Source organism: Acidovorax sp. GW101-11A03 (assembly GCF_059424825.1).
In genome coordinates, this window is sequence record NZ_JBWKZU010000043.1 from 1 (window position 1) to 46,761 (window position 46,761).

The 46,761-nt window shown below is 67.6% G+C and carries 44 protein-coding genes and 1 pseudogene; 25 read left to right on the forward strand and 20 right to left on the reverse strand.

Annotated elements, in window-relative coordinates:
* The 4 genes and pseudogenes from AC07Z7_RS17285 to AC07Z7_RS17300 form a co-directional block, all read right to left on the reverse strand.
* Positions 1–193 (reverse strand): annotated as a pseudogene (locus AC07Z7_RS17285) (uracil-DNA glycosylase family protein); the annotation flags it as partial.
* 58 nt (positions 194–251) lie between these two features.
* The gene (gene rimI / locus AC07Z7_RS17290) at positions 252–755 is read right to left on the reverse strand and encodes a ribosomal protein S18-alanine N-acetyltransferase (protein ID WP_252658150.1); all 504 of its coding nucleotides are present in this window, start codon (positions 753–755) and stop codon (positions 252–254) included.
* Entirely contained in the window at positions 752–1,489 is a 738-nt protein-coding gene (gene tsaB, locus AC07Z7_RS17295) for a tRNA (adenosine(37)-N6)-threonylcarbamoyltransferase complex dimerization subunit type 1 TsaB (RefSeq protein WP_494767035.1), read from the reverse strand. The genes rimI and tsaB overlap by 4 nt, the downstream gene beginning before the upstream one ends.
* Positions 1,490–1,529: 40 nt before the next feature.
* The gene (locus tag AC07Z7_RS17300; RefSeq protein ID WP_494767036.1) at positions 1,530–2,525 is read right to left on the reverse strand and encodes a DMT family transporter; all 996 of its coding nucleotides are present in this window, start codon (positions 2,523–2,525) and stop codon (positions 1,530–1,532) included.
* Between the two features lie 83 nt (positions 2,526–2,608).
* On the opposite strand from AC07Z7_RS17300, the gene dacB reads away from it, so the two are divergent.
* The 3 genes from dacB (at position 2,609) to AC07Z7_RS17315 (ending at position 5,820) form a co-directional block, all read left to right on the forward strand.
* Positions 2,609–4,075 (forward strand): D-alanyl-D-alanine carboxypeptidase/D-alanyl-D-alanine endopeptidase, encoded by a 1,467-nt coding sequence (dacB, locus tag AC07Z7_RS17305; protein ID WP_494767037.1) that lies wholly within the window; start codon positions 2,609–2,611, stop codon positions 4,073–4,075.
* Positions 4,076–4,119: 44 nt separating this feature from the next.
* Positions 4,120–4,389: a SemiSWEET transporter gene (locus tag AC07Z7_RS17310; RefSeq protein WP_252658154.1), complete on the forward strand. Its 270-nt coding sequence runs from the start codon at positions 4,120–4,122 to the stop codon at positions 4,387–4,389.
* A 132-nt stretch (positions 4,390–4,521) separates the two neighbouring features.
* Entirely contained in the window at positions 4,522–5,820 is a 1,299-nt protein-coding gene (locus tag AC07Z7_RS17315; protein ID WP_094291839.1) for a lipase family protein, read from the forward strand.
* Between the two features lie 125 nt (positions 5,821–5,945).
* Here the strand turns inward: AC07Z7_RS17315 and AC07Z7_RS17320 are convergent, their stop codons facing one another.
* The 4 genes from AC07Z7_RS17320 to purE all read right to left on the reverse strand — a co-directional run bounded on the left by AC07Z7_RS17320 (position 5,946) and on the right by purE (position 9,654).
* Positions 5,946–6,899, reverse strand: coding sequence for an SGNH/GDSL hydrolase family protein (locus AC07Z7_RS17320; protein ID WP_252658155.1), 954 nt, complete (start codon positions 6,897–6,899; stop codon positions 5,946–5,948).
* 75 nt (positions 6,900–6,974) lie between these two features.
* On the reverse strand, positions 6,975–7,991 hold the full coding sequence (locus AC07Z7_RS17325) for an L-threonylcarbamoyladenylate synthase (RefSeq protein ID WP_494767038.1): 1,017 nt from the start codon (positions 7,989–7,991) through the stop codon (positions 6,975–6,977).
* Between the two features lie 2 nt (positions 7,992–7,993).
* Complete coding sequence (locus AC07Z7_RS17330; RefSeq protein ID WP_494767039.1) at positions 7,994–9,163, reverse strand: 5-(carboxyamino)imidazole ribonucleotide synthase; 1,170 nt, start codon at positions 9,161–9,163, stop codon at positions 7,994–7,996.
* Complete coding sequence (gene purE / locus AC07Z7_RS17335; protein ID WP_015016135.1) at positions 9,160–9,654, reverse strand: 5-(carboxyamino)imidazole ribonucleotide mutase; 495 nt, start codon at positions 9,652–9,654, stop codon at positions 9,160–9,162. The genes AC07Z7_RS17330 and purE overlap by 4 nt, the downstream gene beginning before the upstream one ends.
* Before the next feature lie 164 nt (positions 9,655–9,818).
* On the opposite strand from purE, the gene trxA reads away from it, so the two are divergent.
* Both trxA and AC07Z7_RS17345 read left to right on the forward strand, forming a co-directional pair.
* Positions 9,819–10,727: a thioredoxin gene (gene trxA / locus AC07Z7_RS17340; protein WP_494767040.1), complete on the forward strand. Its 909-nt coding sequence runs from the start codon at positions 9,819–9,821 to the stop codon at positions 10,725–10,727.
* A 52-nt stretch (positions 10,728–10,779) separates the two neighbouring features.
* Positions 10,780–11,613 (forward strand): META domain-containing protein, encoded by an 834-nt coding sequence (locus AC07Z7_RS17345; protein WP_494767041.1) that lies wholly within the window; start codon positions 10,780–10,782, stop codon positions 11,611–11,613.
* A 46-nt stretch (positions 11,614–11,659) separates the two neighbouring features.
* Here AC07Z7_RS17345 and AC07Z7_RS17350 read toward each other — a convergent pair whose 3' ends face one another.
* Positions 11,660–12,583: a phosphoribosylaminoimidazolesuccinocarboxamide synthase gene (locus tag AC07Z7_RS17350; protein WP_252658160.1), complete on the reverse strand. Its 924-nt coding sequence runs from the start codon at positions 12,581–12,583 to the stop codon at positions 11,660–11,662.
* Positions 12,584–12,844: 261 nt separating this feature from the next.
* On the opposite strand from AC07Z7_RS17350, the gene AC07Z7_RS17355 reads away from it, so the two are divergent.
* The 4 genes from AC07Z7_RS17355 to hprK all read left to right on the forward strand — a co-directional run bounded on the left by AC07Z7_RS17355 (position 12,845) and on the right by hprK (position 16,244).
* Positions 12,845–14,077 (forward strand): MFS transporter, encoded by a 1,233-nt coding sequence (locus AC07Z7_RS17355; protein ID WP_494767042.1) that lies wholly within the window; start codon positions 12,845–12,847, stop codon positions 14,075–14,077.
* Positions 14,078–14,316: 239 nt separating this feature from the next.
* Entirely contained in the window at positions 14,317–14,652 is a 336-nt protein-coding gene (gene hpf / locus AC07Z7_RS17360; protein WP_063461723.1) for a ribosome hibernation-promoting factor, HPF/YfiA family, read from the forward strand.
* 111 nt (positions 14,653–14,763) lie between these two features.
* The gene (locus AC07Z7_RS17365) at positions 14,764–15,231 is read left to right on the forward strand and encodes a PTS sugar transporter subunit IIA (protein ID WP_063461724.1); all 468 of its coding nucleotides are present in this window, start codon (positions 14,764–14,766) and stop codon (positions 15,229–15,231) included.
* A gap of 56 nt (positions 15,232–15,287) precedes the next feature.
* A complete protein-coding gene (hprK, locus tag AC07Z7_RS17370) occupies positions 15,288–16,244 on the forward strand; it encodes an HPr(Ser) kinase/phosphatase (protein ID WP_063461725.1) in 957 nt (318 codons plus the stop codon).
* A 171-nt stretch (positions 16,245–16,415) separates the two neighbouring features.
* On the opposite strand, the gene fur is transcribed toward hprK, so the two are convergent.
* Positions 16,416–16,835 carry a ferric iron uptake transcriptional regulator gene (gene fur, locus AC07Z7_RS17375; protein WP_094291834.1) on the reverse strand — a complete coding sequence of 140 codons (420 nt, stop codon included), beginning with the start codon at positions 16,833–16,835 and terminating at the stop codon, positions 16,416–16,418.
* Between the two features lie 88 nt (positions 16,836–16,923).
* Here fur and AC07Z7_RS17380 point away from each other — a divergent pair, with 88 nt between their 5' ends.
* From AC07Z7_RS17380 to AC07Z7_RS17405, 6 genes are all read left to right on the forward strand, one after another.
* On the forward strand, positions 16,924–17,487 hold the full coding sequence (locus tag AC07Z7_RS17380; RefSeq protein ID WP_494767043.1) for an outer membrane protein assembly factor BamE: 564 nt from the start codon (positions 16,924–16,926) through the stop codon (positions 17,485–17,487).
* A gap of 65 nt (positions 17,488–17,552) precedes the next feature.
* Positions 17,553–18,389 (forward strand): 4-hydroxy-tetrahydrodipicolinate reductase, encoded by an 837-nt coding sequence (dapB, locus tag AC07Z7_RS17385; protein WP_094291832.1) that lies wholly within the window; start codon positions 17,553–17,555, stop codon positions 18,387–18,389.
* Positions 18,390–18,402: 13 nt separating this feature from the next.
* Complete coding sequence (locus tag AC07Z7_RS17390; protein WP_494767044.1) at positions 18,403–19,086, forward strand: MotA/TolQ/ExbB proton channel family protein; 684 nt, start codon at positions 18,403–18,405, stop codon at positions 19,084–19,086.
* A 22-nt stretch (positions 19,087–19,108) separates the two neighbouring features.
* Positions 19,109–19,561, forward strand: coding sequence for an ExbD/TolR family protein (locus AC07Z7_RS17395; protein ID WP_094291830.1), 453 nt, complete (start codon positions 19,109–19,111; stop codon positions 19,559–19,561).
* Positions 19,562–19,658: 97 nt separating this feature from the next.
* The gene (gene leuS, locus AC07Z7_RS17400; protein ID WP_494767045.1) at positions 19,659–22,352 is read left to right on the forward strand and encodes a leucine--tRNA ligase; all 2,694 of its coding nucleotides are present in this window, start codon (positions 19,659–19,661) and stop codon (positions 22,350–22,352) included.
* Between the two features lie 4 nt (positions 22,353–22,356).
* A complete protein-coding gene (locus AC07Z7_RS17405; protein ID WP_494767046.1) occupies positions 22,357–22,860 on the forward strand; it encodes an LPS-assembly lipoprotein LptE in 504 nt (167 codons plus the stop codon).
* A gap of 93 nt (positions 22,861–22,953) precedes the next feature.
* Here AC07Z7_RS17405 and AC07Z7_RS17410 read toward each other — a convergent pair whose 3' ends face one another.
* Genes AC07Z7_RS17410 through AC07Z7_RS17445 form a run of 8 tightly spaced genes read right to left on the reverse strand, consistent with a single transcriptional unit; the run spans position 22,954 to position 32,210 of the window.
* Positions 22,954–24,441 (reverse strand): N-acyl-D-amino-acid deacylase family protein, encoded by a 1,488-nt coding sequence (locus AC07Z7_RS17410; RefSeq protein ID WP_494767047.1) that lies wholly within the window; start codon positions 24,439–24,441, stop codon positions 22,954–22,956.
* A gap of 1 nt (position 24,442) precedes the next feature.
* The gene (locus AC07Z7_RS17415; RefSeq protein WP_094291826.1) at positions 24,443–25,405 is read right to left on the reverse strand and encodes a MurR/RpiR family transcriptional regulator; all 963 of its coding nucleotides are present in this window, start codon (positions 25,403–25,405) and stop codon (positions 24,443–24,445) included.
* Between the two features lie 2 nt (positions 25,406–25,407).
* On the reverse strand, positions 25,408–26,694 hold the full coding sequence (locus AC07Z7_RS17420) for an amino acid deaminase (protein ID WP_494767048.1): 1,287 nt from the start codon (positions 26,692–26,694) through the stop codon (positions 25,408–25,410).
* Positions 26,691–27,683, reverse strand: coding sequence for an ABC transporter ATP-binding protein (locus tag AC07Z7_RS17425; protein WP_494767049.1), 993 nt, complete (start codon positions 27,681–27,683; stop codon positions 26,691–26,693). Before AC07Z7_RS17425 ends, AC07Z7_RS17420 begins: the two co-directional genes overlap by 4 nt.
* Before the next feature lie 26 nt (positions 27,684–27,709).
* Positions 27,710–28,774, reverse strand: coding sequence for an ABC transporter ATP-binding protein (locus tag AC07Z7_RS17430; protein WP_494767050.1), 1,065 nt, complete (start codon positions 28,772–28,774; stop codon positions 27,710–27,712).
* On the reverse strand, positions 28,771–29,634 hold the full coding sequence (locus AC07Z7_RS17435; RefSeq protein WP_494767051.1) for an ABC transporter permease: 864 nt from the start codon (positions 29,632–29,634) through the stop codon (positions 28,771–28,773). Before AC07Z7_RS17435 ends, AC07Z7_RS17430 begins: the two co-directional genes overlap by 4 nt.
* Entirely contained in the window at positions 29,631–30,581 is a 951-nt protein-coding gene (locus AC07Z7_RS17440) for an ABC transporter permease (protein WP_252658173.1), read from the reverse strand. Before AC07Z7_RS17440 ends, AC07Z7_RS17435 begins: the two co-directional genes overlap by 4 nt.
* 18 nt (positions 30,582–30,599) lie before the next feature.
* Entirely contained in the window at positions 30,600–32,210 is a 1,611-nt protein-coding gene (locus AC07Z7_RS17445) for an ABC transporter substrate-binding protein (protein ID WP_494767052.1), read from the reverse strand.
* A 117-nt stretch (positions 32,211–32,327) separates the two neighbouring features.
* On the opposite strand from AC07Z7_RS17445, the gene AC07Z7_RS17450 reads away from it, so the two are divergent.
* Together AC07Z7_RS17450 and AC07Z7_RS17455 are read left to right on the forward strand one after the other, a co-directional pair.
* Entirely contained in the window at positions 32,328–32,717 is a 390-nt protein-coding gene (locus AC07Z7_RS17450) for a RidA family protein (RefSeq protein WP_192429645.1), read from the forward strand.
* Positions 32,718–32,720: 3 nt separating this feature from the next.
* Positions 32,721–33,668: a sugar kinase gene (locus AC07Z7_RS17455; RefSeq protein ID WP_494767053.1), complete on the forward strand. Its 948-nt coding sequence runs from the start codon at positions 32,721–32,723 to the stop codon at positions 33,666–33,668.
* Between the two features lie 159 nt (positions 33,669–33,827).
* Here the strand turns inward: AC07Z7_RS17455 and rocF are convergent, their stop codons facing one another.
* Positions 33,828–34,781 carry an arginase gene (rocF, locus tag AC07Z7_RS17460; protein WP_094291906.1) on the reverse strand — a complete coding sequence of 318 codons (954 nt, stop codon included), beginning with the start codon at positions 34,779–34,781 and terminating at the stop codon, positions 33,828–33,830.
* Between the two features lie 200 nt (positions 34,782–34,981).
* Between rocF and holA the strand changes: the two genes are divergently transcribed.
* On the forward strand, positions 34,982–36,037 hold the full coding sequence (gene holA, locus AC07Z7_RS17465) for a DNA polymerase III subunit delta (RefSeq protein WP_252658176.1): 1,056 nt from the start codon (positions 34,982–34,984) through the stop codon (positions 36,035–36,037).
* 72 nt (positions 36,038–36,109) lie between these two features.
* Here holA and AC07Z7_RS17470 read toward each other — a convergent pair whose 3' ends face one another.
* Positions 36,110–36,394, reverse strand: a complete 285-nt coding sequence (locus AC07Z7_RS17470; RefSeq protein WP_494767054.1) for a hypothetical protein — start codon at positions 36,392–36,394, stop codon at positions 36,110–36,112.
* 63 nt (positions 36,395–36,457) lie between these two features.
* Between AC07Z7_RS17470 and AC07Z7_RS17475 the strand changes: the two genes are divergently transcribed.
* From AC07Z7_RS17475 to gshB, 7 genes are all read left to right on the forward strand, one after another.
* The gene (locus tag AC07Z7_RS17475) at positions 36,458–37,738 is read left to right on the forward strand and encodes a glutamate-5-semialdehyde dehydrogenase (protein WP_494767055.1); all 1,281 of its coding nucleotides are present in this window, start codon (positions 36,458–36,460) and stop codon (positions 37,736–37,738) included.
* 61 nt (positions 37,739–37,799) lie between these two features.
* Complete coding sequence (trkA, locus tag AC07Z7_RS17480; protein WP_494767056.1) at positions 37,800–39,263, forward strand: Trk system potassium transporter TrkA; 1,464 nt, start codon at positions 37,800–37,802, stop codon at positions 39,261–39,263.
* 21 nt (positions 39,264–39,284) lie between these two features.
* Positions 39,285–40,751: a TrkH family potassium uptake protein gene (locus tag AC07Z7_RS17485; protein WP_494767057.1), complete on the forward strand. Its 1,467-nt coding sequence runs from the start codon at positions 39,285–39,287 to the stop codon at positions 40,749–40,751.
* A gap of 88 nt (positions 40,752–40,839) precedes the next feature.
* On the forward strand, positions 40,840–42,135 hold the full coding sequence (gene gshA, locus AC07Z7_RS17490; protein ID WP_094291813.1) for a glutamate--cysteine ligase: 1,296 nt from the start codon (positions 40,840–40,842) through the stop codon (positions 42,133–42,135).
* Between the two features lie 296 nt (positions 42,136–42,431).
* Positions 42,432–44,300 (forward strand): potassium transporter Kup, encoded by a 1,869-nt coding sequence (locus tag AC07Z7_RS17495; protein WP_094291812.1) that lies wholly within the window; start codon positions 42,432–42,434, stop codon positions 44,298–44,300.
* Positions 44,301–44,443: 143 nt separating this feature from the next.
* Complete coding sequence (locus AC07Z7_RS17500; protein ID WP_494767058.1) at positions 44,444–45,631, forward strand: benzoate/H(+) symporter BenE family transporter; 1,188 nt, start codon at positions 44,444–44,446, stop codon at positions 45,629–45,631.
* Between the two features lie 52 nt (positions 45,632–45,683).
* The gene (gene gshB / locus AC07Z7_RS17505) at positions 45,684–46,640 is read left to right on the forward strand and encodes a glutathione synthase (RefSeq protein ID WP_494767059.1); all 957 of its coding nucleotides are present in this window, start codon (positions 45,684–45,686) and stop codon (positions 46,638–46,640) included.
* Positions 46,641–46,761: the final 121 nt, after the last annotated feature.

Here is a 46,761-nt window from a genome sequence, read left to right on the forward strand (position 1 = left end):
GCGGCAGTGCGCTGCGGGGTGCCGCAACGACGGGGGGCGGGGCGGGCAGGGGGGCTGCCTGGGGGGCGGCCGGGAGGCGGGCCTCCACAGGGGCGGCAGCGGGGGGAGCCGGGGGGGCCGGTGGCGGGCCCCACACGGTGACCCCCATTTCTTGCAGCATGGCGCGCTGACGCGCATCGAGGTGGAGGCTCATACAGGCGGGCAATCGGTGGGTTCTTGGCGGGCAGGCGGGCGGGCGAGGGCCGGTGGGGTTATAGCCCCAGGCTCATGACCACGGCGTCCTCGCGCTGGCCATGGTCCGCCGGGTAGTAGCGTTTGCGGTCGCCCACGCGGCGGAAGCCGTGGGTCTGGTAGATGGCCTGGGCGCGCAGGTTGCTGGCACGCACCTCCAGCCACAGCCACTGCGCGCCGCGCCCGCGCGACCACAGGGCCAGCGCATCCAGCAGCACACGCGCCCAGCCCTGGCGCTGGAACTCGGGGGTGACGGTGATGTTGAGCAGGTGCACCTCATCCACCCCCATCATGGCCACGAAGTAGCCCAGCAGGTGGTCGCCTGCCATCAGTACCTGCGCCTGGTAGCCCGAGGCCAGGGCGTCGGTGAAGTTGCCCCGCGTCCAGGGGTGCGAGTAGGCGCGCTGCTCCACCGCCAGCACGGCGTCGAGCCGGTCCAGCGTGAGCGCTTCAAAACGCGCCTCGGGGCGGGCCGAGGCCGTGTCGGCTGCGGCCGTGGAAGAAGGGGTGGGCAAGGCGCTCATGCGGGGCTCGGGGGTGTGGCCACGGCCTGGGCGGCGCGCAGCGCGGCGCGTTCGGCGGTGGTTTGCGCCACTTTATCGCGGATGTAGCGCGGCAGCGCGTCGCTGGCGGGCACGGCCGCCCCGGCGGCGATCAGCGCGGGCGCCAGGCGCAGCAGTGCGGTGGCGGTGGGCAGGGCGGCGACATGGCGGGCGCCCGCCGCCAGCCGCTCGCCATAGGGTGCTTGGGCATTGCCGGCCACCGTCCAGCCTGCGGGCGCCTGCACGGATTCAGGCTTGCCCAGGCCAAAGTCGGCGTCTGCCACCCATTGGCCGCTGGCTGCCTGCAATCCCGGCACATATTGGCAACGCGCGTGGTAGACCTCGTCCATGCGTGCATCCAGCACGGCCACCACCTGGGTGCAGCCATGCTGTTGGCGGGCTTCCTCGGCCACGGCGAGCAGGGTGTCCACGGGCAGCACGGGCACGCCCCGGCCGCCGCGCGCCCCAAAGGCCAGCCCCTGGGCCACGGCGCAGGCGGTGCGCAGGCCGGTGAACGAGCCCGGGCCCCGCCCGAAGGCGATCACATCCAGCGTGTCGAACGACAGGCCCGCCTGCTCCATCAGAGCGCGCATGGCAGGAATCAGCGTGGCCGAGGCCTGTGCGCCGCCAGGCCCCTGGTGCTGCCAGACGCCGTCGCCGTGCTGTACGGCGATGGAGAGGGTGTCGGTGCTGGTGTCGAAGGCGAGCAGGTTCATGGGCCGGGGGGTGTCTGGTGCATGTGCGGGGGGCGTGGGGTCAGGGAACGGCGCGGCGCGGGGCCGTGTTGGCCGGGGTTGTCGGGGCCGGGCTGGCGCGCAGAACGCCCACAAGGATACCGGCGGTCACCAGCAGCAGCCCGGCGACAAGGCTCCAGTGCATGGGCTCGCCCAGGAACAGCACGGCGCCCATGGCCGACAGTCCGGGCACCAGCGCGGTGATCATGGTGGAGCGCACCGGCCCGAAGTGCTGGATCATGCGCGTGAACGCAATGCCCGAGACCACCACCGAGCCCCCGCCCTGGAATGCCATCTGGAAGGCGATCTCGGTCCACGGCGCCTGGGCCAGGTGGCTGGTGACCGCGCCCAGCGCAATCAGCAGGGCGTAGGCGGGCGCATACACCAGGCACGCAAACGCCGTGATGGCGATGGTGGCCTGCACCGCGTCCACCGCGTGGCGCCGCGCGAGCACGCTGTAGGTGGCCCAGCAGGCTGCGGCCAGCATGAACAGCAGGTCGCCCTTCCAGACATCACCGCCCGAGAAGGCCGCCAGCAGGCTGCGCCCCCCCACCAGCAGGTCGCCCGCCACGATCAGCGCCAGCCCGGCGGCGCGCAGGGGCGTGATGTGATCGCGCAGCAGCCAGGCGGCCAGCAGCGCCGTCCACAGCGGCAGGCTGCCAGGCATGAGCACCGAGGCATGGGTGGCCGGGGCATGGAAGAAGCCCGCATAGGCCAGCAGCGCGTAGAGCAGGCCGCCAAACAGCCCCAGCAGGGCCGTGGTGCGCAGCGGCAGGGGCGAGATGCCCGCCAGGCTGGAGGGCGGGGCGGATGCTCCCAAAGCCTGCACGCGCCGCCGCACCATCCACCAGCCCCAGGGCAGCAGCACCAGACTGGCGCCGGTGATGCGCAGCAGGGCAATGTCCAGCGGCGTGAGCGTGCGCTGGGCCGAGGCACGGGCGATGACGATGAAGCCCGTCCAGATGGTGACCGTCACAACGGCTGCCAGCAGGCCCACGGCGCGAGGAGAAAAACGCATGGGGGGATTATCGGTGGCCGCTGCAGACGGCGTTGGTGGTGGGGGCGCGTGGGCGGCCTGGTAGCGGGCGATAGACTCCCGCCATGCTGTCTGTTCCTGTTGTCTGGCGCTCTTGCGCGCCGCGTGGTGTGTTGCTGGGGGCCATGTTGTGGCTGGCGTTGGCAGGGGGCGCAGGCGCCCAGGCACCGGCGCCCTCGCCCAGCCCCTTGCCCGCCGAGGTGGAGGCCGCCCTGGCCCGGGCCCGGTTGCCCCGCGAGGCGTTGTCGGTGCTGGTGGTCGATGCGCAGGGCAGTGCGCGCACCGCCCCCCGCCTTGCGCACCGTGCCCAGGTGCCCGTCAACCCGGCATCGGTGATGAAGCTGGTGACCACTTACGCCGCGCTGGAGCAGCTGGGCCCGGCCTATGTGTGGAACACCCCGGTTTATCTGCAGGGCTCGGTGCAGGACGGCAGCCTGCGTGGCAATGTCTACATCCAGGGCCAGGGTGACCCCAAACTCGTCATGGAGCGCCTGTGGCTGCTGATGCGGCGCTTGCAGGGCCAGGGCATCCAGGTCATCGTGGGCGACATCGTGCTGGATCGGACGGCGTTCGACCTGCCCGAGCAGGATCCGGCGCGTTTCGATGGCGAGCCACTGCGCCCCTACAACGCCGCGCCCGATGCCTTGCTGCTCAACTTCAAGTCGTCGGTCATGACCTTTGTGCCCGACGTGGCCGCCGGGCTGGCGCGCATCCAGTACGACCCGCCGCTGGCGGGCGTGCAGCGCCAGGCCACGGTGGCGCTGGCGGCGCCGGGCACCGAATGTGGCGACTGGCGGGGCGCCCTGCGGGCCGAACTGTCCGACCCTGCCAAGGTGGGCTTTCAGGGCGTGTACCCGGCCGCCTGTGGCGAGCGCGTGTGGCCCGTGGCCGCGGCCGACCCCCGGGGTTTTGCGGCGCGGGCGGTGGAGGGCATGTGGCGCGAGTTGGGCGGCAAGCTCACCGGCACGGTGCGCGACGGCAAGGTGCCTGCGGGCCTCAAGCCCGCGTTTGTGGTCACCTCCCCCGCATTGGCCGAGGTGGTGCGCGATGTGAACAAGTACAGCAACAACGTGATGGCGCAGCAGGTGTTCCTGACCCTGGCGCTGCAGAAGAACGGCGTGGCGACCTACGACAGCGCGCGCGAGGCGCTGCGCCAGTGGTGGCAGGGCCGCCTGGGCGACGTGGAGTTGCCCCAGGTGGACAACGGCGCCGGCCTGAGCCGCGATGCCCGCCTGACGGCCCAGGCGCTGGCCCGCATGCTGCAGCTGGCCTGGGCATCCCCGTCGATGCCGGAATTGCTGGCCTCGCTGCCCATCTCGGGGGTGGATGGCACGCTGCGCCGCAGCCAGAGCCGCGCGGGCACCGCCCACCTCAAGACGGGCAGCCTGCGCGACGTGATGGCCATCGCGGGCTATGTCCACGCAGCCAGCGGGCGCCGCTATGTGCTGGTGGCGGTCGTCAACCATGCCAGCGCGGGCGCCGCGCGGCCCGTGCTCGACAGCCTCATCGACTGGACCGCGCGCGACCAGTGACCGGACAACCCAACCCCCGGCGCAGCCCGGCTGCCCCGCCCACCATGCAACTCCCTGAACTCATCGGCTATCTGGCCGCCACCCTCACCACCTGCAGCTTCGTGCCCCAGGCACTGCAGACCTTTCGCACACGGGACGTGAGCGGCATCTCCCTGGGCATGTACAGCGTGTTCACGGCCGGGGTGGCGCTGTGGCTGGTCTACGGGCTGGCCCTGGCCGCCTGGCCCATCGTGGTCGCCAACGCCATCACGCTGGCGCTGGCGGGCACCATCTTGGTCATGAAGGTCCGCTACGGTGTGCGTGGCCCGGGCTGATCCGGGTGGCCACCCGGCGGCGGCTGTCGCGCAGGTGTCATTGGGCCCGGTTTCACGCGTTATCCCCTATGGATGCTGCAGCGCAGGTGCGCGCACGATGCATCGTTTTTCACTGACCCGAGGGACCCATCCATGAACTACTTCCGTCTTACCTGTGTTGCCGCCGCTGCGCTTGTGCTGGTTGCCTGCGGGGGCTCCGACGACCCGGTGCGTGGTGCACTGATTGACCCGCCCGCCACGGTGACCACGCTGACCGCTGCGCAGATCGACGCCAGCACGTCCAGCGCGGGGCTGCAGGCCCTCACCGGCAAGGCCAAGTGCGATGTGAAGGTGGTGGCGCTGAACTACGCCACCGTGGGCGCCAAGAGCGGCGAAAACACCAATGCATCGGGCGTGATGCTGGTGCCCGGTGGCAGCTGCACCACGGCAGCGCCGCTGGTGGCCTATGCCAAAGGCACCGATGTGCAGAAGCCCCGCACGCTGGCCAATCCGCAGGACTCCGAAACCTTCCTGCTGGCCGCCATGTACGCCGCCCAGGGCTATGCCGTGGTGGCCACCGACTACCTGGGCTTTGCCAAGTCCACCTACAGCTACCACCCCTACCTGCATGCCGACTCCGAAGCCACGTCGGTGATCGACTCGGTGCGTGCGGCGCGCAACGCAGCAGGCACCGTGGGGGCCAACCTGTCGGGCAAGGTCATGTTCACGGGGTACTCGCAAGGCGGGCATTCGTCGATGGCGGCCCACCGTGCCGCCGAGCGCGACTACGGCTCGGAATTCAACGTGGTGGCGGGCGCCCACCTGGCGGGCCCCTACAACCTGTCGGGTTCGCTGCGCATCCCCGATGCGATTGCGGGCGTGCAGTTCTTCGTGCCCTACCTCGTGACCTCGTGGCAGAAGGTCTATGGCAATGTGTACACCGATGTAAAGCAGGTCTTCAAGGCGCCGTACTCGGGCTACATCGAGAACCTGCTGCCCAACCCCACGATGACCTACACCACACTGGTCACCTCGGGCACCCTGCCTGCGGGCACGCCCAACCAGGCACGTGATGCGCTGTTCCAGTCCGACTTCATCACGGGCTCGCAGACCAGCACCACCCACCCGCTGTACCTGGCGGCCAAGAAGAACGACCTGCTCGGCTGGAGCCCCAAGGCGCGCGTGCTGCTGTGCGGCGGTGCGGGCGACCCCACGGTACCCCCCGCAGTGCACCAGGCCGTCATGAAGGCCGACTTCGACAGCCGGGGCCTGACCAACGTGAGTTCGGTGGACGTGGACGCCGCCATCCAGGCTACTTTCGGCCCGGGCGGCAAGGCGCCGACCGACCCCACCTCGGCGGCCTTTGCCACCTACTACGGCGCCTACCACGGCACCTACGAGCCACCGTTCTGCCACGCACAGGCCCGTGCCGTGTTCGACACGGTCAAGTAAACCGCCTGGGGCCCCCTGGGCCCTGTACCCCCGTGGTGCAAAGCAAAAAGCCGACCCCCGGGTCGGCTTTTTTTGTGGCTGCAGCCCTGGCACATCCGCGCGCGGCGGCCAGGAATCCAGTCCTGTTACCAGCGTGCGCGCAGGCGGTCGTAGGCGTAGGTGCCAAACTGGCGCTGGGCCGACGGGGTCAGGTACACGGAGTCGGCAAACACATACGACGCTTGGTTGGCGCCCGACAGCAGCGTGGAGCTGTTGCACAGGGCGGAGTTGACCTTGCCTGCGCCGATGCCGATGCCGTTGTTCGCGTCCACCGAGGTGCACACGGCCGTGGTGGCGTTGTTGAAGCCGTAGTTGCCGGGCACGCTGGTGTACAGGTTCACGTAGTAGGCCGAGTCCACGTACAGCACGTTGGCGCCCAGGTCCACGATGCCCACCAGCAGGCCATCGTTGAAGCGGCTGCTGGCGTCGGTCAGCAGGGCTTCGCGGCCAATCGACTTGGCCCAGGGGCTCTTGCTCAGGTCGTAGGTGCCAGTCACCACCACATACTTGGCACCGGCCGCGACCAGGCGGCGCACCTGGGCGGCCAGGTCTTCGCCCGCCTTGCGCGCAGCGGCCACCATGGCGGCCTCGGTCTGTGTGCCTGCGGTCACGGCGGCCATGCCGGCGATCACGTCGCTGACACCGCCGCTCACGATCACCACGTCGGTGTTGGCAAAGCTGCCGCCAGCCAGGAAGGCGTCGATCTGCTCGGTGATGGTGCGGGTGCTGGCGTTGCCTGCGGCGTCGGGCTTGGCGCTGACGCGGGCGTTGCCCGTGGCATAGCTGGTGCCGCCTGCGGATGCAGGGGTGAGGGTCTTGCCGTAGTTGGCGACCACTTGCAGGGTCCAGTTGTTGACGCTGCCGTCGTTGACGGTGTAGCGCGAGCCGTTTTGTCCCACATCGCTCATGGCATCGCCAAACGCGATGAAGCGCTGGGGCGTGATGGCCGATTCAGTGGTGCTGGAACCGCAGGCCGCGAGCAACGCGGCCGATGCACATGCGGCGACCATGACGGTGCGGCGCATCCAATTTGCTGCCATGTATTTCTCCAGAAAAGTGGGGAGTAGTTTAACGACGCAAAGTCAACGCATGTAAAGCAGCGCCTGCGTGGCCGATCAGGCCGCCGCCGCTCGCTGCAGTCGGTCGCGAACCCCTTCCCAATCCGGGCTGGCAGGGGGGGTCTCGATCCAGATGAGCTTCACGCCCTCGTCGTCAAAGCCGCGCAGCACGGCAAACAGCTGCTGGGCGGTGGCGGTGGCATCGTCGGGCATGCGTCGCAGTACGAGTCGGGACGAGTGCGAGCGCAGCGCAGAGCGGGCATACACGGCGATATGGGCCGCGTCGGCGCCCAGCAGGTCCAGGCTGGTCTGCAAGGCCTTGGAGTCCATCAACCGCACCTTGGCGGCGGGGGCGTAGTGGGCCTCCAGCGTGCCCGATGCGCGGGGGGTGAGGGCGGGCAGGTCTTCCTTGGACAGCGGCGCAATGCCGCAGGCCGCAGCGATCTGCGCACGCGTGATGGCGCCGGGGCGCAGCAGCACGGGCACGCCACGGGTGCAGTCCACGATGGTGCTTTCAATGCCCACGCAGCAGGGGCCGCCGTCCAGCACCAGCAGGTCGGCGCCCAGCTCGTCCTGCACATGCTGGGCGGTGGTGGGGCTCACGCGGCCAAAGCGGTTGGCGCTGGGGGCGGCCACGCCCCACACGGGCGGCCCGCCCTGGTCAGTGCCGTCGATGGGTGCCGCGCAGGCCTCCAGCAGCGCGTGCGCCACCGGGTGCGCCGGACAGCGCAGGCCCACGCTGTCCTGCCCGCCGGTGGCGGCCGTGGCCACGCCGGGCAGGCGCGGCAGGATGAGCGTGAGCGGGCCGGGCCAGAAGGCATCGACCAGCTTCTGCGCAAAGCCGGGTACTTCGCTGGCAAAGTGCGCAATGCCCTGGGCATTGGCCACATGCACGATCAGCGGGTGGTCGCTGGGGCGCCCCTTGGCCGCAAAAATCTGCCCCACGGCCGCATCGCTGCTGGCGTCGGCGGCCAGGCCGTACACGGTTTCGGTGGGCAGGCCCAGCAAGGCGCCACTGCGCACCGCGCGCGCTGCGGCGGCGATGGCCGAAGGATCGTTGCCGTCAAGGATCATGGTCAGAACGCGTCAATGCCCAGCAGGGCGGCCGCCTTCAAGGCGGTGGCGCGCGCGGCTTCGGGTGTGGCGCCGGTCACGTTGAGGTGGCCCATCTTGCGGCCCCGCTTGGCATCGCGCTTGCCGTACAGGTGCAAATGGGTGCCGGGCAGGGCCAGCACCTGGTCCCACGGGGGCGTCTGTTCGGTGTCGCTTTGGGCAAACCACAGGTCGCCCAGCAGGTTGAGCATCACGGCGGCGCTGTGCTGGCGGGGTTGGGTCAGCGGCAGGCGGGCCATGGTGCGCACCTGCAGCTCGAACTGCGACACATCGCAGGCGTTCTGGCTGTAGTGGCCGCTGTTGTGCGGGCGCGGGGCGATCTCGTTGACCACCAGGCTGCCGTCCTGCAGCACGAAGAACTCCACGCAGAGCACGCCCACGTACTGCAGACCTTCTGCTACAGATTTCGCAGCTGCTACCGCTTGTGCAGCCAGCGCAGAAGGCAGATTTTCTTCGTAAACCTCGGTCACGGCCAGGATGCCATCGCGGTGCAGGTTGCGCTGGACGGGCAGGTGCACCATGGCGCCATCAGCACCGCGCGCCACGATCACCGAGCATTCCAGCGCCAGCGGCAGCATCTTCTCCAGCACGCATGGCACCTTGCCCACCGCATCCCAGGCGGCGGCCAGTTCGGCGGTGGTCTTCACACGCACCTGGCCCTTGCCGTCGTAGCCCATGCGGGCGGTTTTCAGAATGCCGGGAAGGAGGTCGGCGGACACGGCGGCCAACTGCTGGGCCGTCTCGATCACCGCATAAGGCGCGCAGGGCACGCCGCAGGCCACAAAATGGGCCTTCTCGCGCGCGCGGTCCTGTGCCACCGATACCGCGCTGGCGGCCGGCGACACCGGGCGCTGCGCAGCCAGCGTGGCCAGCGCGGCGGCAGGCACGTTCTCGAATTCGGTGGTCACCGCATCGGCCACGCGGGCCAGCGCGGCCAAGCCCTGCGGATCTTCGTAGTCGGTCTGGATATGGTGGTGGCTCACCAGCCCGGCAGGGCTGGTGGGGTCGGCGTCGAGCACGGCAGTGAAGTAGCCCATGGCCTGGGCCTGGTGCACGAACATGCGGCCCAGCTGGCCGCCACCGAGCACGCCCAGCGTGCTGCCGGGCAAGAGGGGCGTGGTGGAGGCGCTCATGCAGCAGGCGGCAGGGTCATGTTGCGGGCCACCTCGGTCTGCTCGGCGCGGAAGGCTTCCAGGCGCTGACGCAGTTCGGGGCTTTCGTTGGCCAGCAGGGCCACGGCAAACAGGGCCGCGTTGGCAGCGCCCGCCGTGCCGATGGCAAACGTGGCTACCGGGATGCCCTTGGGCATCTGCACGATGCTGTGCAGCGAATCCACCCCCTGCAGGTGGCGGCTGGCCACGGGCACGCCCAGCACGGGCACGGGGGTCTTGGCGGCGATCATGCCGGGCAGGTGGGCAGCGCCGCCCGCGCCCGCGATGATGGCCTTCAGGCCCCGGCTGGCTGCGGCCTCGGCATAGGCGAACATGTCGTCGGGCATGCGGTGGGCCGAGACCACGCGGGCCTCGTGGGCGATGCCGAACTGTTCAAGAATCTGCACTGCATGCTGCATGGTGTCCCAGTCGCTGCTGGAACCCATGACCACGCCGATCTGGATGGGTTTCATGGTGGTTTGGGGGCGGCGGCAGTGCGCAGGGCCTGCCGCACCGCTGTGGGTGGAACCCGCGATTTTACTTTTTGCGCCTCCCTGCCCGGCCTGGGGCTGTTTCCATGCGCCAAAATAGCGCGAACCCACCAGCTCCACCGGCCTTGGCCCGGACACCATCCATCATGATTGACGTCACCGTAGAGAACTTTGAAGCCGAGGTGGTTGCCGCCTCGATGAACGTGCCCGTGCTGGTCGATTTCTGGGCGCCCTGGTGCGGCCCCTGCAAGTCGCTGGGCCCGGTGCTGGAAAAGCTCGAAGCCGAATACGCGGGCCGCTTCAAGCTTGCCAAGATCGACTCCGACCAGGAGCAGCAGCTGGCCGGCATGTTCGGCATCCGCAGCATCCCAACCTGCGTGCTGCTCATGAACGGCCAGCCCGTGGACGGCTTCATGGGCGCCCTGCCCGAAGGCCAGGTGCGCGCCTTCCTCGACAAGCATGTGCCCACTGCCGAAGAAATGGCGGCCGAAGCCGAGGAGGAAGAAGCCCAGGACGCCCTCGCCGATGGCGACACGGGCACGGCCCTCGAAAAGCTGCAGCACGCGGTGGTGACCGATCCCTCCAACGACGATGCACGCTTTGACTACGTCAAGCTGCTGCTGCAGCTGGGCCGCGAGGACGATGCCAAGGTTGCGTTTGCCCCTGTGATCGCCAAAGCCGCCGTGTCGCGCAAGCTCGGCGCGCTGAAGGCCTGGATGGATGCTATTGATTTTGTAGCTAATAGCGCATATGGAGTGAGCGCAGAGGCCGATTTTGAGGCAAAAATCACTGCCAATAAACGCGATTTCGACACCCGCTACGCCCGTGCCCGCTGGCTGATGGCCCAGCAACGCTGGACCGACGCCATGGACGAACTGCTCGAAATCCTCATGCGCGACAAGGCCTGGAATGAAGAAGCCGCCCGCAAGACCTATGTGGCCATCCTCGAAATCATCGAGGCACCCAAGCCCAAGGTGGCCGAGGGCCAGATCCCGCCCGAAGACCCCGTGGTGGCCACGTACCGGCGCCGGTTGTCGAGCGTGGTGCTGAGCTGAAAGCCTGCGGACGGGGGAGGGGTTGAACGGCGTGCAGGCGTTCACCACCGGGATGCTGTTGCCGAGTCGGCCCCTGCTGGCAGGAGGCTTGCATCGCGCGGCGATCGCCCGGCTGTGCGCTGCGGCACTGTGCTGCAGCCTCCTGCTGGGGTGCGCTGGCCGACCGCCTGCTCCCGATGCCATTGTTTCGGGCGTGGCCCTGGCCCGAGAGCGCGTGGTGCTGCCGCCGGAGGCCGTGTTCGAGGCCACGCTGCTGGATGTCACCCACCCTGACATGCCCCCGGTGGTGCTGGGGCGCCAGCGTAGCACCCCTGCCGGGCAGGCGCCTTTTGCGCTCTGGATTCCCTATCCTTCGTCACGGTTTGTGCCCAAGGGCCGCTACGAGGTGCGCGCCACGGTGACCCTGGAGGGGCGCCTGCTGCTGGCGACGGACAAGCGCCATCCGGTGCCGCAGGACGCCGCGTTTCGCCGCGTGGATGTTCAGTTGCAGCGGTTGCCACCTCTCGCCGCCACGGTGGAAGCCAGTGCGCCCTTGGTGCTGACCTACTGGCGGCTGGTTGAGATAGAGGGCGAGGCCGTGGGGCGCCCGCCCGAGGGGGCGGTTACCCCACACCTGGTGTTGCAAGCGGATGAGCCACGGGTGGCGGGCTCGGGCGGGTGCAACCGGTTCCTGGCGGACTACGCTTTGCAAGGCGGGCGTCTGCGTTTTGAGCGCCTCGTCTCCAACATCACACTGTGCCTGCAGGCCAGCGGGATGGAAACGCGTTTTTTCGAGGCGCTGTTGGCGGTGCAGAGCTTTCGGCAGCAAGGATCCCAGCTGGTGCTGCGGGGCGGCGAAGGGCAGGCACTGCTGCGCTTCGAGTCCGCCGAGACGTTGCTGGACTGACCGCCCTGTGAGGGGGCCGGGGCTAGGCGCCGACGGCGCCCGCCGTTCAGCGGGAGGTCAGCCGTTCCAGCGCCTCGCGGTACTTGGCCGCCGTCTTCTCGATCACCTCCTGGGGCAGGCGCGGTGCGGGTGCGGTCTTGTCCCAGAGCTTGCCGCCCACCTTGGCCTGTTCCAGCCAGTCGCGCACGAACTGCTTGTCGTAGCTGGGCGGGTTGGCGCCCTGGGCGAGCGCGTCGGCGTAGCCTTCCACGGGCCAGTAGCGCGAGCTGTCGGGGGTGAGCACCTCGTCCATCAGCACCAGCGTGCCGTCGGGCGCCAGGCCGAATTCGAATTTTGTGTCGGCAATGATCATGCCCTTGGTCAGCGCGATCTCAGCAGCCGCCTGGTAGATGGCGATGCTCAGGTCGCGGATGCGGGTGGCCAGGTCGAGGCCGATCATCTCCACAGTGCGCTCGAAGGTGATGTTTTCGTCGTGCTCGCCCACAGCGGCCTTGGCGGCGGGCGTGTAGATGGGCTCGGGCAGCTTGGCCGCATTGGTCAGGCCTTCGGGCAGCGGCACGCCGCAGACCGAACGCGATTCCTGGTACTCCTTCCAGCCGCTGCCAGCTAGGTAGCCGCGCACCACGGCTTCCACCGGGATGGGCTTGAGGCGCTGCACCAGCATCGAGCGGCCGCGCACCTGGGCCACTTCCTCGGGCTTGACCACGCTCTCGGGGGCGTCGCCGGTGAGGTGGTTGGGGCAGATGTGGCCGAGCTTGTCGAACCAGAACAGCGCCATCTGCGTGAGCAGCTCGCCCTTGCCGGGGATGGGCTCGCCCATGATCACGTCAAAGGCCGAGAGGCGGTCGCTGGCCACCATCAGGATGCGGTCGTCGCCCACGGCGTAGTTGTCGCGCACCTTGCCGCGTGCCAGCAGGGGCAGCGACGTGAGGGCAGAGGTGTGCAGGGCGTTGGAGCTGGGCTGGGTCATGGTGTCGGTGTGGGCGGTCGATATCCGCAGCGGGCAATCCGAAGAAGAACGGGTGGGGCGAAGCGCTTGTGGGCGGGACCCGGCGCAACCTGCGGATTTTACGCGCCGGGCCCGGCCGCGCCTGCAAGGCCCCGGGTGCGGGCAAAAACGGGGTGGGCGCACGCGGCGGAGGCTGCGTGGTACGCGGGGTGCGCGAGGGGGGCGTCCTTGGGGCACACTGTGCGGCCCTGACTTTGACTGGGCCACCTGCGGCCTTTGCCTGTGTCCACCACGACTGCCCCTGCGCTCACTCCCCGCCGCGAACTCTGGCTGCTGCTGACCCTGGCGGGCATCCAGTTCACCCACATCCTCGACTTCATGATCATGATGCCGCTCGGGCCGCAGTTCACGCGGCTGTTCGCCATCAGCGACGCGCAGTTTGGCCTGCTGGTGTCGGCCTATACGCTGTCGGCTGGGGCATCGGGGCTGCTCGCGTCCACCTACATCGACCGCTTCGGCCGCAAGCGGCTGCTGCTGGTGCTGTATGTGCTGTTCGGGCTGGCGACGCTGGCCTGCGGCGTGGCGCCCACCTACGGCACGCTCATGGCGGCGCGCATCCTGGCGGGGGCGTTTGGTGGCGTGCTGTCGGCCCTGTCGCAGACCATCGTGGCGGATGTGGTGCCGTTCGAGCGGCGGGGGCGGGCGATGGGGATCGTCATGACGTCGTTTGCGGTGTCCACCGTGGCGGGCGTGCCCCTGGGGCTGATCCTGGCCGAGCATGGAGGCTGGAACCTGCCCTTCATCGCCATCGCGGCCCTGGTCGGGGTGCTGGCCATCCAGGCCGCCCGCACCCTGCCGCCCCTGACGGCCCATGTGCAGGCGGCCGGTGGCCGCTCGGCGCTCTCGGGCATTGCACAGGTGCTGGCCGACCCCAACCACCGCTGGGCCTTTGTGTACTCCGCGCTGTTGGTGTCCACGGGGTTCACGGTGATTCCCTACATCACCATCTACATGCAGGCCAATGCCGGGGTGCGGGCGGACCAGATTCCGCTGGCCTATCTGTGCGGGGGCATCGCCACGTTGTTCACGGCGCGCTGGTTTGGGCGCTGGACCGACCGCTGGGGCAAGGTGCGCACCTTCCGTGCGCTGGTGGTGGCCTCGGTGCCGTGCCTGCTCGGGATCACGCTGTGCCAGGGGCTGCCGCTTGGGGGCGTGTTGCTGGTGTCCACGCTGATGTTTGCCTTCGTGAGCGGGCGCATGATTCCGGGGATGGCCATCGTCACCTCGGCGGCGCAGCCCGCCTTGCGGGGCACGTTCATGACCCTGAATGCGTCGGTGCAGTCTGCCGCCATGGGGGTGGCGTCTTTTGTGGGCGGGGTATTGATCAGCCGCGATGCGCAGGGGCTGGTGCAAAACTACTGGGTGGCGGCCCTGGTGGGCATTGCGGCCGGTGTGCTGTCGATGTGGGTGGTGGGGCGCCTGCACCTGCATGGGGCCACCCCTGCGGCGCGCTAGAGGGGCTTGGGCGGCGGGGTGGCGGTTTCAGCCCCCTGCGAACTCGCCCATTGTGCGCGCTTTTTGGGGGCTTGGCACCTGGGCAGGCATAACCCAGCGGGCCGGGGCGGTATGGGATTGCTTTTCGGGGAGGGCGGGGGCATAGTGAACTCACGTCAACGGATGCATCCAAGTTCGCCGAGCCGCTCCTCTGATCCAGGGCGGCGTTTTTCCCACCGAGAGCTACAGGAGACTTATTTATGAACTTGACGATCAGCGGTCACCACCTCGAAGTTACCCCCGCCTTGCGCAGCTATGTCACCACCAAGCTGGATCGGATCACCCGCCATTTTGACCAAGTTGTTGATGTCAAGGTACTGCTGACGGTAGAGAAGCAAAAGGAAAAGGAAAAGAGACAGCGAGCGGAATGCAACATCCACGTGAAGGGCAACGACCTGTTTGCTGAAAGCTCCCACGCAGACCTCTATGCCGCCGTGGACGAGCTGGTGGACAAGATGGACCGCCAGGTGGTGCGCCACAAGGACCGTTTGCAGGACCACCACCACGAAGCCGCCAAGCGCGAACTGCACGCCTGATGCGCCAGCCTTGAGCCTGGCATCGCAGCCGCCCCTTCGGGCGGTTTTTTGTTGCCCAGGCCCTGGCGCTCAGGGTTTCTGCCAATATGTGCATAATTGTTACCCTTCACCATGAACCGACTCGCCTCCATCCTGCCCTCCGCTCAAGTGCTTGTGAGCGTTGACGCCACCAGCAAGAAGCGTGCTTTTGAAGAAGCGGGTCTGCTGTTCGAAAGCCAGCACGGCCTCTCGCGTGCGCTGATCACCGACAGCCTGTTTGCGCGTGAGCGGCTGGGCTCCACGGGGCTCGGCCACGGTGTGGCCATCCCGCATGGGCGCATCAAGGGGCTCAAGGCGCCCATGGCGGCGGTGTTCCAGCTGCTCAATCCGATTGGTTTTGACGCGCCTGACGAATTGCCTGTGGGGCTGCTGATCTTCCTGCTGGTGCCCGAGGCGGCCACGCAGAAGCACCTGGAAATCCTCTCTGAAATTGCCGAGCTGCTGAGCGACTCGGCCCTGCGCGAAAAGCTCAAGGCCTGCACCGATGCCGCCGAACTGCACGGCATGATTGCAGGCTGGCAGTCCACACAGACCGCCTGATTGCCCACCCCACGCGCTGTTGCCCCTCCTCTGATTTGATTGAGCACTGACCCGCCGTGAAGCCCAATGTTGTCAGTGCCGATGTGCTTTTCGAGGAATTCCGCGGCCTCCTGAAATGGGAGTGGGTCGCGGGCCTGGGGGCATCGGAGCGGCGGTTTGACGAAGTGGCCGTGCGTTCTGCGCGGTCCGGGGCCGATCTGGTCGGCTACCTCAACTACATCCATCCCTACCGCGTCCAGATACTGGGCGAGCGCGAAATCGCGTACCTCAGCAACGCGTCGCCCGACGACTGCAAGCGCCGCATTGCGCGCATCGTGACGCTGGAGCCGCCCGTGCTGGTGCTGGCCGACAACCAGACTGCCCCCGATGCGCTGGTGTCCATGTGCGAACGTGCGCAGATCCCGATGTTCTCTACGCATGAGTCGTCGGCGTTTGTCATCGACGTGCTGCGTGCCTACCTGTCCAAGCACTTTGCCGACCGCACCACCATGCACGGCGTGTTCATGGACATCCTGGGCCTGGGGGTGTTGATCACCGGCGAATCGGGACTGGGCAAAAGCGAGCTGGGCCTGGAGCTGATCTCGCGCGGCAACGGCCTGGTGGCCGACGATGCCGTGGACTTCTTCCGTATCAACCAGACCACCATCGAGGGCAAATGCCCCGAGCTGCTGCAGAACCTGCTGGAAGTGCGCGGCATCGGCCTCCTGGACATCCGCGCCATCTTTGGCGAGACGGCCGTGCGCCGCAAGATGCGCCTCAAGCTCATCGTGCACCTGGTGCGCAAAGAGACGCTGGAGCGCGACTACGAACGCCTGCCCTACGAGCCGCTCACTCAGGACGTGCTGGGCGTGCCCGTGCTCAAGGTCGTGATCCAGGTGGTGGCCGGCCGCAACATCGCCGTGCTGGTCGAAGCCGCTGTGCGCAACACCATCCTGCAGCTGCGCGGCATCGACACCTACCAGGAATTCGTCGAACGCCACCGTCGCGCCATGGAGCGCGACACGGGGGGGTAGTTTGCTCTTTATTTGATAGCTGCTTGCGCTTGATGGATAGGCGCTGGCGGCTATTCAGACCACAATCCTTCCAAAACTGGCGCGCCCGACGCCAGTGCTCCCGCGCAAGGGCCGCCCCGCCGCGCTGGGGGCGTCCCCCTTCAGGGGGATGGCGCGAAGCGACTCAGGGGGTTACCCTTTTTTCGCGCAGGCGGCGCATTGGCCGTACAGCGCCATCGTGTGGTCCTGCACCAGCCAGCCCTTGGCCTTGGCCACGGCGTGCTGGCGCTTTTCGATCTCGGCGTCGTAGAACTCCTCCACCTTGCCGCAGGACGTGCAGATGAAGTGGTCGTGGTGCTGGCCCTCATTGAGCTCGTACACCGCCTTGCCGCTTTCGAAGTTGCTGCGGATCAGGATGCCCGCCTGCTCGAACTGCGTGAGCACGCGGTACACGGTGGCCAGGCCAATGTCCGAGCGCTCCTCCAGCAGCACGCGGAACACGTCTTCGGCCGTCATGTGGCGCTGCGTGCCTTTCTGGAAGATCTCCATGATCTTCAGGCGGGGCAGCGTGGCCTTGAGTCCCGTGCTTTTGAGTTCGTCGATATTGGTCATGGCATGCTCCTTCGGGTGCTGGCCCCCACCTCAAGGCCTGGGGGGCAGCCGCTACAATGCGGCGATCATATCCTCAGCCCTTTTACCCATGCCCGTCAAAGCCCGTTGCAGCGCCCGCCTGGGCCTGGTCCTGTTGATCGGCGCCAGCATGGCCGCCCTGGCCGGTTGTGGCAGCCTCGATGGCGCCAGCAGTCGCATCGCCGGCATCGTGAAGCCCTACAAGGTCGATGTGGTGCAGGGCAACTTTGTGTCGCGCGAGCAGGTACAAGCCCTGCAGCCCGGCATGAGCCGCCAGCAGGTGCGCGAAATCCTGGGCACGCCCCTGGTCACCAGCCTGTTCCATGCCGACCGCTGGGAGTATGTGTTCACCCTCAAGCGCCCGGGGGAAGACATCCAGACCCGCAAGCTGACGGCGTTCTTCAAGGGCGATGTGCTGGACCGCTCCGAGGGCGACGAAATGCCTTCCGAAACGGAGTTCGTCGCCACGCTGGGGGCCCGGGACGGCGCCAAGGGCAAGGTGCCCACGCTGGAAGCCACGCCGGAGCAGCTGGCCAAATACCCGCCTTCCGCACGGCCCGCCCAGGCACCGGCAGCTGCGACCACTGCGCCTGCCCCCACCAGTTACCCGCCGCTCGACGCGCCTGCGCGCTGACGCCAGTGGCCCCCCGCAGCACAGGGTGTGAGCCCTGAGCTGCCACCCAACCGAACAGGATTCTCATGACAGGGACACCAACACCCGCCGCCGTGACCACCCCTTGCCGCGTGGCTGTGGCCGGCGCGTCGGGCCGCATGGGCCGCATGCTGATCGAAGCCATCCGCGCCAGCGACGACTGCGTGCTGGCCGGTGCACTCGACATCGCCGCCAGCCCCGCCGTGGGCTCGGACGCTACCGCCTTTCTGGGCCATGCGAGTGGCGTGGCCATCACGGCCGACATCGCGGCAGGCCTCAAGAACGCCGACGTGCTGATCGACTTCACCCGCCCTGAAGGCACGCTGGCCCACCTGGCCGTGTGCAGCCAGCTGGGCGTGAAGGCCGTCATCGGCACCACCGGCTTTACCGATGCGCAAAAGGCCGAACTTGACGCCTACGCACAGCGCACCGCCATCATGTTCTCGCCCAATATGAGCGTGGGCGTGAACGTCACGCTCAAGCTGCTGCAGATGGCTGCCAAGGCCATGGCCACCGGCTACGACATCGAGATCATCGAAGCCCACCACCGCCACAAGGTGGATGCGCCTTCGGGCACCGCGCTCAAGATGGGGGAGGTGATTGCCGAAGCCCTGGGCCGCGATCTCAAGGACTGCGCCGTGTACGCCCGCGAAGGCGTGACGGGCGAGCGCGACCCCTCCAGCATCGGCTTTTCTGCGATCCGTGGGGGCGACATCGTGGGCGATCACACCGTGCTGTTTGCCGGCATTGGCGAGCGCATCGAGGTCACGCACAAATCCTCCAGCCGGGCCACGTATGCGCAGGGCGCCTTGCGCGCCGTGCGCTTCCTGAAGGCCCACAAGACCGGCATGTTCGACATGTTCGACGTGCTGGGCTTGCACTGATCCGTCGATTTTCATGGACGCCCTCCACTGGTGGCGCCAGGGCGATGCCGTGACCCAGGGCGCGGCCCTGGTGTTGCTGGCGATGTCGGTGGCGAGCTGGGTGGTCATCGTCTGGAAGCTGCGGCTCATGCGCCGAGCCACGGCCGATGTGGCGCGTTGCACAGCGGCGTTCTGGCAGGCGCCCTCCATGGATGTCGCCGCGCAGCGTTTGCAGGCTTTTGACCGCTCTGCGCTGGTCCTGCCTCTGGTGGTTGCTGCAAATTCGATAGCAATCCATTCCGTTCCCGGTGCCCCGGCCTCGCTCGCCAGCGCGGGCAGCCTGTCCCAGCGGCTCACCCGCGTGCTGCGCGATGCCCTGCATGACGTGCTGGGGCGCCTGCAGTTTGGTCAGGTGCTGCTGGCCACGGTGGGTTCCACGGCGCCTTTTGTGGGGCTGCTGGGCACGGTCTGGGGCATCTACCACGCGCTCACGGCGATGGCAGGCGCGGGGCAGATCACCATTGACCGCGTCTCCGGCCCCGTGGGCGAGGCGCTGGTCATGACGGCGGCCGGGCTGGCCGTCGCCATTCCAGCCGTGCTGGCCTACAACGTGTTTGGCCGCCTCATTGGCCGCATTGAGGCCGACCTGGAAGGGTTTGCACGTGATCTGCGCGAGCTGCTCATCGACACGGCGCAACCCGCCGATGCGAAGACCTGAATTCCAGACGCTCGCTTCTGCCATGGCCTTCGGACGACTCGAACGCACCCCCGGGCCACAGCCCATGAGCGACATCAACATGACGCCCCTGGTGGATGTGATGCTGGTGCTGGTGGTCATCTTCATCCTTACGGCACCACTGCTGGCCAGCTCCATCCGGCTGGACCTGCCCCGCACCGAAGGCGCCACACCGGGCACGGCGCCGCAGTTCGTCACCCTGGTGGTGGACGCCTCGGGCCAGGCCTTTCTGGATGACCAGCCTTTGTCGCAAACCGCCCTGGCCGAGCGCCTGCGCCGCATTGGCGCCGAGCGGCCCGACACCGAAATCCAGCTGCGCGCTGATGCTGCCGTGCCCTATGGCCGCGTGGTCGAGGTCATGGGGGCGGCCCATCTGGCGGGGCTGCAGCGCATTGGATTTGTGGCCGAACCGGCGGCCACGCCCACCCCGCCTGCATCCCCGGCCCTACCGCGCTGACACGCGTTGGTGGGTGGCCCGCCAGCGCCGGGCCCTGACCGCCTAAAATCCCCGCAGCGCGGCCAGCGGCTGCACTCTTCTCTCACCCCGAGCCCCCATGCAAGACAAATACTTTCCCCAAGACGTCGAGCGCGCTGCGCACGACCACTGGACCGCCACCGACGCCTACCGCGTGACGGAAGACACCAGCAAGAAGAAGTTCTACGCCTGCTCGATGCTGCCTTATCCCAGCGGCAAGCTGCACATGGGCCACGTGCGCAACTACACCATCAACGACATGCTCACGCGCTACCTGCGCATGAACGGCCACAACGTCCTGATGCCCATGGGCTGGGATGCCTTCGGCCTGCCCGCCGAAAACGCCGCGCTGAAAAACGGCGTACCACCGGCCAAGTGGACGTACGAAAACATCGCGTACATGAAGAAGCAGATGCAGGCCATGGGCCTGGCCATCGACTGGAGCCGCGAAGTCGCCACCTGCGACCCCGAGTACTACAAGTGGAACCAGTGGCTGTTCCTGAAGATGCTCGAAAAGGGCATCGCCTACCGCAAGACCCAGGTGGTGAACTGGGACCCGGTGGACCAGACCGTGCTGGCCAACGAGCAGGTGATTGACGGCAAGGGCTGGCGCACGGGCGCTACGGTCGAAAAGCGCGAGATCCCCGGCTACTACCTCAAGATCACCGACTACGCCGAAGAACTGCTGGGCTTTGTGACCGGCGACAAGCTGCCCGGCTGGCCCGAGCGCGTCAAGCTGATGCAGGAGAACTGGATCGGCAAGAGCGAGGGCGTGCGCTTTGCGTTCACGCACGACATCGCGGGCGACGACGGTGCGCTGATCGGCGACGGCAAGATGTACGTGTTCACCACGCGCGCCGACACCATCATGGGCGTGACCTTCTGCGCCGTGGCGCCCGAGCACCCGCTGGCCGCACATGCCGCCAAAACCAACCCTGCGCTCCAAGCCTTCATCGAAGAGTGCAAGAGCGGCGGCACCACCGAGGCCGAGCTGGCCACGCAAGAGAAGAAGGGCGTGCCCACGGGCCTGTTCGTCACCCACCCGCTGACCGAAGAGAAGGTGCAGGTCTGGGTCGGCAACTACGTGCTGATGGGCTATGGCGATGGCGCCGTGATGGGCGTGCCCGCCCACGACGAGCGCGACTTCGCGTTCGCGCTCAAGTACGGCATCGAGATCAAGCAGGTGGTGCTGGTCGATGGCGAACACTTCGACTACCACCAGTGGAACGACTGGTACGGCGACAAGCAGCGCGGAGTGACCATCAACTCCGACAGCTTCAGCGGCCTGAACTACAAGGACGCGGTGAACGCCGTGGCCCATGCGCTGCAGCAAAAGGGCCTGGGCGAGAAGAAGACCACCTGGCGCCTGCGCGACTGGGGTGTGAGCCGCCAGCGCTACTGGGGCACGCCGATCCCCATCATCCACTGCGACGAGCACGGCGCTGTGCCCGTGCCCGAAAAAGACCTGCCCGTGGTGCTGCCGCAAGACTGCATTCCCGACGGCTCGGGCAACCCGCTGCACAAGCACGAAGGCTTCCACGCGGGTGTGACCTGCCCCGTGTGTGGCAAGCCTGCCCGCCGCGAGACGGACACCATGGACACGTTCGTGGACAGCTCGTGGTACTTCATGCGGTATTGCGACCCCAAGAACGCCGATGCGATGGTGGCCGGTGGTGCCGACTACTGGATGCCGATGGACCAGTACATCGGCGGTATCGAACACGCCATCCTGCACCTGCTGTACGCGCGCTTCTGGACCAAGGTCATGCGTGACCTGGGGCTGGTGAAAGTGGACGAGCCCTTCACCAAGCTGCTCACGCAGGGCATGGTGCTCAACCACATCTACAGCCGCCGCACCGCCAAGGGCGGCAAGGACTACTTCTGGCCGCACGACGTGGAGCATGTGCTGGACGAAGGCGGCAAGATCATCGGCGCCAAGCTCAAGAACGAAGCCACCAGCGGCGACGGCCTGCTGCCCGTGGGCACGCCCATCGACTACGAAGGCGTGGGCACCATGTCCAAGTCCAAGAACAACGGCGTGGACCCGCAGGACCTGATCGAGAAGTACGGCGCCGACACGGCCCGCCTGTACACCATGTTCACCGCCCCGCCCGAAGCCACGCTGGAGTGGAACGACGCCGCCGTGGAGGGCAGCTATCGCTTCCTGCGCCGCGTGTGGAATTTCGGTCTCAAGCTCTCGGCGATTGACCGCGATGCGGCCCTGGCCAGCGTGGCGGGCGCCAAGAGCCTGCAGGACGTGCAGTTTGGCAAGGAAGCCAAGGCCCTGCGCCTGGAGATCCACAACGTGCTCAAGCAGGTGGACTACGACTACCAGCGCATGCAGTACAACACCGTGGTGTCGGGTGCGATGAAGATGATCAACGCGCTCGAAGACTTCAAGGCCACCGACTCGGCCGGTGCCCAGGTGGCGCTGATCGAAGGTTTTGGCATCCTGCTGCGCTGCCTGTACCCCGCCACGCCCCACATCGCCCACAGCCTGTGGACGGGTCTGGGCTATGCCGGTGCGCTGGGCGATCTGCTCGATGCACCCTGGCCGCAGGTCGATGCTGGCGCCCTGGTGCAGGACGAGATCGAACTCATGCTGCAGGTCAACGGCAAGCTGCGCGGCTCCATCCACGTGCCGGCGCAGGCCGACAAGGCCGAGATCGAGCGTATTGCGCTGGCCAGCGAAGCCTTCACGGCGCATGCGGCGGGCGCTCATCCAAAGCGCGTGATCGTGGTGCCCGGGCGTCTGGTGAACGTGGTGGTCTGACCCCATGAACAAACGCACCCTGCTCAGCCTGGCCCCCGTGGCCCTGTTGTCTGCCTGCGGATTCCGGCTGCGTGGCGTGCCGGAGTTCGGGTTTGGCTCGCTCTACATCGTGGCCCCAGCCAGTTCGCCGCTGGCGCGGGAGCTGCAGCGCACGCTCGACGGGTCGGGCAGCCAGCTCAAGGTGCTGCGCGACCCGGCCAGCATGCCGACGGCGGAGGCCATCTTCGACCTGCTGCAGGAGCAGCAGGAGCGTGTGGTGGTGGGCCTCAACGCATCGGGCCAGGTACGCGAGCTGCAGCTGCGCCTGCGCATCAAGTTCCGCCTGCGCACCCCGGCGGGCGCCGAGCTGATTCCCGAGACCGAGCTGCTGCAGCAGCGCGACATCAGCTACAACGAAACCATTGCCCTGGCCAAGGAAGCCGAAGAGGCGCTGCTCTACCGCAACATGCGGACCGATCTGGTGCAGCAGCTCATGCGGCGCCTGTCGCTCACCCGTCCTGCCAAATAGCCGGACTCAAAAACAGGGCTCAAAAATGCCGCCTGCGCGCGGTGATCATGCCTTTTAAGCTATTTCTTTGATAGCTATCGAGGCGCGCCCTTGCTATGGCGTGTCCCCCAGGGCCGCGCTCTGGCGCCGCACAAAGCGGCCCGCCCGCGCCCCCGTGGCGCGCTGCGCTGCGGTGTAGCTCAGCACGCCGTTCACCCACACCTGCTCGATGCCCTCGCTGAACTGCTGGGGCTGCTCGAACGTGGCGAGATCGCGCACGCGCTCGGGGTCCAGCACCACCACATCGGCCATGTGCCCCGCCTGCAGGAGCCCGCGCCCGCCCAGGCGAAAGCGCTGGGCCGACAGGCCGGTCATCTTGTGCACGGCCTCTTCGAGTTGCAGCAAGCCTTTTTCACGCCAGTAACAGGCCAACACGCGCGGGAACGCGCCCCACAGGCGCGGGTGTGGTCGTTCGTCGTGTGGCAGGCCATCTGAGCCAATCATGGACAGCGGGTGCGCAATCACGCGCTCCACATCGTCCTCGCGCATCTGAAAGTAGCAGGCACCACCGGGCTGGAGGCGCACGGCGGCCTCCTGCTGGGGCACGCCCCACTCGCGCGCGATGTCGGCCAGGTAGCGCCCGGCCATCTCGGGGTGCGGCTGGCTGCCGGTGATGAGGATGTCGATGATGCCGTCCACCAGGTCCTCGCGCAGCACGGTGGAGCCTGCGGTGTACGGGTACACGTCCATCGCAATCTCTTGCTGCTCGGCGAGCTGGTCGATCAGCGGCAGCGTCTCGCGCGTACGGCCCCAGTTGGCGGGGCCGGCGCATTTGTGGTGCGAGATGACCAGCGGCAGGCCCGACTGGCGGGCCGTGAGGGCGGCCTCCTGCAGCGCAGGCAGGATGCCCGCCAGCTCGTCGCGGATGTGCGTGGCATACACACCGCCGTGGCGGGCTGCCACAGAGGCGACAGCCACCAGCTCCTCGACATCGGCCGCGTAGGCCTCGCTGTAGAAGATGCCCGACGACAGGCCCAGCGCCCCGGCGGCCATGGCTTCTTCCATGTCGGCGGCCATGGCGGCGCGCTCGTCGGCGGTGGCGGTCTGGCGCAGGTCGGCCAGGTGGCGCATGCGCAGGGCCGTGTGGCCCATCAGTGCGGCCACGTTCACGGCGGGCTGGGCCGCGTCCACGGCGCGTGCGTAGTCGGCCATGCTGGCGTGGCGAAACTGCAGGCGCCCCAGCAGCGAGAGCGGAGCCAGCGGGCTGTCGGTGACCACGGGGGCCAGCGAAATGCCGCAGTTGCCCACGATGACGGTGGTGATGCCCTGCGATAGCTTGGGCAGCATGGTGGGCGCGTCCAGCACGGCGGCGTCGTCGTGCGTGTGCACGTCGATGAAGCCCGGGGCGATCACACGGCCGGTGCAGTCCACCTCGGTGAAGTGTTCGTTGGCCCGGGCACGGGCCAGGGCGGCGGGGGCGATCTGGCCGTGCGGGGCCAGGGCGGTGATGTGATCACCCTCGATCAGCAGGTCGCCCACCCAGCCGGGGCGGGGCGTGCCGTCCACGATGCGGCCGTTGCTCAGCAGCGTTGCATGCGCCATGTCATTCCTCAGCGGCCCGGCCGCGCGATGGGTCTGTGGGGTGGCTGGCGGTGCTGGAGTGGCTCTGGCCCGCGTGGCTGTCAAACGCGCCAACGTATTCGGCGCTGTCAAAACCGTGTTTGTGCAGCAGCTGCTTGAACTGCTGCAGCCCGCGGGTGGCCACGGGGCCCAGCTTTTGCGCCAGGCGCACGGTCAGGATCTCGATGACCACCAGGTGGGCCAGATAGGCCTCGGTGCCCACGCGCATCACCGCGTCTTGCGGCACCGACACGGCCAGCACCAGGTCGGCCACCTCGGCCAGCGGCGTGCCGGGCTGGGTCAGCGCCACCACGGTGGCACCTTGCGAGCGGGCAAAGCGCGCGGCCTCCAGCGCATAGGGCATGCGCCCCACGTGCGAGATGACAAAGGCCACGCCATCGGGCCCCAGCGTGCTGGCCGACACCAGCTGCTGGTGCGCATCAAAAATCGCGTTGGCCGTGCAGCCCAGGCGGAACAGGCGGCTTTGCAGTTCGCTGGCCATGAAGGTGGAGGCGGCACCGACCGAGTAGCAGTCGATGCGTCGCGCCTGCGCCAGCCGCTCGGCCACGCGGTCGAGCACTTCGGCGTCGAGGTTGCGGCCCAGCTCGGTCAGCGACGACACGGCCGCGTGCACGATCTTGCTGGCCACGTCCTGCGCGCTGTCGTCGGCCAGCACGCTGCGGTGCAGGTGCGAGCCCGAGACGGCCAGATCCTGCGCCAGGGCGACCATGAATTCGCGCACCGAATCGTGGCCAAAGCTGCGGCAGGTGCGCACGATGGTGGGCATGGACACGCCCGCCTGCTGGGCCAGTTGTTCCACGGTGGCAACCACGGCGGCACGCGGGTCGTCCAGCACCACACGCACCACGCTGCGCTGCGCCTCGGGCAGTTCGGGCTGGCGCTCACGCAGTTGCTGCAGCAGGCTGGTAGGGGTAGCTTTGGACATGGTCAAAAACGGGTGCTGATGGCGCGGGTGATGGTGCCTTCGTCGTCCACGACGGGCAGCCAGCGCCATTTGTCAAAAGTGGTGCAGGGGTGCGAGATGCCCAGGGCCACCCTGTCGCCCACGGCGGGGGCGGGGCCTGTTGCGGGGTCGTAGCGCAGGTAGGCGTGGTGGTCGTTGAGCGCGCTCACCGTCCACCCGGTGGGGATGCTGGCAGCGCGGCGCTCGTGGCGCGGCGCCCAGCGCACAGGCACGGGCATCTCCAGATCGTACGAGACATCACGCCGCCCGCCGCTGAGCAAGGCCAGCCCGGGCTCGGGCACCGACTGCACCAGGGTCCAGACTTCGAGCGCCGGGCGCAGCGAGTCGTCCAGCCCCTCGCGCTGCTCCACATGCTTCAGAAAGCGCTCGTAGTTGCCATGGTCGTGTGTGATGTAGCAGCCCGAGCGCAGCACGCCCAGCACGGGTTTGGACAGACCCTGCGTGCGCAGCAGCGGAATGACGAGGTCGAACACGGCCGAGCCGCCTGCGGTGAGCAGGATCTCGGCATCGGCAAACAGGCCCTGCGCATCGCAGGCGCGGGCCACCTCGGTCACGCGGCGCACCAGCGCCGTGACCTCGCGTGCATCGTGTTCGCTGTCGCAGCGGGCCACGCCGCCTTCGTAGCACTCCACCCCGCCCAGCTGCACGGCGGGCGACGCAGCCATGGCCTGGGCCAGCGCCAGGGCTTCTTCCAGCGTGCGGCAGCCGGTGCGCTGGCCGGGCACGCCCATCTCCAGCAAGGTATCCAGGCGCCGTTCACCACGCGCAGTGTGGCCGCGCCGCTCGGCCCAGTCTTCAATGCAGCGCAGCTGCGCCAGGCTGTCGATGAGGAACCACACGCGCAGGTCGGCGTGGCGCTGCAGCAGTGCGTGCAGCCCGTCCAGGTCGGCGTCGCACAGCACCTGGTTGGCGATGATGGCGCGGCGTGCACCGGCCTCCACCCCCACGCTGAGCTGGTACACGGTGGCAAAGGTCAGGCCCCAGGCGCCCGCCTGCAGCTGCTGGGCAAACAGCTCGGGCGACAGGGTGGTCTTGCCGTGTGGGGCCAGGGCCACGCCCTTGCGCTCGGCGTAGGCCTGCATCCAGGCCAGGTTGTGGGCCAGGGCGCTTTCGCGGATGACGGCAATGGGCAAGGGCAGGTCGCCCGCCAGCACGTTCCAGCCGCGCTGGCCCAGGTCGGCGGGGCGGCAGGGGGCGGCGTGCAGCGGGTAGCCCTTGCAGCGGTGGTCAAGCAGGAGTTCGTCGGTCATGGTGCGGGGTGTGTCGGTGCGGTTTTCCAGCAGGCGTGCAGGTGGCCGGGGGCCACCTCGCGCAGCTGCATGTCGGCGCTGGCGCAGCGCGCCTCGGCCTGCGGGCAGCGGGTGCGGAACACGCAGCCCGAGGGCGGATTGGCCGGGCTGGGCAGGTCGCCTTGCAGCAGCGCAATGCTGCGGCGCTGGGCGGGGTCAGGGATAGGTGCTGCGGCCAGCAGGGCCTGGGTGTAGGGGTGCTGAGGTGTGGCATACAGCGCCTCGGTGGGGGCGATTTCCATCACCCGGCCCAGGTACAGCACCACCACGCGGTCGCACAGGTACTCCACCACATCGAGGTCATGCGAGATGAACAGCAGCGTGAGGCCCAGCTGCTCTTTCAGTTCGCCGAGCAGGTTCACCACCTGCGCCTGGATGGACACATCCAGCGCCGACAGCGGCTCGTCGGCCACGATGAACTGGGGCTCCACCGCCAGCGCTCGCGCAATGCCAATGCGCTGGCGCTGCCCGCCCGAGAACTCGTGCGGAAAACGCTCGGCATGCTCGGGCCTGAGGCCCACCTGCTCCAGCAACTGGTGGATGCGCGGCAGGCGCGCAGCGCCCTTGGCCAGGCCGTGCGTATCCAGCGCCTCGGCCAGCACTTCGCGGATGCGCATGCGGGGGTTCAGGCTGGCGTAGGGGTCCTGAAAAATGATCTGGATCTGCGAGCGCAGTGGCCGGTATTGCGACTGCGAGAGTTGTGCCAGGTCTTGCGGTGCAGCACCGCCGTGGTAGCGCATCTGCCCGCTGGTCGGGTCCACCAGGCGCGTGAGCAGGCGGCCAATGGTGCTTTTGCCCGAGCCCGATTCGCCCACCAGGCCCATGGTCTCGCCCCGGCGGATGGTGAAGCTCACATCGTCCACCGCGCGCACGGGGTGCGGGCCGCTGCCGAAATGCTTGCGCAGGTGGGCAATTTCCAGCAGCGGTGCGGCGGTATCGGTCGGGGCCATGGTGGGGGGTGGGTTCAGGACGGCGTTCATGCACTCACCTCGGCGGGTTCGGCGTATTCCTCGCGGTGCAGGCAGCGCACCATGCGGCGTGGGCCTGCCGCCTCCAGCGCGGGCATGGCGTGGGTGCAGTCGGGTTGCTGGCGGGCGCAGCGCGGCGCAAAGGCGCAGCCGGGCGGGGGCGCGAGCGGGCTGGACACCTGGCCCGGTATGGCGACCAGTTGCCGCCGGCCGTGGGCGGGCGTGCCTGCCGCCAGGGCTTGCCGCCGGGCCACGCCGGGCAGGCAGGCCAGCAGGCCGCGCGTGTAGGGGTGCTCGGGCCGTGCAAACAGGTCGTGCACAGGTGCGGACTCGACAATGCGCCCGGCGTACATCACGGCCACGGCGTCTGCGTATTGCGCCACCACGCCCAGGTTGTGCGTGATGAACAGCATGCTCATGCCGGTCTCTTTCTGCAGCCGCCCCATCAGCGCCAGGATCTGCGCCTGGATGGTCACGTCCAGCGCGGTGGTGGGCTCGTCGGCAATCAGCAGCGTGGGGTTGCAGGCCATGGCCAGCGCAATCATCACGCGCTGGCGCATGCCGCCCGAGAGCTGGTGCGGGTACTCGTGCACGCGCTGCGCAGCGGCGGGGATCTCGACCAGCTCCAGCATCCGGCGGGCGTGGGCCAGTGCGGCGCTGCGGTCCATCTTCAGGTGCAGGCGGGCGGACTCGGCAATCTGCTCGCCTACCGTCAGCACGGGGTTCAGGCTGGTCATGGGCTCCTGGAAGATCATGGCCAGCTCGTTGCCGCGCAGCGTGCGCTTCTCGGCCTCGGGCATGGCCAGCACATCGACCTTGCGGCCGTCGCGCTGCACAAACCAGGCCTGGCCCGTGACCTGCGCCTGCGAGGTACGGGCGTGCAGGCCCATGAGCGTGAGGCTGGTCACCGACTTGCCCGAGCCCGATTCGCCCACCAGCGCCAGCGTTTCGCCGGGGTGGATGGCAAAGGACACATCGGCCACGCTCTGGATGCGGCCTGCATCGGTGGCGAACGAGGTGGACAGGCCGCTGACTTCGAGCCGCGGCGCGGCGCTCATCGTGGGGGAGGTCATACGGTCTTCTTCAGTTTGGGGTCGAGCAGGTCGCGCACGCCGTCGCCCAGCATCTGCAGCGACAGGGCCGTGAGCACAATGGCCACGCCGGGGGCAAAAATGGTCCAGAACGCCTTGTCGGCATAGTCCAGGCTGCCCGCAATCATGGTGCCCCAGGTGGGGATGTCGGGCGGCACGCCCACGCCCAGAAAGGACAGGCCCGCCTCGGCCAGGATGGCGTAGGCAAAGATGAACGTCACCTGTACCAGGATGGGCGACATCAGGTTGGGCAGGATGTGGCGCCACAGGATGAGGTGCGTGCGCACGCCCAGGGCGCGTGCTGCGTCCACAAACAGCAGTTCGCGCAGCACCAGCGTGGTGGCGCGCACCACGCGGGCCACGCGCGGGGTGTAGACGATGACCAGCGCCAGCATCACGTTCCATAGCGACACGCCCAGGATGGACACAAGGGCAATGCCCAGCAGGATGTCGGGGAAGGACATCATCGCGTCCACCAGGCGCATCAGCGGGGCGTCGAGCTTGCGGAAGAACCCTGCAAACATGCCCAGCAGCGTGCCCAGCAGCACGGCGCCCGCAGCGGTGACCAGGCCAATCAGCAGCGAATAGCGCGCGCCGTGCACGATGCGCAGCAACACATCGCGGCCCAGCTCGTCGGTGCCCGCCCAGTGCGTGCTCGAGGGCGCGCGCAGCCGCTCGCTGATGGACAGGGCATTGGGGTCCGCGTCGGACACCCAGGGGAAGACGACCGCAATGCTCGCCACCAGTGTTATCACGACGGCGGCGGCCAGCACCACCTTGCGGGCGAACAGTCGGCGCAGCACGGCCCGCAGGCGGTGCCAGAAGGAAGGGCTCGGGTTCATGGGGCTTCCAGGCGGATGCGGGGGTCCACCAGCGTGTACAGAAAGTCGATGGCCAGGTTGATGAAGACGTAGATGGCGGCAATCACCAAGAGCGTGCCCTGGATCACGGGGTAGTCGCGCCGCAGCACGGCCCGCACCACCAGGTTGCCCACGCCGGGCAGGTTGAAGACGGTTTCGGTCACCACGGTGCCACCGATCATCAGCGCCATGGTCAGCCCCAGCACGGTGACGATGGGCACCAGCGCATTGCGCAGCACATGCTTGACCATGATGGTGCCCTCGGGCAGGCCCTTGGCGCGGGCGGTGCGCACGTAGTCTTCGCCCAGGATGTCGAGCATGGAGGCGCGCGTGAAGCGGATGATGAGCGCTGAGTTGAGCAGCCCCAGCACCAGCGCGGGCAGCATGAGGTGCGACAGCCGCTCGCCCAGCGTGGCCGTGGGGTCGCCATAGCCCGAGGCCGGAAACCACCCCAACTTGACCGCAAACAGCTGAATCAGGATGAGGCCCAGCCAGAAGCTGGGCACACTCGCGCCCAGCATGGCCACGCCACTCACGGCCTGGTCGGTGGCGCTGCCGCGCCAGACGGCCGCCGCCATGCCGCAGGGCACGCCCACCAGCGCCGCGATGCCCACGGCAAACAGCGCCAGGAACAGCGTGGGCTCGGCCCGCTCCAGCAGGGCCTGGGCCACGGGGCGCTGCAGAAACAGCGAGTGCCCCAGGTTGCCCTGCAGCAGCTCGCCCACCCACAGCCCAAACTGCACAGGCAACGGCTTATCCAGACCGTACTGCGCGCGGGCCTGGGCAATGTCGGCGGCGGTGGCCTGGTCGCCCAGCAGCAGCGCCACGGGGTCGCCCGAGGCCAGCCGCGTGAGGCAGAACACCAGCACTGCCACCAGGGCCAGCACCACCACGGCGCCGCCCAGGCGCTTCAACAGAAATCGCATCATGGTGCTGTCTGCCCCTGCTTACTTGGCCAAGCCCGTGTTCCAGAAGAACGGCCAGATTGCGGGCGTGTAGCCCACGAGCTTGGCTGAGCGGGCCGACAAACCGTTGAACTTGCCCACCTCAATGAAGGGCACTTCGTCGTACACCACCTGCTGCACCTTGCCCCACAGCGCGCCACGCTTGGCGGGGTCCGTCGCTTGGTTGAATGCAGACAGCGCGGCCTTCTTGTCGGCCGAATCCCACCAGCCAGGCGCACCGTCGCCCAGCTGCGGGGGCGAGAGCATGGGCTCGGGGAACAGGCCCGAGTGGGTGAAGTACACGTCCCACAGCTTGGGGTCGTTGCGGCGCTGCACCAGCGTGGCCCAGTCCACCACCTGCAGTTCGGTCTTGAAGCCCGCCTTCTTGAGCTGCTCGGACATCACCAGCGCCATGTTGTAGTGGAACTCGTACTGGCGGCTGGCCATGATGCGCACGGGCTGGCCGCCGTAGCTGGCCTTGGCCGCCTGCTCTTTGGCGGCCTGCGGGTTGCGCTCGTTGTAGAGCTTGCTGCCCGCGTCCGAGTAATACGGCGTGCCCTTGGGGAAGAAGTTGGGCTCCACCACAAAGAAGCGGTTGTCGCCAAAGCCTGCGGCCAGCAGCTCGCCCGCGCCCACGGCGGTCTGCACCGCGCGGCGCAGGGGCTGCGAGGCCAGCACGCCTTCCTTGGTGTTGAACACGATGTACGGAAAGCCAAAGTTCTTGGTCACGATGGGCACCACGGCCGGGGCGCCTTTTTCGATGCGGCCAATGGCCTCCACCGGCAGCAGGTCGGCGTACTGGAACTGGCCCGAGAGCGCTCCTTCAACGCGCGTGTTGGCGCTGGGCACGGGCACGAAGCGCAGCTCGTCGAGCAGCGCCTCGCGCTTGCCGGCGTAGCCGCTGGCGGCTTCCTTGCGGCTGGCGTAGCCGTCAAAACGCACCAGCACGGTGAACTGGTCGGGGCGGCGTTCCTTGAACTGGTAGGGGCCGGTGCCGACGAAGTCTTTGAGCTGGGGCGCAATGCTCTCCTTGGCCATGATGGCGGCCATGCCGCTGGGCAGGGCCAGCTGGGCCAGCAGCGGCGCGTAAGGATTTTTCAGCTTCAGTTCCACCGCCAGTGCACCCTTGGCGGTGAGCGAGGCCACTTCCTTGCCCACGGCCTTGCCACGGGGGTTCAGCTCCATCCAGCGCTGTAGCGAGGCCACCACGTCGTCGGCCGTCATCTCGCGGCCGTTGTGGAACTTCACGCCCTTGCGCAGGGGGATGGTGTAGGCCAGCCCGTCCTTGGAGACGGTGGGCAGGCCCTCGGCCAGCATGGGGGCGATGGCCCAGTTGGCGTCGAAGGTGTACAGCGGCTCGTACACGTGCTGCATGATGGTGCCCACCAGGTCGGCGGTGCTCACCATGGGGTCCAGGCCCTGGGGCTCGCCCACCATGGCGAGGTTGGCGGCGCCGCCCTTGACTGGGGCGGTGGCGGCCGTTTGGGCCCAGCTGGCGCTGCAGGCCAGGGTGAGGGCTGCGGTCAGCGCCGCAGCACCCAGCAGCTTGCGGCGGCCCCGCAGTTCAGGCGTTGGCAGCGGATGCTGCACCAGGTTGGTTCCAGACGTTTGCATTGCACACCTCGAAGTAATAGGATTACACGAATAAGCACATTCGATGCCAGAATTGCGAACGAGATGGGCATTTCTGGAAGGAAGTGTGTAATATCTTTACTCAAAGGAGCGTTTTCCATGCCAGTAGAAACCCTCGGCCAAGCGCCGCTCGCGTCCGATCGCCTCGCACGCCCCCTCTCGCCCGCCACCCGTGCCGGCGACTTCGTTTTTGTCTCGGGCCAGGTGCCCACCGACGACCAGGGCCAGGTGGTGGTCGGCGGCATCGAGGCGCAGACGCGCCAGGTGTTCCAGCGCGTCAAGGACGCTTTGGCCCTGGCCGACTGCACCCTGGACGATGTGGCCAAGGTCAGCGTCTGGCTGGCCGATGCGCGGGACTTCGGCAGCTTCAACCGCGTGTACATGGAGTGTTTTGGGGACCACCGCCCCGCACGCTCCACCGTCGAATCGCGCCTGATGATCGACGCCAAGGTCGAGATCGACGTGACGGCCTACAAGCCGCGCGGCTGAGCCATGACCGCAGCCAAGCAAGCTGTGTGGGACGTGGTGGCGCTGGGCGAGGCGCTGGTGGAGTTCAACCAGACGCGTCCTGGCGAGCCGCAGTACCTGCAGGGCTTTGGGGGCGACACCAGCAACGCCGTGATCGCCGCCGCCCGCGCGGGCGCACGCACCGCATACCTTACCCGCCTGGGCAGCGATGCCTTTGGCCAGGCCCTGCTGGACCTGTGGGCGCGCGAGGGTGTGGACACCACGGCGGTAGAGCGCGACGCGCAGCACCCCACGGGCATCTACTTTGTGACGCATGGTGCGGCCGGGCACGAGTTCAGCTACCTGCGCGCGGGCTCGGCCGCCAGCCGCATGGCGCCTGCGTGGTTGCTGGATGCGCCCACAGCGGTGCTGCAGCAGTGCCACATCCTGCATGTGTCGGGTATCTCGCTGGCGGTGTCGGCCTCGGCCTGCGACACGGCCTTTGAGGCCATGCGCGTGGCGCGGGCCGCCGGTGCACGCGTGGCGTTCGACCCCAACCTGCGCCTCAAGCTCTGGCCGCTGGCACGGGCGCGGGCGTGCATCGCGCATGCGGTGTCGCTGTGCGACATCTTCCTGCCGGGGCTCGATGACATGGCCGCGCTGCTGGGCCTGAGCGATGCGGATGCGATTGCCGACTGGGGCCACGCGCAGGGCGCGGCCACGGTGGTCGTCAAGCTCGGGGCGGATGGCGTGCTGCTGAGCAGCGCCGACCCCGCCGTGCCGCGCCAGCGTGTGGCGGGCCGCAGTGTGGCGCTGGTGGATGCCACGGGGGCGGGTGATTGCTTTGATGGCAACCTGCTCGCGCGCCTGGCGCTGGGCGATGACCTGGCCGCCGCCGTGCGTTATGCCAACACGGCGGCATCGCTGGCCGTGCAGGGCTTTGGCGCCGTGGCGCCGCTGCCCACAGCGCAGCAGGTGCAGGCGCTGCTGTAACGCTGGGCCGCTGCGCCCACCCGTTCGGGCTGCGGCCTGCTGTCTGAACGGGTGGCGGTGGCGATTTTCTTCAGGCAAAATGGCCGTTGCCGCGCGACCATCATGCCTTTGCAGCTATTAAATTAGTAGTAAACGGGCCTGCGCCCGCTGTGCCGTGCCTCACACAGGCCGTGTGCGCATCAGCGTGCTCTTGCCAAACAGCGACTCCACCAGGTCCACCGCCAACACAGCGGTCTTGTTGCGCACGTCCAGCGCCGGGTTCAGCTCCACGATGTCGAGGGACGCCAGGCGGCCGCTGTCGGCAATCATCTCCATGCACAGCTGCGCCTCGCGGTAGGTGGGGCCGCCAGGCACGGTGGTGCCCACGCCAGGGGCAATGTCGGGGTCCAGAAAATCCACGTCAAAGCTCACATGCAGGTGGGTGTGGGTGTCCACGCCCGCCAGGGCCCGTTCCATCACCTGGCGCATGCCCACCTCGTCGATGGCGCGCATGTCAAACACTTCCAGGCCCTGTTCGTGCACAAAGCGTTTTTCGCCTGCGTCCACGCTGCGGATGCCGATCTGGCGGATCTGCTCGGGCCGCAGTGCCGGGCCACCGCCGGGCATGGCCGCCAGCTGCGTCAGTTCGGCCGGGCCAAAGCCGCACAGGCAGGCCACGGGCATGCCGTGCACGTTGCCGCTGGGGGTGAGTTCGCTGGTGTTGAAGTCGGCATGCGCGTCGAGCCACAGCACGCGCAGCTTCTTGCCGCTTTCTGCGCAGTGGCGGGCCACGGCGCTGATGCTGCCCAGGCCCAGGCTGTGGTCGCCGCCCAGCAGGATGGGCAGGTGGCCCAGCTGCAGCTCGGCATACACGGCGTCGTACACCAGCCGGTTCCACTGCGCCACCTCGGGCAGGTGGCGGTAGCCGTTCACCGGGGGCAACCAGGGGTTGGAGGGGCCGCCCAGGTTGCCCCGGTCAAACACCTGCAGCCCGTGCAGCTCCAGCGCCGCCTGCAGCCCCGCCACGCGCAGGGCCTCGGGGCCCATCGATGCGCCGCGCGCGCCCGCGCCGATGTCGGTGGGCGCGCCAATCAGGCTGGTGGGCTGGGCGCTGCGCAGGGTGTTGGGGGGCATGGTCAGGGCTTTCTGTGCGGGGTGGACAAGGGCAGCGGCCAGGCCGCAGCGCGGGCGGTGGCGCCCGGGCATTCTCGGGGCTTTGGGTGCCAATGAACAGTGCGCGGGCTGATCAGTCCGCCATGGCCTTTGTGCACTGTGTGGGTGCACACTGGCCATTTGCACAAAACCCGGCGGGGCAAGGCGATAAACTTTGCCGCATGCAAGTCGCCCTGGCCCAACTCTCATCGCATCTTCAACGGGGCCTGTCGCCGCTTTATGTATTGCACGGCGACGAACCCTTGCTGCAGCAAGAGGCCGCCGACGCCATCCGCGCCACGGCCCGCGCCCAGGGCTACACCGAACGCAGCAGCTACACCGTGGCCGGGGCGCACTTCGACTGGAGCGCCGTGCTGGCCGCCGGTGGCTCGCTCAGCCTGTTTGCCGACAAGCAGATCGTCGAGATCCGCATCCCCTCGGGCAAGCCCGGCAAGGACGGCAGCGTGGCCCTGCAACAAGTGGCCGAATCGGCCCGTGGCAACGACAGCACCCTTACTCTGGTGATGCTGCCGCGCCTGGACAAGGCCACCAAGACCGGCGCCTGGTTCGCCGCCCTCGAATCCAGCGGCACCTCCATCCAGATCGACCCCATCGAGCGCGGCATGCTGCCCCAGTGGATCGCCCAGCGCCTGGCCGCGCAGGGCCAGCGCGTGGTGGCGGGCGAGGAAGGGCAGCGCACGCTGCAGTTTTTTGCCGACCGCGTGGAAGGCAACCTGCTGGCCGCGCACCAGGAGATCCAGAAGCTCGCGCTGCTGCACCCGGCGGGCGAGCTGACCCAGGCCCAGGTCGAAGCCGCCGTGCTCAACGTGGCGCGCTACGACGTGTTCAAGCTGTCCGAATCCGTGCTCTCAGGCCACACCGCCCGCGTGCAGCGCATGCTCGACGGCCTGCAGGCCGAGGGCGAGGCCGAAGTGCTGGTGCACTGGGCCCTGGCCGAAGACATCCGCGCCCTGAAGCGCGTGAAAGACGCCATGAACGCCGGCCGCCCCCTGCCCATGGCCCTGCGCGAAAACCGCATCTGGGGCCCCAAGGAGCGCCTGTTCGAGCGCATCCTGCCCAAGGCCAGCGACGCCGCCCTGGCGCGCCTGCTGCAGTCGGCCCACACGGTGGACGGCATTGTCAAGGGCCTCAAGCAGCCCGACTGGCCGCAGGATGGCTGGCAGGCGCTGCAAAGGCTGGCACTGCAGGTGTGCCGGTTGACGCAGGCGGCGCGCTGAGGGCTCGGCGGCGAACAGGCTGCTGGCGCTTTTCTATCAAGCGCCATGTGCTATCAAAATGGGAATCTTTGGTCAGGCGGCTGCCAGTGCCGCGCGCGCCTTCTCCACCCACATCTGCAAATTCGCCACCAGATCCTTCTGGCTGAACGAGCAGCTTTCCTCCGAAAACAGCGCGCTCGATTCCAGCCGGTCCAGCAGGTTCAGCAATACCTCGCCGTAGCGCGGGGGCAGGGCGGCGAGCAGGGCCGTCTGCTGGCGGGCCAGGGTGCTCAGGGTGGCAGCGCTGTGGTCGCCGCGTTCAAAGGCCTGCAAGGCTTCGGTCAGGGTGGCGAGCTGGGCGGGGGCGGTGGTGGTCATGGCCAGGGATGTGCGAGTAGGGCAAGTCCGCAAGGGTAAAGCCAAGTGCGGCAAAATCGCCGGATGAACGCCCTCCACGTCGCTGAATACACGCATTCTCTCGGTCTCCAGGCAAAAACAGCCTCTGCGCTGATGGCCAAAGCGCCAGCAGCTATCAAAAACAAAGCACTCAAGGCGCTGGCCCGGCTGCTGCGCGAGAACGTGGATGCGCTGCAGATCGACAACGCCAAAGACCTGGAGCGTGCCCGTGCCGCCGGGCTGGCCGAGCCCATGGTGGACCGTCTCAAGCTCAGCCCCAAGGTGCTGGAGACCTGTGCCGAAGGCTGCGAGCAGCTGGCCGCCATGCCGGACATCATTGGCGAGATCCTGAGCATGAAGCAGCAGCCCAGCGGCATCCGTGTGGGGCAGATGCGCGTGCCGATCGGTGTGTTCGGCATGATCTACGAGAGCCGCCCCAACGTGACCATCGAGGCGGCCAGCCTCAGCATCAAGAGCGGCAACGCCTGCATCCTGCGTGGCGGCTCCGAGGCGATTGACTCGAACAAGGCGCTGGCCAAGCTGGTGCAGCAGGCGCTGGCCGAAGCCGGCCTGCCGCAGGACGCGGTGCAGCTGGTGCAGACCACCGACCGCGAGGCTGTGGGCCAGCTCATCGCCATGCCGCAGTTTGTGGATGTGATCATCCCGCGTGGTGGCAAGGGCCTGATCGAGCGCATCAGCCGCGATGCCAAGGTGCCCGTGATCAAGCACCTGGACGGCAACTGCCACACCTATGTGGACGACCCCTGCGACATCGCCATGGCGGTGAAGGTGGCTGACAACGCCAAGACCAACAAGTACAGCCCCTGCAACGCGAGCGAAGGCCTGCTGGTGGCGCGCGGTGTGGCGGCGGAGTTTTTGCCCAAGATCGGCGCGGTGTACGCCGCCAAGGGCGTGGAGATGCGGGGCTGCCCCGAGTCGCTGGCGATTCTGGCGGCTGTGCCCGCCGCGAAGCTGGTGCCCGCCACCGAGCAGGACTGGAGCGAGGAATACCTGGCGCCGATCATCAGCGTGAAGATCGTGGCAGGTGTGGACGAAGCCATTGCCCACATCAACCACTATTCCAGCCACCACACCGATGCCATCCTGACGACGAACCATGTCCATGCCCAGCGCTTCCTGCGCGAGGTGGATTCGGCCAGCGTGATGGTGAACGCGAGCACGCGGTTTGCCGATGGCTTCGAGTACGGCCTGGGCGCCGAAATCGGCATCAGCACCGACAAATTCCACGCGCGTGGGCCGGTGGGCATCGAGGGGCTGACCTCGCTCAAGTACGTGGTGCTGGGCGAGGGCGAGGTGCGGGGCTGATTTGCTATCTATTTGATAGCTATTGACGCATATCAGTCGCGCGCAGAGGCCCCATTTTTCTATGAAAATCATCATCCTCGGCGCGGGCCGTGTGGGCCAGAGCGTGGCAGACAGCCTGGTGTCGGAGCGCAACGACATCACGGTGATCGACACCGACGCCGCGCGCCTGCGCGACCTGGAGTCGCGCTTTGACCTGCGCGGGGTGGTGGGCAATGGCATCGAGCCCGCCGTGCTGGCCGAGGCGGGTGCCGAGGACACCGACCTGCTGATCGCCTGCGCCGCACAGGACGAGACCAACCTGGTGTGCTGCAAGATCGCGCAGCTGCTGTTCAACATCCCCAAACGCATTGCGCGCGTGCGCTCCGGCGGCTTTCAGGGCGACGACCGGCTGGTGGGGCCCGAGGGTTTTGCGGTGGACCGCATCATCTGCCCCGAAGAATCGCTCACCCGCTATATCGGCAAGCTCATCGACTACCCCGAGGCCATGCAGGTGCGTGAGTTTGCTGGCGGCCGCGCCTGCCTGGTGTCGGGCCGGGCCCGGCCGGGAGCGCCCATGGTGGGCCCCACGATTGGCGAGCTGCGCGAGCGCGCGCCCGAGATGGCGATGCGCATGGTGGCCATCTACCGCCGGTTTGCCGACGAGCCCGACCGCTTCATCGCCTGCGACGGCGCCACCCGCATCGAGCCGGGTGACGAGGTGTTTGTGCTGGCGGCGCACGAGCACATCGCCCAGGTGCTGGCGGCCCTGCACCGCCCGGCCTCGCAGCAGCCCCAGCCGGTGCGCCGCATCATGATTGCGGGCGGCGGGGGTGTGGGGCTGCGGCTGGCGCGGCAGCTGGCGCAGACACCGGGGCGTTTCCACACCAAGATCATCGAGGGCGATGCCGAGCGCTGCGTGGCGCTGGCGTCGGCGCTGCCGTCCGACGTGCTGGTGCTGCAGGGCGACACCACCGACGAGGACCTGCTGGGCGACGAGGGCATCGAGGAGGTGGACCTGTTCCTCGCACTCACCGACGATGACGAGGACAACATCATGTCCTGCCTGCTGGCCAAGCGCATGGGCGCAAGCCGCGTGCTGGCCCTCATCAACCGGCGCAGCTATGCCGACCTGATGCATGGCACACAGATCGACATTGCGCTGTCGCCCGCGCAGGCCATGCTGGGCGAGCTGCTGGCCTATGTGCGCCAGGGCGATGTGCAGGCGGTGCACAGCCTGCGCCGGGGCGTGGCCGAGGCGCTGGAGATCGTGGCGCGCGGCGACCGCAAGAGTTCGCGGGTGGTAGGGCGCAAGGTCAGCGACCTGCAGCTGCCGCGCGACGTGCACATCGGCCTGATCGTGCGCGGGCTGCCCGATGCCTCCGACCCCACGGGCGCAGCCACCGCCAGCCTGCGCGAGCCTGAGGTCATCATCCCGCGCAGCGCGACGGTGATCGAGAGCAATGACCATGTGGTGTTCTTCCTGCCCAACAAGCGGCTGGTGCGCGATGTGGAAAAGCTCTTCCGCGTGAGTGCAACTTTTTTCTGACGCCGGGCCAGCGAGCGACCCATGGTGGACATGTTTCCCGTGCTGCGGGTGCTGGGCATCCTGATCATGATCTTTGCGCTGACCATGGGGCTGCCGCTGGCGGTGTCGCTGTGGACGGGCGATGGCGTCTGGCATGTGTACCCGCTGTCCATGGGCGCCACGCTGCTGGCGGGCGCGTGGCTGTGGTGGCGGCTGCGGCTGTTCCGGCAGGAGCTGCAGCCGCGCCACGGTGTGATGCTGGTGTCGCTGGTGTGGGCGCTGCTGCCGCTGTCGGCCGCGCTGCCGCTGATGCTGGCGGGGCACTACACGGGGCACCCGCTGTCGTTCACGCATGCCTATTTCGAGGCCGTGTCAGGGCTCACCACCACGGGCTCTACCGTGCTCACCGGGCTGGATGCGCTGCCGGTGTCGGTCAATGTGTGGCGCACCTTTTTGCAGTGGATGGGCGGCATGGGCATCCTGATCCTGGCCGTGGCCGTGCTGCCGCTGCTGGGCGTGGGCGGCAGCCAGCTGTTCAAGGCCGAGGCGGCAGGGCCGCTGAAGGACACCAAGCTCACGCCGCGCATGACCGGCACGGCCAAGGGTCTGTGGGGCGTGTACGCGCTGTTTTCGGTGCTGTGTGGCCTGGCCTACTGGGCCGGGGGCATGGCGCCGCTGGATGCGCTGATGCACATGTTCACCACCGTGAGCCTGGGCGGGCTGTCGTCGCACGACCAGAGCTTTGGCTACTTCCAGTCGCCGCTGCTGGAGGCGATCTGCATCTTCTTCATGCTGGTGGCCAGCTGCAATTTTGCGCTGTACTTTGTGGCGTTTCGCAAGGGCCACTGGGGTGGCTTCTGGCGCGACCCGGAGCTGCGCGCCACGCTGTTTGCGCTCATCGGCGGCGGGCTGGTGGTGGCGCTGCTGCTGTGGGCCAAGGGGGTGTATGCACCGCTGGAGGCATTGCGCCACGGCATGTTCAACCTGGTGTCGCTGGCCACCACCACCGGCTATGCCACGGTGGACTACCTGGCCTGGCCGGTGTTTGCGCCCGTGTTCATGCTGCTGCTGTCGGGCGTGGCCACCAGTGCCGGATCGACGGGCGGCGGGATCAAGATGGTGCGCATGCTCATCCTGGCCAAGCAGGCGCGCCGCGAGATGAACCGCCTGGTGCACCCGCGCGCCGTGCAGCCGGTGTGCCTGGGGGGCGGCGTGGTGGACAACCGGGTGATCTTCTCGGTGCTGGCCTTCATGCTGGTCTATGGCGGCACGGTGTTCGGCCTGAGCATGGTGCTGCTGCTCACCGACCTGGATCCTGTGACCGCGTTCTCGGTGGTGCTGGCCAGCGTCAACTGCGCGGGCCCGGGCCTGGGCAGCGTGGGTCCCGCGTCCAACTACGCGGTGCTGACCGATTTCCAGATCTGGGTGTGCACACTGGCCATGCTGCTGGGGCGGCTGGAGATTCTGAGTTTCATGGCCTTGCTCACCCCCGCTTTCTGGCGCCGCTGACATTGCTTTTCGTGGCCGTGCCTTGCGAAACCGGAAGACGGCCCCAAATCCCTACAATTCGTCCGCAATTTGCTTCCCGAGGGCATCTATGGTTCCGCATCTCATCACGGCCCTCACGGGGCCGATCAACGAACTCGAACAGCGCGTTCTCGACTCGATGCCCGCCATCGAACGCTGGTTCCGTCTGGAATGGATGGAACACACGCCGCCGTTCTACACCTCGGTGGACATCCGCAATGCGGGCTTCAAGCTCGCGCCTGTGGACACCAACCTCTACCCCGGTGGCTGGAACAACCTGACCAAGGAGATGCTGCCCCTGGCCGTGCAGGCCGCCATGGCCGCCATCGAGAAGATCTGCCCCGAGGCGCGCAACCTCTTGATCATTCCGGAGAACCACACGCGCAACACCTTCTATCTGGCCAACGTGGTGCAGCTGCAGCGCATCTTCAACATGGCCGGCCTGAACGTGCGTGTGGGGTCCATCAGCCCCGAGATCAAGAAGCCCACGCTGATCGAGCTGCCCAACGGCGACACGGTGACGCTGGAGCCCGTGGTGCGCACCAAGCGCCGCCTGGGGCTCAAGGATTTCGACCCCTGCACCATCCTGCTCAACAACGACCTGTCGGCGGGCCCGCCAGGCATCCTGGAAGACATCCACGAGCAGTACCTGCTGCCCCCGCTGCATGCGGGCTGGAGCGTGCGTCGCAAGAGCACCCACTTCAAGAACTACGAAGAAGTGGCCAAGCGCTTCGGCAAGATGCTGGGCATCGACCCCTGGCTCATCAACCCCATGTACAGCCAGTGCGACGGTGTGGACTTTGCCGAAGACAAAGGCATGGACAAGCTGCAGACCACGGTGGATGCCTTGCTGACCAAGGTGCGCCGCAAGTACAAGGAATACGGCATCAACGAAAAGCCGTTCGTGATCGTCAAGGCCAACAACGGCACTTACGGCATGGGCATCATGACGGTGCGCGATGCCAAGGAGCTGGACGCGGTCAACCGCAAGACCAAGAACAAGATGGCCGTCATCAAGGACGGCCAGCCGGTCAATGACCTCATCATCCAGGAGGGCGTGCTGACCCAGGAGCGTGTGCACGAAGCCGTGGCCGAGCCCGTGGTCTACATGATGGACCGCTATGTGGTGGGTGGCTTCTACCGCATGCATGCCGAACGCGGGGTGGATGAGAACCTGAATGCGCCCGGTGCGAGCTTCGTACCCCTGGCCTTTGAGCACAGCACCCACATGCCGCAGCCCGGCGTGCGCCCCGGGGTGAGTGCGCCCAACCGCTTCTACATGTATGGCGTGGTGGCACGGCTGGCGATGCTGGCGGCCAGCTACGAGCTGGAGGCGACCAACCCCGACGCCGAGGTGTACGACTGAACGCGCCCCCTGAGTCGCTTCGCGCCTTCCCCCTCTCTCGCTGCGCGGGAAGGGGGCGCACCCGGTGGCCTGGCCAAGCCAATTCATGGCGCAGGGGCTCTATCCATCATGGCGGGTGAACGTCAAATGATGGCCTGCCACGCCCGCACCCGCCTGCCAAGGGGGGACAGCCAGGCCCAGTTGCTGCGTCGCAACATTGGGCGGATGCCTCCAGGCGCTTGATCTGGCGCAGGCGCACAATAGCGTTCCCAAAAGTAACAGAACCCCGGCGGCCCCGCGCATGCCGGGTGCGGTCAGTGCAAAGCTCCAAATCTTCGCTCGCAGCGCTCACGCTGGGCGCTATCGGTGTGGTGTATGGCGATATCGGCACCAGCGTGCTGTATGCCGTCAAAGAGGTGTTTGGCTCCGGCCATGTGCCTTTCACCCCGGACAACATCTACGGCATCCTCTCCATCTTCTTCTGGACGCTCACGGTCATCGTGTCGCTGAAGTACGTGGTGCTGGTGCTGCGCGCCGACAACCATGGCGAGGGCGGCCTGATCGCGATGCTGGCCCTGGCCTCGCAGGCCGTCAAGGACAAGCCCCGGCTGCGCGGCGTGCTGCTGGCGGTGGGAATTTTCGGCACCTCGCTGTTCTATGGCGACGGGGTCATCACCCCGGCCATCTCGGTGCTGTCGGCGGTGGAGGGGCTGGAGGTGGTCTCGCCCCACTTCAAGCAGTATGTGATCCCCATCACCCTGGTCGTGCTGTTCTGCCTGTTTGCCGTGCAAAAACGCGGCACCGGGGGCATCGGCAAGTTCTTCGGGCCCATCACCCTGGTGTGGTTCATCAGCCTGGCCTTGCTGGGGGTATCGCACATCGTGGGCCACCCCGAGATCCTCTGGGCGCTGAGCCCGCACCACGCGCTGGGCTTCATGTGGGCCAACCCGGGCACCAGCTTCATCATCCTGGGTGCGGTGGTGTTGTGCGTGACTGGTGCCGAGGCGCTGTACGCCGACCTGGGCCATTTTGGCAAGCGGCCCATCCGCCTGGCCTGGTTCACCGTGGCCATGCCGGCGCTCACGCTCAACTATTTTGGCCAGGGCGCCCTGCTGCTGGCCGAGCCCGAGGCGGTGAAGAACCCCTTCTACATGATGGCCCCCGACTGGGCGCTGATCCCGCTGGTGGTGCTGGCCACCATGGCCACAGTGATCGCCTCGCAGGCCCTGATCACCGGCGCCTTCAGCGTGACCAAGCAGGTCATCCAGCTGGGCTACCTGCCGCGCCTGAACATCCAGCACACCAGCGTGCGTGACACGGGGCAGATCTACATGCCGCTGGTGAACTGGGGGCTGTTTGCCGCCATCGTGCTGGCGGTGGTGATGTTCCGCTCGTCCAGCAACCTGGCCGCCGCCTACGGCATTGCCGTGACGCTGGACATGCTGATCACCACCACGCTCACCTTCTTCGTGATCCGCTACGGCTGGCGCTATCCGCTGGCGCTGTGTATTGCGGCCACGGGCTGCTTCTTTGTGGTGGACCTGGCGTTCTTCGCCTCCAACATGCTCAAGCTGTTCCAGGGCGGCTGGTTCCCGCTGCTGATCGGCGGCATCGTGTTCGCCTTCATGATGACCTGGAAGGAAGGGCGCCGCCTGCTCAACGACAAGCTGCGCGCCGATGCCATCGACCTGAAAGACTTCCTGGAGTCGGTGTTCATCAGCCCGCCCACGCGTGTGGACGGCACGGCCGTCTTCCTCACGGCCGAAACCGGCGCCGTGCCCAACGCGTTGCTGCACAACCTCAAGCACAACAAGGTGCTGCACCAGCAGAACCTGTTTGTCACGGTGCACAACCACGAAACCCCCTGGATCGGCCTGGACAAGCGCCTGCAGGTCGAGTCCCTGGGCCACGACTGCTGGCAGGTGGTGATCCACTACGGCTTCAAGAACGACCCCGATGTGCCGCGCGCCTTGGAGTTGCTCCGCGGCCGGGGCTGCGAGCTGGAGGCCATGACCACCAGCTACTTCCTCTCGCGCGACACGGTCATCCCCACCATGGGTGGCGGCATGGCGCCCTGGCGCGAAAAGCTGTTTGCCCAGATGCACCACAACGCCAGCGGCGCAGCGGACTTCCTGCACCTGCCCAACAACGCGGTGGTGGAGCTGGGGTCCAAGATCGAGATCTGAGCGGATTTTTTTGAGGTTTTTTGGCCTCTTGCGCGCGACCATCAAGCCAAGTTTGCTATTAAATATGTAGCAAATTGGCGTTTGGCGCTGAGGGCGGGCCCTCGCGCAGGCGGCTGCGGGGGCGCAGTGCCAGAATCCAGCCCATGCAATTTTTCAAAGACCTGAGCCTCTCGACCTTTGTCGCGGGGTTCGTGGCGGTGCTCGTGGGTTTCACCAGCTCGGTGGCCATCGTGTTCCAGGCGGCGCAGGCGTTTGGCGCCACGCCCGCCCAGGTCACCTCGTGGATGTGGGCGCTGGGCCTGGGCATGGGCCTGTGTTCGCTGGTCCCCTCATTGATTCTGCGGCAGCCTGTCATGGTGGCCTGGTCCACCCCCGGCGCCGCTGTGCTGGCCACGGCCGGGTTGGCCGGGGGCTTCAGCATGGGCGAGGCCGTGGGGGCCTTTATGGTGAGTGCGGTGCTCATTACCCTGGCGGGTGTCACGCGCTGGTTCGAGCGCGTGATGAACCGCATCCCGATGGAGATCGCCGCTGCCTTGCTGGCCGGTGTGCTGGCGCGGTTCGGCCTGCAGGCATTTGCGGCGGCCCAGACGGCGCTGCCGCTGGTGCTGCTCATGCTGCTGGTGTATCTGGTCAGCCGCCGCTGGCTGGCGCGGTATGCCGTGGTCATCACTCTGGTGGTGGCCGTGGCGTATGTGGCGGCCTGCGGGCAAATGGCCTGGTCGGCGGTGCAGCTGGAGCTGGCCCTGCCGGTGTTCATGGCGCCGGAGTTCAGCGTGGCCGCCCTGGTCAGCCTGGCGATCCCGCTGTTTGTGGTCACCATGGCCTCGCAGAACCTGCCGGGCGTGGCGGTGATCCGCGCGTCAGGCTACGACCTGCCGGTGTCCCGCCTTATCACCCTCACCGGGCTGGCCGCCCTGGTCCTGGCACCGTTTGGCGCCTTTGCACTGAACTTCAGTGCCATCACCGCCGCCATGTGCATGGGGCCGGAGGCGCATGAAGACCGCAGCCGCCGTTACACCGCTGCCGTGTGCTGTGGCGCGCTGTATGTGGCCATCGGGCTGTTTGGCGCGGTCATCACCGGGCTGCTGACGGCGTTCCCCAAGGAACTGGTCGTCGCCATTGCGGGGCTGGCGCTGCTGGGCACCATCGGCAACGGCCTGGCCGCTGCCTTGCGGGACGAATCCCACCGGGAGGCTGCGCTCATCACCTTCCTGGTCACGCTCAGCGGTGTGGTGGTGGCCGGTGTGGGGTCGGCCTTCTGGGGCGTGGTCGCCGGCAGCATTGCCTTATTTGTGCAACAGTACAGGCGTTCGCAGGCGGGGCTTGCCTAGTCTCGTTCGCTGCCCGGGCCGCTGGCCCCATCCACTTTTCCGATCCGACACCATGAAACTGCTTTTCATTGCCGACCCGCTGCACAGCTTCAAGATCTACAAGGACACCACCTTTGCCATGATGCGCGAGGCGCAGCGGCGCGGTCACACCCTGGCGGTGTGCGAGCCGCAGCATGTCACCTGGCAGCGGGGCGGCAAGGTGACGGCCCGGGTCCGGGACATCCGTCTCACGGGGGATGCGGAGCACTGGTATGACGCCCAGCCGGGGCGCAGCGCTGTGCTTGCAGACTTCGACGCGGTGCTCATGCGCAAGGACCCGCCCTTCGACAGCGAATACTTCTACGCCACCCACATGCTGGAGCAGGCCGAGCGCGAAGGCGCCAAGGTGTTCAACAAGCCCCGGGCCCTGCGGGACCACCCGGAAAAGCTGGCGATCATGGAGTTTCCCCAGTTCATCGGCCCCACCCTGGTCACGCGTGATGCGACAGACATCCAGCGCTTTCATGCCGAGCACCAGGACATCATCCTCAAACCGCTGGACGGCATGGGTGGCATGGGCATCTTCCGCGTCGGCCCCGATGGCCTGAACCTGGGCAGCATCACCGAAACCCTCAACCGCCATGGCGCGCAGAGCGTGATGGTGCAGAAGTTCCTGCCCGAGATCGTTGATGGCGACAAGCGTGTGCTCATCATCGGCGGCAGGCCCGTGCCTTTCTGCCTGGCCCGCATCCCGCAAGGCAGCGAAGTGCGTGGCAACCTCGCGGCGGGTGGCAAGGGCGTGGCCCGGCCCTTGTCAGCACGCGACCGTGAGATCGGAGAGGCCTTGGGCCCCATCCTGCTGGAGCGGGGGCTGTTGCTGGCGGGGGTGGACGTGATCGGCGACTGCGTCACCGAGATCAATGTGACCAGCCCCACCTGCTTCCAGGAGATCTTCGATCAGACGGGCTGCGATGTCGCCTTCCTGTTTGTGGATGCGCTCGAAGCCGCTGTTGCAGCCTGCCAGGGCTGAGTCGCCTGAATCCGACCAAACTCTTCCCAACCCACTTCAACCCGTGCTATAGTCGAGGGCTTCGCTTCTGAAGCACTTGCCCGAACGATGTAGTTGTTTGGTGCTGTGTTCGGTGGCTGGC

Coding starts and splice junctions, on each gene's coding strand:
- AC07Z7_RS17420 (WP_494767048.1), bottom strand. CDS start 26,694: ATGACCGACGAACTCCTGCTTGACCACCGCTGCAAGGGCTACCCGCTG.
- AC07Z7_RS17445 (WP_494767052.1), bottom strand. CDS start 32,210: ATGCAAACGTCTGGAACCAACCTGGTGCAGCATCCGCTGCCAACGCCT.
- holA (WP_252658176.1), top strand. CDS start 34,982: ATGCAAGTCGCCCTGGCCCAACTCTCATCGCATCTTCAACGGGGCCTG.
- AC07Z7_RS17380 (WP_494767043.1), top strand. CDS start 16,924: ATGCCCGTCAAAGCCCGTTGCAGCGCCCGCCTGGGCCTGGTCCTGTTG.
- AC07Z7_RS17500 (WP_494767058.1), top strand. CDS start 44,444: ATGCAATTTTTCAAAGACCTGAGCCTCTCGACCTTTGTCGCGGGGTTC.
- AC07Z7_RS17415 (WP_094291826.1), bottom strand. CDS start 25,405: ATGTCCAAAGCTACCCCTACCAGCCTGCTGCAGCAACTGCGTGAGCGC.
- rimI (WP_252658150.1), bottom strand. CDS start 755: ATGAGCGCCTTGCCCACCCCTTCTTCCACGGCCGCAGCCGACACGGCC.
- trxA (WP_494767040.1), top strand. CDS start 9,819: ATGATTGACGTCACCGTAGAGAACTTTGAAGCCGAGGTGGTTGCCGCC.
- AC07Z7_RS17455 (WP_494767053.1), top strand. CDS start 32,721: ATGACCGCAGCCAAGCAAGCTGTGTGGGACGTGGTGGCGCTGGGCGAG.
- dapB (WP_094291832.1), top strand. CDS start 17,553: ATGACAGGGACACCAACACCCGCCGCCGTGACCACCCCTTGCCGCGTG.
- gshB (WP_494767059.1), top strand. CDS start 45,684: ATGAAACTGCTTTTCATTGCCGACCCGCTGCACAGCTTCAAGATCTAC.
- AC07Z7_RS17470 (WP_494767054.1), bottom strand. CDS start 36,394: ATGACCACCACCGCCCCCGCCCAGCTCGCCACCCTGACCGAAGCCTTG.
- AC07Z7_RS17430 (WP_494767050.1), bottom strand. CDS start 28,774: ATGACCTCCCCCACGATGAGCGCCGCGCCGCGGCTCGAAGTCAGCGGC.
- AC07Z7_RS17310 (WP_252658154.1), top strand. CDS start 4,120: ATGCAACTCCCTGAACTCATCGGCTATCTGGCCGCCACCCTCACCACC.
- AC07Z7_RS17320 (WP_252658155.1), bottom strand. CDS start 6,899: ATGGCAGCAAATTGGATGCGCCGCACCGTCATGGTCGCCGCATGTGCA.
- AC07Z7_RS17410 (WP_494767047.1), bottom strand. CDS start 24,441: ATGGCGCATGCAACGCTGCTGAGCAACGGCCGCATCGTGGACGGCACG.
- purE (WP_015016135.1), bottom strand. CDS start 9,654: ATGAAACCCATCCAGATCGGCGTGGTCATGGGTTCCAGCAGCGACTGG.
- AC07Z7_RS17440 (WP_252658173.1), bottom strand. CDS start 30,581: ATGATGCGATTTCTGTTGAAGCGCCTGGGCGGCGCCGTGGTGGTGCTG.
- AC07Z7_RS17435 (WP_494767051.1), bottom strand. CDS start 29,634: ATGAACCCGAGCCCTTCCTTCTGGCACCGCCTGCGGGCCGTGCTGCGC.
- hpf (WP_063461723.1), top strand. CDS start 14,317: ATGAACTTGACGATCAGCGGTCACCACCTCGAAGTTACCCCCGCCTTG.
- AC07Z7_RS17425 (WP_494767049.1), bottom strand. CDS start 27,683: ATGGCCCCGACCGATACCGCCGCACCGCTGCTGGAAATTGCCCACCTG.
- AC07Z7_RS17350 (WP_252658160.1), bottom strand. CDS start 12,583: ATGACCCAGCCCAGCTCCAACGCCCTGCACACCTCTGCCCTCACGTCG.
- trkA (WP_494767056.1), top strand. CDS start 37,800: ATGAAAATCATCATCCTCGGCGCGGGCCGTGTGGGCCAGAGCGTGGCA.
- AC07Z7_RS17365 (WP_063461724.1), top strand. CDS start 14,764: ATGAACCGACTCGCCTCCATCCTGCCCTCCGCTCAAGTGCTTGTGAGC.
- AC07Z7_RS17390 (WP_494767044.1), top strand. CDS start 18,403: ATGGACGCCCTCCACTGGTGGCGCCAGGGCGATGCCGTGACCCAGGGC.
- AC07Z7_RS17450 (WP_192429645.1), top strand. CDS start 32,328: ATGCCAGTAGAAACCCTCGGCCAAGCGCCGCTCGCGTCCGATCGCCTC.
- AC07Z7_RS17345 (WP_494767041.1), top strand. CDS start 10,780: ATGCTGTTGCCGAGTCGGCCCCTGCTGGCAGGAGGCTTGCATCGCGCG.
- gshA (WP_094291813.1), top strand. CDS start 40,840: ATGGTTCCGCATCTCATCACGGCCCTCACGGGGCCGATCAACGAACTC.
- rocF (WP_094291906.1), bottom strand. CDS start 34,781: ATGCCCCCCAACACCCTGCGCAGCGCCCAGCCCACCAGCCTGATTGGC.
- AC07Z7_RS17395 (WP_094291830.1), top strand. CDS start 19,109: ATGGCCTTCGGACGACTCGAACGCACCCCCGGGCCACAGCCCATGAGC.
- AC07Z7_RS17485 (WP_494767057.1), top strand. CDS start 39,285: ATGGTGGACATGTTTCCCGTGCTGCGGGTGCTGGGCATCCTGATCATG.
- AC07Z7_RS17300 (WP_494767036.1), bottom strand. CDS start 2,525: ATGCGTTTTTCTCCTCGCGCCGTGGGCCTGCTGGCAGCCGTTGTGACG.
- dacB (WP_494767037.1), top strand. CDS start 2,609: ATGCTGTCTGTTCCTGTTGTCTGGCGCTCTTGCGCGCCGCGTGGTGTG.
- AC07Z7_RS17405 (WP_494767046.1), top strand. CDS start 22,357: ATGAACAAACGCACCCTGCTCAGCCTGGCCCCCGTGGCCCTGTTGTCT.
- AC07Z7_RS17330 (WP_494767039.1), bottom strand. CDS start 9,163: ATGAGCGCCTCCACCACGCCCCTCTTGCCCGGCAGCACGCTGGGCGTG.
- AC07Z7_RS17475 (WP_494767055.1), top strand. CDS start 36,458: ATGAACGCCCTCCACGTCGCTGAATACACGCATTCTCTCGGTCTCCAG.
- AC07Z7_RS17315 (WP_094291839.1), top strand. CDS start 4,522: ATGAACTACTTCCGTCTTACCTGTGTTGCCGCCGCTGCGCTTGTGCTG.
- AC07Z7_RS17325 (WP_494767038.1), bottom strand. CDS start 7,991: ATGATCCTTGACGGCAACGATCCTTCGGCCATCGCCGCCGCAGCGCGC.
- leuS (WP_494767045.1), top strand. CDS start 19,659: ATGCAAGACAAATACTTTCCCCAAGACGTCGAGCGCGCTGCGCACGAC.
- fur (WP_094291834.1), bottom strand. CDS start 16,835: ATGACCAATATCGACGAACTCAAAAGCACGGGACTCAAGGCCACGCTG.
- tsaB (WP_494767035.1), bottom strand. CDS start 1,489: ATGAACCTGCTCGCCTTCGACACCAGCACCGACACCCTCTCCATCGCC.